Source organism: Lysinibacillus fusiformis, from assembly GCF_016925635.1.
In the GTDB taxonomy this organism is placed as follows: Bacteria; Bacillota; Bacilli; order Bacillales_A; family Planococcaceae; genus Lysinibacillus; species Lysinibacillus fusiformis_F.
In genome coordinates, this window is sequence record NZ_CP070490.1 from 2,364,528 (window position 1) to 2,422,198 (window position 57,671).

The window sequence follows — 57,671 nt, forward strand, 5'->3', positions numbered from 1 at the left end:
TCAGCAAAATCGAAATAAATCATAGGGAAAAGAAAACGATGATTGGATTTAAGTTCACGAATTATGACATGGTCTCTACCAGCGGCTTCTACCACACCACGAACAGTTTTTGTGTTTTTCCCCTGCTCCACTGCATGCTCAAAAGAAAAATGGAAGGTAGCAGGTTTTCCACGATTCAATCGTAAAATATTTTCTATATAGGACTCTTCACGGCCAGGTGGTCGCCCGCTTGGAAGTGTGACTGGAGGAGGAGTCATTTGTTGTTGCGTTGTTGGTGTCCAATAATAAGGCATCATCAATTATCAACCTACTTTCTTTTTAAATTTGAGGACAATCTTGTTCAGTTGGCGAGAAAAAACAATGAGATTTGAATCTGCCAGTATTCCATTGGCCATACCATTGTGCAGGACAATCACCTGCTGGCATGAAAAACCACAAAGAGCGGGTAGCTGGATGAAATCTTTCACCCTGAATAACCCTTTTAGCTAACCGAATATCTTGATCACGTGCTCGCTGATAAAAATAACCCTTTTGTGTTGCCTCAAAGCCTCCCGGACGTTGATAAACCATTTGTTCAATTGTTCGAATATCACCAAAATCTAAACAATCACCTCTTACACGATTAACGCCAACATTCCCAACCATCAGCATGCCCAACTCTCCTTCACCTTCTGCTTCGGCACGCATTAGCCTTGCGAGTAGGGCTGTCTGTGCATCATTCGTCTTAATAACAGCGATTTTCATACCTCCTCGCAGACAGTATATGCATGAAGGTATTGTAGACATGTTCAATTTTGTTAAGAAAGACAATCACACATTAAAGTTACTATGCATATAGTAGTAATAACGACAAGTACGTAGAAAATACTTCGAAACCCTGCAAGACCGATAGTTTTTTTATCAAAACGGGTAAATAGAAAAAAATAGAATTAGGGGAACGTGAGATCAAATGAATTGCATGTGTATCCAATACATGTGAGGTGATGGCTTATGGAAATTGGGGTTTGGTTTGGAATTTTATTAAGTGCAGTACTAGCTTTTCTATTAGGGGAGTTTTATGGACAGCCGCTCCATTGGTATCTCTTTATTGTCATTATTGTGATCGGTTTTTTTATTCAAACGGTTATCTTAATTTTAAAAGTAAAGGACGAGAGCTCTTAATGAAGTATGTAGAAGAAAAGTGTTGGGATTAAGAAAGTGTCATCGCAGAAGGATGGCACTTTTTTATGTTGGGTGAGTAAATTTTTTCGTGTGGAAAGCGAAGTATCAGGAAAAAAGACTGCTCCTTAATAGGGGATGAATGCTTGTTTTAGCTGCTATTTCGACGAGACATCATTATTTTTATGGAAACCTTAGCCTTACAAGTATATTAAAAATATACCGAGACATACTAAAATTGACTTTATTTTTGTTTGTATGAAGGAGCGTTTCCATGCGTATTTTTAGTATGTTTGTAGCAATCATTATCAGCGCTTTTCTAGCAGTTGGAATAGCAGAATATTATCATCAACCATATAATTGGTATTTAGTTTTTCTTATGATGCTAACTGGATTTTTTATTCACATCATTATTTTAATATTTGAATCCGAGAATGCTGAAGAAAACGAAATTTAAAAATGCGAGTCCATATTGGCGGACTCGCATTTTTAATGAGCTATTAAACAGTTAAGAATTTAACCAATTTATCGTTATCAAGTAGGTTTCCGACGAAGAATTCACCAAACTCGCCGTAGCGTGCTGACACTTCGTCAAAGCGCATTTCATATACTAATTTTTTGAATTGTAGTACGTCATCAGCAAATAAAGTTACGCCCCATTCATGATCATCGAAGCCTACAGAGCCAGTGATAATTTGTTTTACTTTACCAGCATAGCCGCGACCAATCATTCCATGAGAACGCATTAATGATTTACGCTCATCCATTGATAGCATGTACCAGTTGTCGTTCCCTTGACGGCGTTTATCCATTGGATAGAAGCATACATATTTAGCACGTGGAAGTTCTGGATATAGACGTGCACGTACATGTGGATTTTGGTAAGGATCTTCATTTGATTCGCCAGCTAAATAGTTTGAAAGCTCTACAACAGATACATAAGAATATGTAGGAATTGTAAAATCTGCTATAGCTAATTTATTGAATTCTGCTTCAAGCTCTTGTAACTCATCCATTGTTTCACGCAATGTCATAATCATAAAGTCAGCTTTTTGACCAACGATTGCATAAAAGGCATGAGCACCTGTTTTAGCCACGTCTGCTTCGTTCAGTTTTTCTAAATATGCAACAAATTCCTCTACTGCTGCTTGACGTTCCTCTGCAGAAACAAGTTTCCAAGAAGCCCAGTCGATTGAGCGGAAATCATGTAAAGCGTACCAACCATCTAACGTAATTGCTGCTTCATTCATTATTGAAAACACTCCTTTATAAGTGAATACCATTCAAAAATTAGTTTATCATAGTTTGTACAAAATCCCTAAGTTCATGATAGTAATTCACGAATTTGACACCAACTAAAGATAATGTATTCTAAAGAGAAGAGATGTAATTAGAGGAGTACCAATATGAAACATATTTTACAACAGCCAATTTGGCGTTATTATGATCAATCCATTAGTGCGAAGCAAAGATCACCGCTTGAATCTTTTGCAACGGATGATACGTTGTGCCAATTAGTTGGTCAATTGACGTCCCCACCCACAATTCGTACATGGGTTCATGAAGCATCTGTTGTGCTCGGTATTCAAGATCATCGTTTGCCCTATGTCCAGCAAGGTATGGAATTACTAGAATCGAGAGGCTATCATCCTATCGTTCGTAACTCTGGTGGCTTAGCAGTTGTACTAGATGAAGGGGTTCTCAATATTTCTATTGTATTGTCTGAACAAAAAGAGTCACTCAGTATAAACGATGGCTATGATGTGATGGTTGATCTTGTGAAGGGATTGTTCCCAGAAGTAGCTGATAAAATTGAGGCTTATGAAATTGTCGGCTCTTATTGCCCAGGTTCTTATGATTTAAGTATTGAAGGGAAAAAATTTGCTGGCATTTCACAAAGACGCTTACGTCAAGGGGTGGCAGTGCAAATTTATTTATGTATTGAAGGAAGTGGCTCGCAACGCGCGGCACTTATTCGTGACTTTTATGACGTAAGCTTACGACAAGAGGAAACAAAATTCACTTACCCTCAAATCGTGCCTGAAGTAATGGCTTCTTTATCAGAGCTTGTTGACCCGAAGTTAACAGTAGAAGCGGTCGTTATTCGTTTGCAGCAACTACTTTATCATTTGGCCCAAGAAGTTCGTCCGCAATCATTCTATGATGAAGAAATAACGTTGTACGGTTTCTATTTACAGCGTGTTTTTGAGCGCAATGCGAAAATGCTTGAACGGAAGTAAAAGGTTGATTATATGAAATAAAAAAAGCGATGCGGCTAATTTAGCGCATCGCCATTTTCTGGTTGATAAATAGAACTGCTTGTTACAAGATTTCCGTTTTTCTCCATTTTAAAAACAGGTGCAATTCGCTCTTCCTCTTCATCAAGCGTAACGAGACGTCTAGCGCGATTCATAATTTGAACAAATTGCTCGTAATCTTTGCGGATCGCTCGATTTTCTTCTTCTAATTTTGTAATGGTTTTCTCTAGTTTTTTATTTTTCTCAGATGTTACATGTACTAGTTGTCGCCATTTTGAAGATTCATTTCCTACTTCACCAGAATGCTGTAAACGTAGTAAATAAGCTATGACAATATCAAGAGAAAGAGCGGATAGCGGAATTGACTTTCCTTCAGCAGCACTATTATTTACTGTAAACATGCTAGAAGTACGGCGTCTTGCTGGGGCTCCCAACACTCGCATTCTCTCTTTTCTTTCCTTTTTAGCTTCTGCTAATTGTCCCTCGTATTCTTTACGAACAACAGCATTCCAACGAAAACCACAGGCTGCCGCAGTACGATTTAATGCATCACCCGCTTCTTCGAAGGCATTTAGCTGTGTGCTGCCCTCTGTTACATGACGGATTACCGCTTCTGCTAGTAATTCATCGTTTTCTTTTAACCAAGCATCTTGTCTTATTTTACTCATATTAAAATCCTCCCACCTTTATCTGGAACTTGTTATTTAAGATTAGCATGACCAATCTTTTAACCTTTTATTCATCTATGTAGAAGGAATTATGCTTGAATAGAAGGGGAAAAGTGCGATACAATACCCGATGTAGGTTTGTGCACATGCTGCATACTTAAATATGTGAAGGTCATGTGTTCAATAGAGCGAGATTATGTTTGAAAAAATACTATATAGAAAGGGTTGTTGACAAAATGGCAAACGAATTTAAAGTTTGCGATGAATGTCAGGCCGTTAACTTAAAGACGTTAATTCCAAAATTAAAGGAAATCGATCCTGATGCAACCATCGAAATTGGCTGTCATTCTTACTGTGGTCCAGGACGCAAAAAGACATTTACCTTTGTAAATAGCCGCCCAGTTGCTGCATTAACAGAAGATGAACTAATGGAAAAGGTTTTAGCAAAATTAAAAAAGTAAAATGAAAAGCTATCTCTACTTGAGGGGATAGTTTTTGTTTTGCTTATTTTTATATGTTGAGAAATTAGACCAATGTAGATTTAAAAATAATGATGAAAGTAATGGAAATAGGTTGTTAATATCTATAGAAAAATGGCAATAAGTATGCTAGTCCTAGATTTATCGCATATAATAGAACTACAACAAAATGGGGGTGCTATCCAAATGACATATGCAAACGCTAAATTAGAAGAAGAAAAGGTATTTAAAGACCCAGTACACCGTTATGTACATGTTCGAGATCAAGTGATATGGGATTTAGTGGGTACAAGAGAATTTCAGCGTTTACGTAGAATTCGTCAGCTAGGTACCACATTTTTAGTATTTCATGGAGCGGAACACAGTCGCTTTAGTCATTCTCTTGGGGTTTACGAAATTGTACGTCGCATAGTAGATGATATCTTTGTTGGTCGTCCAGATTGGGATGAAAGTGAAAGATTATTAGTATTATGTGCAGCCCTTTTACATGATTTAGGGCATGGACCATTTTCTCATGCTTTTGAAAATGTTTTTGAGCTTGATCATGAATATTACACAAGGCAAATTTTGTTGGGTGATACGGAAGTAAATGCTATCTTAAAAAAAGTGGCAGATGATTTTCCAGAAAAGGTATCACAAGTGATTGGAAAGACATATCCAAATAAGCAAGTAATTAGTTTAATTTCTAGCCAAATTGATGCAGATCGTATGGATTACTTACAACGTGATGCTTATTTTACAGGTGTTAGCTACGGTCACTTTGATATGGAACGGATTTTGAGAGTAATGCGTCCGCGTAAAAATCAAGTGGTGATCAAAGCAACAGGCATGCATGCGGTGGAAGACTATATAATGAGTCGCTATCAAATGTACTTACAAATTTATTTCCATCCTGTATCACGCAGCGCAGAGGTAATTTTAAATAATATTTTAAAAAGAGTAAAACAATTAAGCTTAGCGGGCTATACATTTAAGCATGAGCCTACTCATTTCCTAGCATTCTTCCGTAATGCTATTACATTAGAGGATTATCTTGCGTTAGACGAGAGTATACTTTTTACATATTTTCAGTTATGGATGCAAGAGGAAGATGCTATTCTAAGTGATTTAAGTCGCCGTTTTGTGAATCGTAAGCTATTTCAATACATTGATTTAGACCCTGGTGTGGAGCTCAATAAATATCAAAAACTCCAAGAGCTTTTCAAAAAGGCAGACTTGAACCCTGATTATTATCTTGTTCATGATACAACGGCAGATCTACCATATGATTTTTACAGACCTGGTGAGGAAGAAGTACGTGTACCGATTTTTCTAGAAATGAAAAATGGTGAGCTGCGGGAACTTTCACGTGAATCCATTATTGTCGATTCCATATCAGGACGTATGAAACGAGATCATAAAATCTATTTTCCATTAGATTTCTTAGAGGATGAAGCTACACATCCAACCATCAAACAGCAAATACTAACATTGTTAAGAAAAGACGAAAAGTAAGTTGTAGCTGGCACTAGCATTTTCATGAAGTGATTATAAAAAAGGGTAGAGCGCTCTGTTGTGCTCTACCCATCTTACTATTATTTGTCGCTAAAACGAACGCCTGCAACGCCGTAATGGTTTTTAGACATTTCTTCGATAAAAACTGTTACATTTTCTGCAGGTGCATTCACTGTGCGAGATACGGCCTCTGTTACTTCCTTTACAAGAGCACGTTTTTGTTCCTCTGTACGACCTTCAAGCATTTTCACTGTTACGTATGGCATAATATTGCCTCCTTTATAGAATAATGTTGTATAGTTAGTTTATAAGAAAGTATAAACTTCTTACTTGCGTTGAGGCATATGCGCGATGGCGAAAATAGTGATTGTTTCGACAAAATATGCGTTGATATGCTTTCCTTTATAATAGCAGAATGGAGGATATTTAAGTATGGCAAATGAAGAAAAACCAAAACAAAAAATGGGTTTTACGATTATAAAAAATGATCCAACAGATGGACATAAAGGGTTTGGTATCGGTTCACTTTCATTAGAGAATGTATCGCCGGTTATTGTTGATGTAGAAGAAGGAACGGCTTCTGTTGAAATTGGTGCCATGCATGCACGGAGTGACGTAGAACGTGGTATTAAATTTACAATGGACCGTGCTGATTCAGAGGGTGGAAAACCATATTGGCTCGTATGGGTGACGATAGATCATAAAGAAGATGGGCCATATTATGCGGGTGTAACAGCTTGTGAAATGGTTGTTAACCGTGAAAAAAGACGTGGCTATAAAATTCTAGCTGACCATGTGAATAAAATGGATAAATCCATGAAGCGTCATATCATTGTGGAGCATATGGATGCACCGTCTAAAAAAGTGTTAGCTACTTTCCTTGAGCAACTAAATCCAGACTTGTGGGGACGTAGTGGGGAGCAATTGCGTCAAGACTTATTTGTCGAATAGACTCATAATGATTGAACAATCTGTGACATTTTGCAATCGCTTTCGATATTAGGTTGAAAGTGGGTTTGAAACAAAGTACACTTGATGCAGAGCTTACATTTTAGTAAGCTAGGACACTTGGTCTCGCGAATGCGATGAGCGCTATGCGGCATTTGAACAACCCAAACCCAAGCCAAATGCCCCATGATGCTCATACTTCGCGGACCATAAAAAAGAAAAGCTTTCTGTTCCCACGGACACGTCTCCGGGGAAGAGAAAGCTTTTCTTATTTTTTGTATATCAGTTACTTTGTCGAGAGCCTTCATAACTTACAACGTATTAGGTTTAAAAAGGTTTCCGGATTATTGTTTGTTTTTTAGTCCTTAAATATAGAGAACGGTAGCATATTCCAAAATTCTCCCCATGTATTACTGTCAAGAATGTCGAAGTTTGTACATTTCTCAGTCGGTACATCCTTAGATTCCATATATACAAGACGTTGTTTAGGACATGCGTCAGTCGCTAATTTACCTGTTTCGATATCAATGACAACACCTTCAACACCTTTTGGCTTTTTGAAATCTTCATTTTTTGTACCTTTATTAACAGCCTCCATAAAGTCAATCCAGATTTGCTTTGTTGCAGCAGTATCTTCCTTCGTCGTAAGATTTTTACCCTGATCATAGCCATTCCATACACCAGCAGTAAGTCTTGGTGTAAAACCGATTAACCATTGATCACTATTGGTAGAGCCTGATTTAGCAGCATATGTGTGTGTCATACGTGAACGAATACTAATTCCTGTAGCAGGTGAGTAGTCACTGAATACCGGATCAAAAATACCTGTCATCATTTCTGTTAAGATGTATGCATTTTCTTTAGAAATGGCTGTTTCTGCTTTGCTTGCAACATCTTTGTTTTCATAAATAACATCCCCATGTGCATTTTTAATGGATACAATGGTTGTTGGCGTTGTTTGCTGTCCTTGTGATGCCAAAACATTATATGCATTCGTCATTTCATACAATGTTGTTTCAATCGTACCAAGTGCAATTGATAAATTATCCTTCGCACCAATCCCTACATTAAAACGGTTTGCCATATCATGAAACTCTTTGAAACCAATGTCCTCTAAGGTTTTTACTGCGTAAATATTATCCGAAATAGCAATGGCTTGTGCCATCGTCATATCATGATCTGCGAATTGACCATTGACGTTTTTAGGTGCATAAGTGCCGCGCCCATTATCATAAGTAAAAGTTGTTTCACCAACATCTAAAAAAGTTAGTGGAGTGTAACCATTTTCAAGTGCCGCTGCATATAAAATCGGCTTAATAGTAGAACCTGGTTGACGTTTGGCTTGTGTAACCCGGTTAAACGAGCTTACTGAATAGTCACGACCACCGACTAATGCAGTGACAGCTCCTGTTTTAGATTCCATACTCACGAACGCAGATTGCAGATCATTAGCAGGCATATTTTTGGCTACCGCTTCTTCAGCCGCTTTTTGATGTTCCAGATTAAGCGTTGTTTGAATCGTCCAGCCACCTTCACTAATATCGAGATTTTTTGATTTTAAAATTTCACTCGCTTCTTGCCACGCCACATCTAGGAAATAAGGGGCAACAGATTTGGTTGCAACCCAGCTATCATTTTTTAAGACAAGCTGTTCATTTTCAGCACGCGCTTTTTCTTCTTGTGTAATGGCGCCTTGGTCTGCCATAAGTTTTAAAATAACGTGTTGGCGATTGGTAGCCTTATCTAAATTGGCAATTGGTGAATAAATGCTTGGACCTTTTGGTACACCTGTTAGCATTGCTGCTTCTGCAAGCGTTAAATCACTAGCAGATTTCCCGAAATAAAAACGGCTGGCAGCTTCTACTCCATACATACCGTGACCGTAATATACTGTATTTAAATAGCCCTCTAGTATTTCGTCCTTATCATAAAAAACTTCTAATCTATAAGCATACAGGGCTTCGTTCAATTTACGTGTCCAAGACTTTTCATGGGAAAGATAAAGGTTACGAGCATATTGTTGTGTAATGGTACTAGCTCCTTGAACCTTTCCACCAGCCTTTATATCCACTAAAATGGCACCAGCAATACGTGAATAATCGAAACCGCCATGTTCATAAAAATCCTTATCTTCAACAGCAACTACAGCTTCCTTTAAATAAGGTGACATCTCATCGAGACCAACCCAATATCTTCGTTGATTTGTAAAGTGATCCCCAATTTGGTGCTCATTTTCATCTAAGAAAATGGAAGCCTTTGGTACGGTTAAAGGCGGTGCACCAGCCACTTGAACATAGATGCGGAGTGCGACAAATGCTACAACAATTGCAGATGTAAAGGCGACAAATAGCGTAAGACTTTTGCGTGTGCGCTTTACACGCTGTTGCTTTCGATGATAGCTTTTTCGTTTCATCCGACTTCACCTCGTTTTCTCACAGCTTCGAACTTAGCTTTAGTATGTGTTCGAACATTCATCTTTAATCGAAATTCTAACTAAAAACTATTGCACTTTATTCAAAAACATCTATACTTTTTTTGTACTACTTGAAATGCTGGCATTCGACAAAAAAATCGCACCTTGTAGATTTTAATCGAAATTTGCTAGACGTTCCAATAATGTATACGAGGATAAAAGGATACAGGTTTCATTACAATCCTGTAAGCCATAATAGAAGAAGTCGGAAAAATGATGATCAACACAATATTTTAATAATATGGAGGGCTAGCAATGAGATTTGATGAAGCTTATTCTGGAAATGTTTTTATAAAAAGTCATCCTACATATGACGATGCACAGGCAGTGATTTATGGCATGCCAATGGATTGGACAGTAAGTTATCGTCCAGGATCACGTTTTGGTCCACAGCGTATCCGTGAGGTATCCATTGGTCTTGAGGAGTACAGCCCATACCTAGATCGTGAGCTTGAGGAAGTAAAGTACTTTGACGCAGGCGATATTCCACTACCATTCGGTAATGCGCAGCGCTCATTAGATGAGATTGAGAAATTTATTGAAAAATTATTAGCGGATGGCAAGATTCCTGTCGGCATGGGTGGGGAGCATTTAGTATCGTGGCCTGTGATGAAGGCTGTATCAGCTAAATATGATGATCTTGCAATTATTCACTTTGATGCACATACAGATTTACGTGTGGAATATGAGGGAGAGCCACTTTCGCACTCTACACCTATTCGTAAAATTGCAGAACATATTGGGCCGAAAAATGTCTATTCATTTGGTATCCGTTCAGGCATGAAAGAAGAGTTTGATTGGGCAAAGGAAAACGGCATGCACATTTCAAAATTTGAAGTGCTTGAACCGTTAAAAGAGGTTCTCCCAACATTAGCTGGACGCAATGTGTATGTAACAATTGATATTGACGTTCTAGATCCAGCACACGCACCAGGCACTGGTACAGTAGACTGTGGTGGCATTACATCGAAAGAATTGCTAGCTTCCATCCACGCTATTGCAGCAAGTGGTGTAAATGTTGTAGGTTTTGACCTAGTTGAAGTAGCACCAATCTATGATTCTTCAGAAATGACAGCAAACACAGCTTCAAAATTATTACGAGAAATGATCTTAGGCTGGGTAAAATAAGTAGGGCTTTGTAAATAAAGTTACTTGAATGGGGTTAGCTATGAGCTAGCCCCATTTTGTATTTTCAATTTGAAATAATGAGTGGATCTTAGTCATAAAATTGAAACTTATTTTACTTTGTTTCGTAGATAAGTTAGGTAATAGTTCATATTACAAAAGAGAGAAAGATTGATGAAACCAATGTCAACTTAGAATATATGGTTCTTCAATTTAAAAAAGGGAAGGAGGGGTATTATGATTTGGTCGCTTCTCATCAATGATTTATTCATCTTTGTCAGTACAATGGAATACTTTTGGCTATTAGCTTCTTTGGTTTTAACTGTCCTAAGTGTTCATTTGCATCTGTATCTCGTTAATAAAATAACCGTTCAAGAAGTGAAGGACGAAGAGTTTGAAGTTGACTATAATATCACGAATACTTGGACTCCACCTATGCTAACGTGGTTTGTTCTGTGTATTAGAACATCCGAAGATAATGAAGAAGAAAGTGTATCTCCTAGTTTGATTTAAACTTTTAAACTAGGAGGAATATCATTGTTAACATTTCTAGCACAACCTATTATTAACGTCATTCATTTTATTCATTCTTTTACAGGCAGCTATGCACTTAGTGTTATTGGCATTACGATTATAGTCAGATTAATTCTTATGCCGTTATTTATTCAATCGGCAAAACATCAAAAGCACTCAAAAGAATTAATGACTACCATTAAGCCTGAATTAGATGCGCTTACGGACAAATATAAGAATAGTCAAAGCGAATCTGAAAAAAGAATGGTACAACATAAAATCCAAGAGCTAACTTCCGATTCATTGAAAAGTTCTTTATTAGGTTGTTTACCAATCATCATTCAATTACCTATATTATTTTCACTGTATTACGCGATTAAGTTAGATTCAGTGATTGCCAATGAAAACTTCCTTTGGATGAATTTAGGTACGATTGATATTGGGATTTCGCTGATTGCTTGTTTGATTTATTTAATTCAAAGTTCTATCGCCTTAGAAAAAAGTCAACCGTTAAATATGAAGATAATGGTATTTATTAATCCAATCATGATCCTCATTTTTAGTCTGTTCAATCCAGCGATTATCCCAATCTATTGGACAGTTAGTGCTTTATTGTTAATAGTTCAACAATTGATCATAAAAAAATGGTATAGATAAAATGAAATCCTCTCTTTCAGTTATTGGAAGGAGAGGGTTTTTATTTACTCTCATAAACTTGTTGTGGACCTTTACATCACTTCTATCTTGAAAAAACATAAGTATTCATCCTATAATAAAAAGGTTATAGTAAAAGACTAAAAAGGGGCATCCGTTATGGCGAACGAAGTAAGATCGCAAGTGAACATTAAGCTCATTTCTACCATTCGTCCAAGTGATGGAGAGTCCGAAAGTTATGAAATGTGGCTCAAAGGGCAGCTACTTGAAAAAGCAGGAAGCCTGTATTTGAAATATGATGAGGTGCAGGAGGATAAAATCATCCGCACAACGATGAAGTTAGGTCATGAAAAGGCATTGATTATGCGTGCGGGAGCGGTTAGTATGCGACTACCACTGAACATAATTGAACAACAAAAAGGGCATTATGAAAGTGAGTTGGGTTCCATGCCACTCGTTATTGACACAAAAAAAATGACGTTTACAAAACAGGCAATAAGCGGAGATTTCCATGTACAGTACGATTTACTAATGGGTGGGCAATCCGTTGGCAACTATACATTAGATATTACATTTACGGAGGTACAATAATGAACGCAGTAGAACAAGTACAACAGGCTATTAAAGCAGCGATAGTACAGGCTGTTGAAAAAGCAGGCTTAGTTGAGGCTGGCACAGAATTATCGATTCACCTGGAAACACCAAAGGATAAAGCAAATGGTGACTATGCAACAAACATTGCGATGCAATTAACGAAGTTAGCTAAAAAGCCACCTCGTGCTATTGCGGAAGCTATTTTAGAAAACCTGGATACAGCAGGTACAGATATTGAAAAAATCGATATTGCTGGTCCTGGCTTCATGAATATCACAGTACGTAAAGATTTCCTAACTGGGGTAATTACGCAAGCTCTTGAGCAAGGTACTGACTACGGTCGTTCAAATGCTGGTGCAGGAGAAAAGATTCAAGTGGAGTTCGTTTCAGCAAACCCTACTGGCGACCTTCATTTAGGTCATGCTCGAGGCGCTTCTGTTGGAGATTCCTTATGTAATGTGTTAGATATGGCTGGTTACAGTGTCTCTCGTGAATATTATATTAATGATGCAGGTAATCAAATTAATAACTTAGCTTACTCATTAGAAGCTCGTTATAAACAAGCATTAGGAATGGAAGCTGAGATGCCAGAAGATGGCTATCATGGGCAAGATATCATTGATATTGCGGGTAAATTAGCTGAGGAGCATGGTGAAGCTATTCTAGCAAAATCAGATGAAGATCGTTTTGCCTTCTTCCGTCAGCATGGTTTAGCTTTAGAATTGGATAAATTAAAAACAGACCTAGCAAACTTCCGTGTGAATTTTGATGTCTGGTATTCTGAAACATCTCTATATGAAAACGGTAAAATCGAAGTAGCATTAGATAAATTAAAAGCCAATGGTCATGTGTTTGAAGAGGATGGTGCCACATGGTTCCGCTCTACAACATTTGGTGATGATAAAGATCGTGTGTTAATTAAAAATGATGGGTCATTCACATATTTAACGCCAGATATTGCTTACCACGAAGACAAAATTGTCCGTGGCTTCGATAAATTAATCAATATTTGGGGTGCTGACCATCACGGTTATATTCCACGTATGAAAGCAGCGATTCAAGCACTTGGCTATGACCGTGATACGTTAGAAGTGGAAGTTATTCAAATGGTTCAGCTTTATAAAAACGGTGAAAAATTCAAAATGTCTAAACGTACAGGGAATGCAGTAACAATGCGTGAGCTTGTAGAAGAGGTAGGTCTAGATGCTGTTCGTTACTTCTTTGTTAAAACAGCGGGCGATTCTCATATGGACTTTGATCTTGACCTTGCTGTCTCACAATCGAATGAAAACCCTGTGTACTATGCACAATATGCGCATGCACGTATTTCATCTATTTTACGTTCAGCAAATGAACAAGGCTTTGCTGCTACAACAGAACATCTCAATCTGTTAACAGCAGAAAAAGAAATTGATTTATTGAAAAAGATTGGCGATTTCCCGAGAGTGGTAGCGGAAGCAGCGAAACACCGTACACCACACCGTATCGCAAACTATATTCAAGAAACAGCAGCTGCATTCCATAGTTTCTATAATGCAGAAAAAGTATTAGATGCTTCAAACAAAGAGTTAACAGAGGCTCGTTTAGCGTTAATTACGGCTGTCCGCACAACAATTGCGAATGCACTACGTTTAATTGGTGTATCTGCACCGGAAAAAATGTAATACCTTTTTAAGCTCCTAACATGAAATGTGTTAGGGGCTTTTTTAATGGATAGAAGGCTGAAAGTGAACGATAGAGTTCTACAAGTGGCGGATATAACCGTAAAAGTGACGGATAGAAAGACGAGAGAAACGGATAGACCGTGGAATATTAGCTGTTTCAAACTTTATTTTTCTGTTAATTTCGAAAATTTTGTTGAAGTTTACGTTAACGTCAATGGTATACTGTTGCCAATTAGGAAAGGGGGAGATGGCTTTGAAGACGATTCAGGAGGTAGCAAAGGAGTTTAATGTATCTACACGGACAATTCGTTATTATGAGGAACTTGGGCTTCTTTGTCCTCATCGCTCATCTACCAATCAACGAACCTTTTCCAAAAAAGAATTGGCGAAGCTCAAGCTTATTTTCAGAGGCAAGCGTTATGGATTTTCTCTGGAGGAAATCAAAGAGATGGTTTTACTATTTGATTTTGATCGCTCGGGAATTCAGCAATTAGAACGAACGGTTGAATACGGAGAACAAAAAATTCAAGAGATTGAGAGTAAAATAGCTGAGCTGACGCAGATGAAACATGAATTACAACAAATGCATGGCATGTTTAGTGAAAAATTAGCGACTTTAAAGGGAGAGATGCACGATGAATAGTTCCAATTTATTAGCACGTAATGCCCGTAAGTATCCGAAAAATGAAGCCGTTATTTGTCATGGCAGAAGCGTTACCTATCAAGATTTAGATGAGCAGGTGACACGTTTCAGTCATGCTTTGCTAGAGCAGGGAGTAAGGCAGGGTGATAAGGTAATCATCTTCATGCCAAACGTTTTAGAGTTTGTTGTCAGTTACTTTGCTATTCAGCGTATCGGAGCGATTGTTGTGCCAGTCAATGCGAAATTTACATTGCAGGAAGTAGAGTACGTGGCGCAGCATGCAGAAGCGAAGGCAATTGTCGTTCATGAGGCTATTTTTGCTGCAGTTGAACAGCTAGCTGTGATTCCGGTAAAAATTAAAACAGGTCAAGAAAAAGTGGGTTGGCTTCAATATGAAACAATGCTTCAAAATGCTAGCACACAACTGATTGATTGCCAGCTGCATGAAGATGACCCTTCCACGATTTTGTATACATCTGGTACAACAGGGAAACCAAAGGGTGTGTTATTTAGCTATCGTAATATTTTAACAGTGGCACAAATGATTGCTGTTGAAATGGAGGTAAAGCCTGAGAGCCGTATTTTGCTCATGATGCCATTAACACACTCGGCGCCATTGCATTTATTTTTAATGGCAGGCGTATTGGTAGGCTCAACAAATGTGTTAACACCAACTTTTACACCTGATTTATTCATTGATGCCATTGAACAGGAGAAAACCACACATTTCTTTGGTGCACCTGTTGCTTATTTATTAACGGCTCAGATGCCAAGATTACAATCGGCTGATTTGTCTTCAATGAAATGGTGGGTGTATGGTGGGGCACCATTATCCCAAAATGAAGTTCATTTCATTCAGCAGGCATTCCGAACAAATAATTTAACTTGTGTATATGGATTAACAGAGGCTGGACCAAGTGGTTCATTATTATTTGGCAAGGAGCATGAAACAAAGGCTGGAAGTATAGGGCAGCGGGCGCCGCTTGGTACAGAGTTGCGTATTGTGAATGACAACGGAGAAGATGTAAATGTAGGCGAAGTAGGGGAAATTGTTTTGTTAGGTGAGGGCAATATGCTTGGCTACTATAAGGATGAAGTAGCAACGAATGCCGCCTTCATTGACGGTTGGTTAAAAACAGGAGATTTAGCTCGTAGGGATGAAGATGGTTTTATTTGGATTGTTGATCGTAAAAAGGATGTCATTATTTCGGGTGGTGTCAACATTTATCCGAAAGAAATTGAAGATTGCTTATTAGGCTTTGAAGGGATATTCGAGGTTGCTGTGATTGGTGTACCCCATCCACAATGGGGGGAAACTGTAAAGGCAGTATATTCCGCTAAACAAGACATTGATGAGGAAGCGCTGAAAGCTTATTTAGAGGAACATCTGGCAAAGTTTAAAATACCACGTATTTTCGAAAAAGTGGAAGCGCTACCACGCAATGCATCAGGTAAAATATTAAAACAATCTTTGAAGGGGCAAGAGGTGAGATAGCATGAAAGTATTACAACAAGAAGAAATGCGTACTACGAACTTTTTTACAGAGGATGAAACGCTTCAAAAAATATTAGAAATGATGTTAGATAAAGAGTTTTTGTCCTATGCCCATCGAGAGTTAACAGATTTTGGAGAGCTATGTGCAGGTGATATTGATGTGAGGGCAAAGCATACAGATCGGCAGGGGGAGCCTCGCCTTCAAAGGTATGATGCCTATGGTGAAGAGATATCAGAGGTTTGGGTCAATGATGGCTATAAGAAAACGATTGAAGAGACATATAATACGGGTATTGTCGGCTATGTGCACAAGGATATTCCACAGCTAGGTCACAAGGGGAATTATGTTTATAGCTTTGCGCAAGGTTACTTATTGTCTCATGCAGAGCCTGGTTTTTATTGTCCCGTGACATTGACGATGGCTACTGCCTACCTATTAGATCATTATGCGGATGAAGAGGTGAAGCAGCGTTTCTTACCTCATGTTTGTGCAACAGGTGACACAGAGTTATATGAAGGTGCGACATTTTTAACAGAACGTCAAGGAGGCTCAGACGTTGGCGCGAATGTTGTGGAGGCGAGAAAGGATGGCGCTGCGTATCGCCTATATGGTGAAAAATACTTCGCATCCAATGCGGGCATGTGTGGAGTAGCGATGGTGTTGGCACGACTAGAAGATGCGCCAGCAGGTTCCAAAGGCTTAACATTGTTTGCAGTTCCTTGGCACAAAGAAGATGGAACAGCCAATCATCTTCGTATTCGCCGACTAAAAGATAAGTTAGGCGTTCGGGCAGTTCCTTCAGGTGAGGTAGAATTTGATGGTGCACTTGCCTATGTTGTAGGGGAGCAAAATAAAGGGATTTATTACATGCTAGAAGCACTAAATCTCTCAAGAATTTGTAATGCAGTAGCTTCAATTGGCATTATGCGTCGTGGCTTTTTAGAGGCAAAACATTACGTAACCAATCGTTATGCATTTGGCAAGCCTTTAACACAATACCCTATGGTTCAGGATACTTTAGGTAAATTTGCGGCTAAGTTGCATGTGGAAGTAGCGACAGTTTTTGATCTTATTCAATTATACGATAAAGTGACGAGTGGACAGGGAACACAGCAAGACCTTATTATGAATCGTTTATATATTGCCATTATGAAAAAGGAAACAGCAGAGCAAGCCGTTCATTATGCTAGTGAGGCAATTGAATTACACGGAGGTAATGGCTATATCGAAGACTTTGTAACGCCCCGCTTATTAAGAGACGCACAAGTGTTGACGGTGTGGGAGGGGACGGCTAATATTTTGGCCTTAGAACTCATTCGGTTAGTAGATAAGTTTCATGCACATGAACTGTTTGTACAGGAGATGGAGGAACGCTTAGAAAAATTAGCTAACAGCTCGTTAGTACAAATCGTTAAAGAACAATTGGCGAATATGGCTGTGAAACTACAAATCTTTAGCGCTTTAGACGCGGCAACGAAATCTTTTGAAGCAAAAGATATGGCGAAAAAAATGGCTCATCTTTATGAAAGTGTCGTAGCAGTAGAATGGGCGCATAAATTTGGTGGGAAATATGAAAAACTAGCGGACGTTTATTTAGAGCAGACGTGGTCATTAAGAGAAATGGGTGCTCAAATGAAAACAGTTCAATATTTTTCTGAAATTGTATAATAGCTTGGGAGTCGTCTTGAATGGAGGCGACTTCTTTCATTTTCATGTATAATGAAATCAACTGAATATTGTAAAGGTTCTTTACTTAAGTAAAGTGAAAAGGGAAATCGGTGTAATTCCGATGCGGTCCCGCCACTGTAAGTGTGAGTTTTTTCAAATGATGCCACTGAAGATTTCGGGAAGGCTTGAAAAATCGCAAGGAGCACAAGCCAGGAGACCTGCCTTTATAACAGACATGACAACCTACGAGGATAGGGTGGTGGATTTTGTATCAGTTTTTTTGGTGCGATTTTGCCCCCCTCATCATTCAAAGATGAGGGGTTTATTTTGATGCAGAATAAAGTGAAATGTCGCACGGATCAACGAAGGAGGATTCACATGAAGAAATTTTGGAAAATAGGATTATCAGCATTTTTAGCAGTAGGCTTGCTAGCTGCTTGTGGACAAGAAGCAAAAGATAACAAGCCAGCTACTGAGCAGCAAACACAGCAAGAAACAGCACAGGATGAAGCAACATTCCCAATGACTATAACAGATGCCCTTGGCAAGGACATTACTCTTGAAGCACCTCCTGAGAAAATTGTTTCACTTATTCCAAGTAACACTGAAATCCTTTTTGGACTTGGTTTAAATGATGAAATAGTTGGTGTTACTGACAACGACGATTATCCACCAGAGGCAACTGAGAAAGATAAGGTTGGCGGAATGGAATACGATATTGAAAAAATTATTGCCTTAAAACCAGATATCGTTTTTTCACACGAATCTAGCATGTCTCTATCAGAAGAGGCTATTGCACAGCTTGAATCAGCAGGTTTGAAAGTGTTTGTAGTAAGAAATGCACAAGACTTTAATGAAACATATACGACAATTGAGCAACTTGGTCGTGCTACAGGGAAATTACCAGAGGCTGAAAAAATTGTTGCTAATATGAAGGCCAAAGTAGAAGAAGTTTTGACTAAAGTCAAGGATGTTGAACCAAAAAAAGTGTTAGTCGAAGCATCGGATGAGCCAGATATTTATACAGCTGGCAATGGCACATTTATGAACGCAATGCTTGAAATGATCAATGCAGAGAATGTAGCTGTAGATGGTGATAATTGGTATAAAATTGATGCAGAACAAATTATCGCGAAAAATCCAGATGTCATTGTGGTGACATATCATTATGTACCAGATATTTTAACGAAAATACCAAAACGTGCGGGCTTTGATACTATTAATGCCGTAAAAAATAATGCGATTGTACAGGTAGATGAAAGTACAACGAGTCGTCAGGGACCACGTTTAGCAGAAGGTCTAGAAGAATTAGCAAAAGCGATCTATCCTGAGGTATTTAAGTGAAAAAAATAGCACTAGCCTATGCACTAACATGCACGCTTCTTCTTATTAGCATCTGGTGTGGCGTAGCGATAGGCTCAGTTCATATTCCATTAGAAGTATTGTGGAATAAGGCGGCTGATGAAACAGCCGCCAATATCTTTTGGAAAATTCGCTTGCCTCGCGTGTTGTTAGCGGGACTAGTGGGGGCATCTCTAGCTATTGCTGGAGCAGCATTCCAAGGTTTATTAAAAAACCCATTAGCAGACCCATACACACTAGGGGTTTCATCAGGGGCTTCTGTTGGTGCTGTTATAACAATCTTTTTTAGTATTTCTATCCCTGTCGTCGGTTTGTATGCTCTACCAACCTTTAGTATGATTGGTGCAATCATCACGATGGTAGTTGTCATGAGCTTTGCTAGACTCGTAGACCGTTCATTGAAAATGGAAACATTGATATTAACAGGTGTTATTTTTAGTTCATTTTTAGGTTCTCTTATTTCATTAATGATTGCTTTATCTGGTGAAGAATTACGTCAGGTAATAGGCTGGTTACTTGGTTCTGTATCGATGCGTGGTTGGCCATATGTCCAAATGATCATTCCATTTGTTATTGTAGGTTCAATTATGCTATGGACGCAAAGACGAGAGCTAAATGTTTTGTTGTATGGTGAAGAGCGAGCAAAACATTTAGGTGTTAATGTGAAGCGTAGTAAATATTTGATATTAGCAGGTGGCTCCATGCTAACCGGAGCAGCTGTAGCGGTTTCTGGCACAATTGGCTTTGTAGGATTAGTGGTGCCGCATATGACAAGGATGATTTGGGGTTCTGATCATCGCCACTTATTACCATTATCTTTTTTCAATGGTGCAACATTACTCATTATTTGCGACTTAGTAGCACGAACAATCATTGTGCCAAGAGAGCTACCAATTGGTGTTATTACGGCATTTATTGGAGCACCTGTTTTCTCCTATATTTTTTATAAGCAGCGAAGAAGCAAGGGGGTACGGGCATGATTGTTGTTGAACATCTATCAGGTGGCTATGAAGATGTACCAATCGTCAAGGATATTAGTTTTACTGTTGAAAAAGGGAAAATTCTTGGCATTCTAGGGCCGAATGGTAGCGGGAAATCCACATTATTAAAAGTAATGAGTGGTATTTTACCAGCTACTGCTGGAACTATTTCGATTGATGGACAAAATATTCTTTCTTATAATGCTCGTGCTTTGGCGCAAAAGATGGCTGTATTACCACAGCTTCATGCAAATGCTTTCTCGAATAGTGTGAGAGAGGCAGTTTCACTAGGGCGCTACCCGCATCAAACAGGCTTTTTCTCAAGTTGGTCTGCACAAGATGAGCAGGCTGTTCAACATGCCATGCTTCAAACAGGTGTAAAGCGATATGAGCATACGCCTATGGAATTTTTATCTGGCGGTGAACAACAAAGAGTGTTTGTAGCACAGGCCTTAGCTCAAACAGCAGAAATTCTATTACTGGATGAGCCAACTAATCATTTAGACATTGCACACCAACGTCAAATTTTAGACATGGTTCGGAAGGAAGCGATGGAATGTGGTTTAACGGTTGTTATGGTACTACACGATATGAATCTAGCCTCGCTTTATTGCGATGAATTGTTACTCATGGAGAGTGGGCAAGTGAGAGCACTTGGGGCACCACATGAAGTATTAATTGCCTCCCAAATTGAAGAAGTTTATCAAGCACGGGTGACTACATATGCACACCCTGAAATACCAAAACCGCAAATTACAATGATGCCTGCAGCAACTGACTACCAACAGCGAGCTGTCATTAAAAAAGAGCATTTTATGATAACGGAACACTATATTCAACTTACATCAGAGCTTCCTTTGAAGACCGTATCCTCTGCCGTTCATAACCCGGGTATTGGTTGGCATAATTGCTTATTAAATCGTTCAGTTCCTGGTGATTATGTCATCAGTGATGTAAAAAGAGAAGTTAGTGAATTTTTGCAAAGGGAGAATTTTTCTCCTACAAATACTGTTGTGATGTTAACAGCAGTGCCAACAGCTCTAGTGGCAATTAATGAATTTTCAGCACCTTTTGGCAGTATAATCGTAGCTGTAACAGCTGGCGTAGGCAATGCAGTTGATGTCTCTCGTGTTCACGAAAGACAAGATGAGCCATATATTGGTACTATTAATACATGGGTTATTATTAATGGTTGTTTATCCGAAGAGGCATTTTTTCAGGCATTGATGACAGCAACTGAGGCAAAAACCAAGGCGTTGCAATCAGAAAATATTCGTGATGAGCGGAGTGGGACTATTGCGACAGGTACTGCTACAGATAGTTTGTTAATTGCAGCGACTCAAAAAGGGGAAGAAATGCTGTATGGTGGCCCCATTACGGACGTTGGTAAAGTGATTGCAAAGGGTGTCTATGAAACAACAGTTCAGGCAATTAGGAATTATAAAAATGAATTTTAGGAGATGAGAGAAATGAAGCTTTACACGAAAACAGGCGATACGGGGAAAACAAGTCTTATTGGAGGACGTGTTGATAAAGATAGTTTACGTGTTGAAACATATGGGGCAATTGATGAATTAAATTCCTTTATTGGGAAGGCTGTAAGTGAATTAGATCAAGCGCTTTTCAAGGATATTTTAACAGACCTAGAGACAATTCAGCATGAGCTGTTCGATGCTGGTGGAGACCTTGCCAATGTGATGAAAGAACGCCAATATAAGTTAACAGAGCAACCGATTGAAGTACTTGAAACTCGTATAGATGCTTTATCAGACGAAGCGCCACCATTACAACGTTTTATTTTACCAGGAGGCGCACCAGCAGCTGCAACTTTACACATTGCGCGCACAGTTGCACGTCGAGCAGAGCGCGAAATGGTGACGCTAATGAAAGAGGTTGAAGATGTGCCAAAGGTTGTACAAAAATATTTAAATCGATTATCAGATTATTTATTTGCAGCTTCACGTGTTGTAAATGCACGATTAAATGTAGCGGATGTTGAGTATATTCGTAGCGGGAATGTTTTTAAAAAATAAAAGTTTGATTTAGTAAATGTTTTTGTACACATAATAAAACGTCGGATACTAAAGCCTCCTTCCTCTATAGGGGATAGAGGTTTGTTTGCTTTCTTCAGCAAATGTTCAAATGTCTACTGAATATGTAACATTCGGTAAGGTATAATTGATAAGGAAAGTAAAAAAATGCTACCTTGGAAAAATTCAGGGTGGCTTTTTTTCTTGTAAAATGTAAGAATATAAAATTATCAGAAATATTTCCGTTTTATGTTGACTGAATGCTCACTCATTTATTAGAATAGGAATATAATGATAAAGTGAAGTACATTTCTGTATGAACTAGCAAATTCGTCACAAAGAGAGAAAATTACGACAAACTAAAGGGGGGACCAACCATGAGTCCATTATTAATTGCTAACATTGTCTTAACAGTCGTGGTTGTGCTTTATGCAGTAGGATTGTTCTTCTACCTGTTGAAAACACGCTATAAGTATGTGCAATTGGGGAAAAAGGTTGAGTTTGATGAAAGTGTTAAAGAACGACTTCGTTATATTATGGTCAATGTATTTGGTCAAAATAAGCTATTAAAGGATCCAAAGAGTGGTTTAATTCACGTTATGTTTTTCTATGGATTTTTGATGGTGCAGTTAGGGGCAATTGATTTAATCTGGAAAGGACTAGCACCAGAATCACATCTGCCACTAGGCATTTTCTATGGTGTCTTTACATTCTTCCAGGAGCTTGTAGTTTTAATGATTTTAATTGCGGTAGTGTGGGCATTTTACCGCCGCTATGTTGAAAAACTAGTGCGTCTAAAACGAGGATGGAAAAATGGTCTTGTATTAATTTTCATTGGTGGGTTAATGGTATCTACATTAATCGCTAATGGTATGGGATTAATTTGGCATGGTGAGGGATTAACCTATACGGAGCCAGTTGCTTCAAGCATTGCTGCTATTTTTGGCTTCCTACCTACATCAGTAGCTGCTGGCGTATTTTATGTAATGTGGTGGGCACACCTTTTAATTCTATTAACATTCCTTGTTTACGTACCGCAATCTAAACATTTCCATTTAATCGTCAGTCCACTTAATGTTTACATGAATCGTTTAGATCGTGCGGGTACATTAACACCAATCGATTTCGAGGCCTTAGAAGAAGCAGGGGAAAATGCTGAAAGTGAAGAGGATATGCCTTCTATTGGAGTGGGACGCATACAGGACTTCACACAAAAGCAAATGCTCGATCTATATTCTTGTGTAGAATGTGGACGTTGTACAAACATGTGTCCAGCAACAGGAACAGGAAAAATGCTGTCGCCAATGGATTTAATCGTGAAATTGCGTGATCATTTAACATTTACGGGCGCAGTTGTAACAAAACAAAAACCGTGGGTGCCTTATCAATTCTTTGCCAATACAAAGGGTAATCAGCTTGCAATGGCAGCTGGTGCTGAAGGTGCTGTAATTGAAGATATCTACAGTCCATCTTTAATAGGCGAAGTCATTACAGAAGAAGAGATTTGGGCTTGTACAACTTGTCGTAACTGTGAAGATCAATGCCCAGTAATGAATGAGCATGTTGATAAAATTATTGACCTACGTCGTTATCTAACTATGACTGAAGGAAAAGTCAATCCAGATGCGCAACGTGCTATGACAAATATCGAGCGACAAGGTAATCCTTGGGGCTTAAACCGTAAAGAAAAAGAAAATTGGCGCGATCTAGATCCAACAATCCAAATTCCAACTGTAAAAGAGCTGAAAAAATCTGGTGAGGAAATGGAATATTTATTCTGGGTTGGTTCGATGGGAGCTTTCGATAACCGCTCTCAAAAAATCGCTTTAGCATTCTGTCGTTTATTAAATGAAGCTGGTGTGAAGTTTGCAATCTTAGGTAATAAAGAGAAAAACTCTGGGGACACACCTCGCCGTTTAGGGAATGAATTCTTATTCCAGGAGCTAGCTACAGCGAATATTGATGAGTTTGAGAAAAACGAAGTGAAGAAAATTGTGACAATCGACCCTCATGCCTACAATATCTTTAAAAATGAATATCAAGACTTTGGCTGGAAAGGCGAAGTGTATCATCATACTGAATTATTAAATCAGTTGATTGAAGAAAATCGTCTAGCGCTAAACTATGAGGTTCATGAAACGATTGTCTTCCATGATTCTTGTTACTTAGGCCGTTACAATGATGTCTATGATGCTCCACGTGAAATTCTTCGAGGCATCCCTGGTGTGAAGCTTGTTGAAATGGAACGTAACCGTGAAACAGCGATGTGCTGTGGTGCTGGTGGTGGCTTAATGTGGATGGAAGAACATGTAGGGAACCGTATTAACGTAGCACGTACAGAGCAGGCTCTCGCAACAAATGCATCTGTTATTTCATCGGGCTGTCCTTACTGTTTAACAATGTTAGAGGATGGTACAAAGGCAAAAGAGGTTGAAGATTCTATTGGAACATTTGATGTTGCAGAATTACTAGAGCGCTCAGTGTTCGGCGAAAAAGTAAAGGCTGTTCAACCTTCTTCAGAGGAAACAGAAGAAACATTTGAAGAAGTGGTAGCATCCGTAGAAAAGGCTCGCCAAGACGAGAATTCGGAAGCGAACGCAGAAAAATGATTACTATTGCAGAAATATTTTAGTTATCTGAAAAATATAAATTGCACAATAAAAAATTGTTTTGTAGAATAAGATTAAATGGGAATGGGAGTTGAGATAGTAAACTCCCATTTTTCCTCGATAGAAGTCGAGCGAGCGTTCAGTCAATAATGCTTTACAACTTCATCGAGAACGTAAAACAAAAGGGGTGTTTTACTTGAATAGAGCTGTAATTTTAGCAGGAGCAAGAACTGCATTTGGTAAATTTGGAGGTTCATTATCAGCATTACATGCAAGTGATTTAGGTGCGATTGCGATTAAAGGGGCATTAGAGAAAGCAAATCTTGCATCTGAGGAAGTAGATGAGGTAATTTTAGGTTCTGTTTTACAAGGGGGACAGGGTCAAATTCCTTCTCGACAGGCTGCGCTGAAGGCCAATTTACCAACAGCAGTAAAAACAGAAACAATCAATAAAGTTTGTGCGTCCGGGATGCGTGCAGTGACATTAGCAAATCAATTGATTCGTTTAGGGGACGAAGAAGTGGTTATTGCTGGTGGCATGGAATCTATGTCCAATGCGCCATATTATCTTCTGAATGGTCGAAATGGTTTGCGTATGGGAGATTCAACAATGGTAGATGGCATGCTTTATGATGGCTTAACATGTGCTTTCGATAAAGCGAGACCGCATATGGGCAGCTATGGTAATGCAACAGCTAAAGAATTCTCGCTAAGTCGAGAAGAACAGGATGCTTGGTCAGTTCGCAGTCATGAACGCGCACTAGCCGCAATTGAAAAAGGTTACTTTGCAGAAGAAATCGTACCAGTAGAGATTCCTCAACGAAAAGGTGAACCACTTGTTGTGGATACAGATGAGGCACCAAGAGCAGGTACGTCTTTGGAAATACTGGCGAAGTTAAAACCAGCCTTTGACAAGGATGGCACGATTACAGCAGGTAACGCACCTGGGGTTAACGACGGAGCATGTGCACTTGTCGTCATGAGTGAGGAACGTGCAAAACGTGAAGGTAGAGAACCATTGGCAGTAATCATTGGTCATGAAGAACTTGCGATTGAGCCAGAAAGCTTCCCACAAACACCAGGTCTTGTTATTAATAAATTACTGAAAAAGACCAATAAATCATTAGCAGATATTGATTTAATAGAAATCAATGAAGCCTTTGCAGCAGTCGCTTTAGTCAGCAAGCAGTTGGCAGATTTAGATGCAGAAAAAGTGAATGTTAATGGCGGTGCAGTTGCTTTAGGTCATCCTATTGGGGCATCGGGTGCACGCATTATATTAACACTTGCACAGGAATTGAAGCGTCGTGGCGGTGGTATCGGCATTGCTGCAATCTGTTCAGGCGGCGGTCAAGGTGATGCAATTATGATTGAAGTACCAAAAACAGGGGGACTGAACTAATGGGAATTCAAAAGGTAATGGTCATTGGTGCAGGGCAAATGGGCTCTGGTATTGCCCAGGTTTGTGCACAAGCAGGCTTTGATGTGAAATTGAACGATATCAAGCAAGAATTTTTCGAGCGTGGATTAGGGGTTATTACGAAAAATTTATCACGTGATGTAGAAAAGGGTCGTAAAACAGAAGATGAGAAGGCTGCTGTTCTAGGTCAAATTAGTATGTCACTAGATTTACAGGATGCTAGTGATGTAGATATTATCATTGAGGCAGCTGTAGAAAATATGGAAATTAAGCAATCCATCTTTAAGCAACTGGATGGCATTGCACCAGCACATGCTATTTTAGCTACGAATACATCTTCACTGCCTATTACAGAAATCGCAGCAGTAACAAATCGTCCAGAGCAAGTAATCGGTATGCACTTTATGAATCCTGTACCAGTTATGAAACTTGTCGAAATCATTCGAGGCTTAGCAACAACAGATGAAGTATACAAAGCTGTTGAAGAGATGACGGTCAAATTATCGAAAACACCAGTAGAAGTGAATGACTTCCCAGGATTTATTTCAAACCGAATTCTACTACCGATGATTAATGAAGCGATTTACGCACTCTATGAAGGTGTAGCTACGAAGGAAGCAATTGATGATGTAATGAAGCTTGGTATGAACCATCCAATGGGGCCATTAACATTGGCAGACTTCATTGGTTTGGATACTTGTCTTTACATCATGGAAATTTTACATGAGGGTCTAGGAGATAGTAAATATCGTCCTTGCCCACTGCTACGTAAATACGTTGCAGCAGGCTGGCTAGGTAAGAAATCAGGAAGAGGCTTTTACGTTTACGAATAATCCTATGGGGATGGGGTTATTTAGATGTTTGGGGACAACTTAGAGGGGTGACATTATAGATGCATTTGCAATTTACAGATGAGCAAATTATGATGCGCGATATGGTTCGTCAATTTGCTCAGGAAAAAATTCAACCGTGGGTAGAGCGAATGGAAGCGGGAGAATTCCCACGTGAGCTTCTACAGCAAATGGGTGAACTTGGCTTAATGGGAATTACTACACCAGAAGACTTAGGTGGCTCTGGTATGGATTTTACATCGTATATAATTGCGATTAATGAACTATCAAAAGTAAGCGCTGTAATGGGCGTTATTTTATCGGTGCATACTTCGGTTGGAACAAATCCAATCATTTACTTTGGGAATGACGAACAAAAGAAACGTTATGTACCAAAACTTGCAACAGGAGAATATTTAGGCGCATTTTGTTTAACGGAACCAGGTGCAGGCTCAGACGCTGGCTCTCTACAATCAAAGGCAGTGCGTGATGGCGATGAATATGTTATTAACGGCTCCAAAGTATTTATTACAAATGGTGGAGAGGCTGATGTATATATTGTATTCGCTTCTACTAACCCTGCTGAAAAAACAAAAGGTATTTCGGCATTTATTGTCGAAAAGGGGACACCTGGCTTAATCATCGGAAAAGATGAACATAAGATGGGCTTACATGGCTCACGTACTGTTCAGCTGACATTCGATAACTGTCGCATTCCAGCCGACAACCTACTTGGGGAAGAAGGAGAAGGCTTTAAAATTGCGATGGCCAATTTAGATGTTGGACGAATTGGCATTGCGGCACAGGCTTTAGGAATTGCTGAAGCAGCACTAGAGGCGGCTACTGCTTATGCTAAAGAACGTATACAATTTGGCAAACCAATTGCTGCACAACAAGGTGTTGGCTTTAAGCTTGCTGATATGGCAACAGCTGTTGAATCGGCAAAACTATTAGTCTATCGCGCAGCAGATTTACGTGCAAAAGGTTTACCATGTGGAGCAGAAGCTTCAATGGCTAAACTTTTCTCATCACGAACAGCGGTACAAACGGCAATAGAAGCGGTTCAAGTATTCGGCGGCTACGGCTATACGGAAGATTATCCAGTAGAGCGCTATTTCCGCGATGCAAAGGTTACAGAAATCTATGAAGGTACAAGTGAAATTCAAAGATTAGTCATTAGTAAACATTTACTGAAATAAAGCCTGATGTTAGGAAGGGTACAAACCGTTCCAGAGAGGAAGACACGCTCATAAAGGGTGTTGATCCGCTCTAAAAAGTGAGAGAGGCGCTCAATTAAGAGAAGAAACTGCTCCAAAGTGGTAGAAATCCGCTCCTAGAGAGTGTAGACCTGCTCTAAAATAAGGGAAACCCGCTCTAACAACAATCAGGTAACACAGAACAGAGTCTAATTAAAAAGGGGAAATGGACAATGAACTTTCAGTTAACAGAAGAGCATGAACAATTACGTGAAATGATTCGTGATTTTGCTATAAATGAAGTGGCGCCAACAGCTGCTGAACGTGACGAAAATGAAGAATTTGACCGTGCGATTTTCGATAAAATGGCGGAGCTTGGGTTAACTGGTATTCCATGGCCTGAAGAATATGGTGGTGCAGGATTTGACTACCTTGCATATGTCATTGCTGTCGAGGAACTATCACGTGTCTGTGCTTCGACTGGGGTAACATTATCTGCGCATACTTCACTGGCAGGTTGGCCACTTTACAAGTTTGGTTCAGAAGAACAAAAACAAAAATACCTTCGTCCAATGGCTGAAGGCAAACATATTGGTGCGTATGGTTTAACAGAACCAGGATCAGGTTCAGATGCGGGCGGCATGAAAACATATGCAAAACGTGATGGCGATGATTATATTTTAAATGGCTCAAAAATCTTTATTACGAATGGTGGAGTAGCAGATACTTATATTGTATTTGCAGTAACAGATCCAGAAGCAAAACACGGCACATCCGCATTTATCGTGGAAGCTGGGTTTGAAGGTTTCTCTGTAGGGAAGAAAGAAAAGAAATTAGGAATTCGTTCATCTCCAACAACAGAGATTATTTTTGATAACTGTCGTGTTCCAAAAGAAAATCTATTAGGTGCTGAAGGGGAAGGCTTTAAGATTGCCATGACGACACTGGACGGTGGACGTAATGGTATTGCGGCTCAAGCAGTAGGGATTGCACAGGGAGCATTAGATGCAGCAGTAGACTACGCCAAAGAACGTGTGCAATTTGGTAAACCAATCACTGCAAACCAAGGCATTTCCTTTAAATTAGCAGATATGGCAACTCAAATAGAGGCTTCTCGACTTCTTACATACCAGGCGGCTTGGTTAGAGTCTAATAACCTACCATATGGTAAGGCATCTGCAATGGCGAAATTAATGTCTGGCGATACGGCTATGAGTGTAACGACAGAGGCGGTTCAAGTATTTGGTGGCTATGGTTATACAAAAGATTATCCAGTAGAGCGCTTTATGCGTGATGCTAAAATTACACAAATTTATGAAGGTACGCAGGAGATTCAACGTCTTGTTATCTCGCGTATGCTAACGAAATAATTGATGACTGAAAAAGATAAAAGGCCCCAAGTACAGTCAACTGTAAAAGATGAAAATTTAATCGCCATTCGTCGTGAACAAATGATTCAAGGAGCTATTAAGCTATTTAGAGAAAAAGGCTTTCATCGTGCCACGACGAGAGAGATTGCAAAAGCTGCTGGCTTTAGTATTGGTACTTTGTATGAGTACATCCGAACGAAAGAAGACGTTCTTTACCTTGTTTGTGATAGTATCTATCACCATGCAATGGAGCGACTTTCAAGTTATGAGATTAAAGCAGGAACAATTGATGAGTTGAAAGAAATGATTAGGGAATATTTCCTGCAAATTGATAGCATGGTTGATGAGCTAACAATCATGTATCAAGAAACAAAATCATTGTCAAAAGAAGCACAACGCTATGTCTTTAGTAAAGAGTTTGAAATGGTTGCCACATTTGAACGCTTGTTACAGCGATGTGTGCAGTCTGGCGAACTAACAATGACAGACAAGCAAATCCATTTAGCAGCCAATAACTTAGTTGTTTCAGGACAAAGCTGGGCGTTCCGCAAATGGGCATTACATCGTCAGCATTCCATTGACGAATTCATTGACATGCAAATCACTTTGTTCATTTCAGGCATAAAGGGGTTCTAATATTTTGTAAGGGGTTTGTCGGCAATTGCATATAGCGATATTGCAATTGTCGGCTTTTTTTATTCAATAAGGGGAGAGAGTGGGGATTTCATATGACAAAGGTAGAAGTATATCGTCCAAAAAATCACGTACGTTTTGTGACAGCATCAAGTCTTTTTGATGGACATGATGCTTCCGTCAATATTATGCGACGCATTTTACAATCGAGCGGTGTAGAAGTAATCCATTTAGGTCATAACCGTTCTGTTGAAGAAGTCGTGAATGCTGCGATACAAGAAGATGCACAAGGTATTGCAGTTTCTTCTTATCAAGGCGGGCATATGGAATACTTTAAATATATGTATGATTTACTGCGTGAAAAAGGGGCACCACATATAAAAATTTATGGCGGTGGTGGAGGAGTTATTTTACCGCGTGAAATTAAAGAGCTTCATACGTATGGCATTGCAGGGATATTCTCACCGGAGGATGGCCGTGTTTTAGGGCTACAAGGAATGATTAATGAGCAAATTAAAGGAACAGATTTTCCAACTGCAACGGGTAATTATTTAGAGAAATTAAAGTCCTTAACGCCGGAAACGCCAGAAATTTTAGCTAATCTAATAACAGCAGCTGAGTCAAATGACGACGAAGCTACAAAGGAAATGCTAGATGAGGTACGAAAGCTTTCAAAAGGTACACCAGTAATGGGGATTACAGGAACTGGTGGTGCAGGGAAATCTTCATTAACAGATGAACTGATTCGCCGCTTCCTAAAAGAATTCCCAGATAAACGTGTAGCCATTCTTTCAGTCGATCCAACAAAGCAAAAAACGGGTGGAGCATTGCTTGGGGATCGAATTCGTATGAATGCTATCTTTAATAACCGTGTTTATATGCGTAGTTTAGCAACACGTGGCTCTCGTACTGAATTATCTGCGTCGATTGGTGATGTGCTAGATGTAGTACGTGTAGCAGGCTATGACCTAATCATCGTAGAAACAAGCGGTATTGGTCAAGGTGATGCCGAAATTACAAAGTACACGGATCTATCTATGTATGTCATGACAAGCGAATTTGGTGCGCCAACACAACTTGAGAAAATTGATATGATTGATTTTGCAGATGTTATTGCTATCAATAAATTTGAGCGAAAAGGCTCAGAGGATGCACTACGACAAGTACAAAAACAATATCAACGTTCACGTGAGCTTTGGGATGAATCACTTGATAATATGCCAGTCTACGGTACAATTGCTAGCCAATTCAATGACAAAGGAACAAATGCATTATTCGCCGCTCTCGTTAAAATTATTAACGAAAAAACAGGTTTTAATTGGGAAACAAGTTATGAGCAATTTGCTAAAACGCAAAAGCAAGATGTCATCATTCCAAACGATCGTCGTTATTATTTACGTGAAATTACTGACACTGTTCGTGGCTATCATAAAAAATCAGAGCAACAGGTGGCATTTGCTCGTCGACTATTCCAATTAGAAGGCGCTATTGCAGCAGTGAAAGAAAAAGCGCCAGATGATGCACTTGTTGCATCGCTTACTTCTTTAGCAGAAGGTGTTAGAGATGAATTAACAGCAGAATCAAAGCGTATATTGGACAATTGGCAGGCTTTAAAAGAAGCTTATGCTGGCGATGAATTTGTGACGAAAGTTCGTGATAAAGAAATTCGCACCATCCTTAAAACAACAAGTCTATCTGGCACAAAAATTCCAAAAGTGGCATTGCCGAAGTTTGAAGACTATGGTGAGATATTGCGTTGGGTTTATAAAGAAAATGTTCCTGGCGAATTCCCATATACGGCAGGTGTTTTCCAATTCAAACGTGAGGGTGAAGATCCGAAACGCCAATTTGCTGGCGAGGGGACACCAGAACGTACAAATAAACGCTTCCACTATTTATCAAAGGATGATGATGCAAAACGTTTATCTACAGCATTTGATTCGGTAACACTGTATGGTGAGGACCCAGATTACCGTCCAGATATTTATGGTAAAGTCGGGGAATCGGGTGTATCCATCTGTACACTTGAGGACATGAAGAAGCTGTATGCAGGCTTTGATTTATGTGCACCATCTACATCTGTATCGATGACAATTAATGGTCCAGCCCCTATTATTTTAGCAATGTTTATGAATACAGCAATCGATCAACAAGTTCAATTGCGTGAGCAAGAGCTAGGACGAACTTTGACAGTTGAAGAGTTTACCGAGACACGTGAAAAAACATTGCAGGTTGTACGTGGAACAGTGCAAGCAGATATTTTAAAGGAAGATCAAGGACAGAATACATGTATTTTCTCAACAGAGTTTGCTTTACGTATGATGGGCGATATTCAGCAATACTTTATTGACCATAAAGTACGTAACTACTATTCTGTTTCCATTTCGGGGTATCATATTGCGGAAGCTGGAGCAAATCCTATTTCCCAATTAGCCTTTACTTTAGCTAATGGCTTTACGTATGTAGAGTATTATTTAAGCCGTGGCATGAATATCAATGACTTTGCACCAAATCTATCATTCTTCTTCTCAAATGGACTGGATCCAGAATATACAGTAATTGGACGTGTTGCACGACGTATTTGGGCCATTGTTATGCGTGATAAATACGGTGCTAATGAGCGTGCTCAAAAGCTAAAATACCATATTCAAACATCTGGACGTAGTTTACACGCTCAGGAGATTGATTTTAATGATATTCGTACAACATTACAGGCATTGATGGCATTACAAGATAACTGTAACTCATTGCATACAAACGCCTATGATGAGGCCATTACTACACCTACTGAGGAATCCGTACGACGTGCGATGGCTATTCAAATGATTATTACAAAAGAGCATGGTCTAGCGAAAAATGAAAACCCACTACAAGGTGCGTTTATTGTTGAAGAATTGACAGACCTTGTGGAAGAAGCGGTTCTTGAAGAATTTGATCGTATCAATGATCGTGGCGGTGTGTTAGGTGCAATGGAAACACAATACCAAAGAGGTAAAATTCAAGAAGAATCCATGTACTATGAGATGTTAAAACATTCAGGGGAGTTACCAATCATTGGTGTTAATACTTACTTGAACCCAAATCCAGCTTCAGATGCTGATATAGATAATATGGAAATTGCTCGTGCATCGACAGAAGAAAAGGAAACGCAAATTCGCAATTTACAAACATTTTGGAGTGCACATGAAGAGGAAAGTGAAGCTGCGATTGCACGTTTACAAGAAGTGGCTGTCAATAATGGTAATATTTTTGCTGAGCTTATGGAATCAGTAAAAGTAGCAAGCTTAGGACAAATTACAAAAGCTTTATATGAAGTTGGCGGACAGTATCGTCGTAATATGTAAGTAGTGTCGTTCAAAACTGCTTGTTTTCTAATATTTTTTTCTAATTTATGTAACTTGCTTCTCTAGTTTCTAGTGTCTAGTCTTAAGATTAGGCACTTCTTTTTATTTTCGCTATAATAGAAATGTAAAAAAAGGGGAGGCGCGGTAGAGGATGAGATCAGTTATTCACTACATAATTATATTAGCTTTAGTATTGGGAGCCATTTTCCTGTATAATAAGCAAATTGGCGCTATTCCTTTACTACTATTATCTGTCTATTTGTTTTATCTTGGAATAAAAAAAATGCGTAATATAAAAAACAGTAATTGAAGCTAGCAAAGGGGCTAAAACTTTGTATATAATGGGTATTATGCTTATTGTATGGAAAGAACCTTTTGCGTGGCCTTTTTTGCTGCGCTTGGAGAATAAAGCACCATGTAATTTTAAAACGTCCATTGTGATGAGGGAAAGGAAGTGCACGAATTGAATTTTCGTGAAATGACAAAGGAACAATTAACAGAAGAATCGTTAATTAACTTAGCTTATGCAATATTAAATGAAAAACGTGCCTCAGTGTCTTTTAATGATTTATTAAAATTAATTCAAGAACTTGTGGGCTATAGTGATGCAGAAATGAAATCTCGTCTGTTACAATTTTATACAGATATGAATATTGATGGCCGCTTTTTATATAATCAGGAAGCAGGCTGGGGCTTACGTGAATGGTTTAAAGTAGAGCAAATTGAAGAAGAAACAGCACCTTCTGTTAAGACTCAAAAGAAAAAATCTAAAGCTGCCTTTGATGATGAAGATCTTGATGAGGATGTAGATTTAGAGGAAGAAGATATCGACTTTGATGAAGACTTTGAAGAGTTCATTGATGAAGAAGACCTTGAGGAAGAAGAAGATGAAAAAGAAGATATCGACTTTGACGATGAAGATCTAGAAGAAATTGATGAAGAAATCGATGAAGAGTTTATCGATGAAGAGGAAGAAGAATTTGATGAAGAAGAGGAAGAGGTCTAGCACAGTACTCTTAGAATTTTCTTTCTTTTAAGCTTGAAGCAAAAAATCTTGACTTCTATCACGGTTACGTTTAATCTTTTACTTGGGCTCCTTAAAAGAAGGAGAAAGACCGTGTATATAATACGCTCCCCCTGCAAACCTATGCAGGAGGAGCGTTTTTTTGTTTTTAACTTTATTCAGTTTAGTTCTCCCATACTTTTCATAATGATATGAATATAAATGTTTTTATTTATTCATGATGTATAGTAAACGGTGACTGAACAGTTGTTAGAGTTTTAAGGTTTAAAGGAAAGTGGAAAAGAGATAGAACCGATTACAGCTTCGAATCGACTACATTTTTGTAGACATTCTCGGCTTTTCTTTTTTTAGGGTATTAGAATATAAATGGTTCTGATCCCCCCTAAACGCACTAATATTTTAGAACATCATAAGGAGGAATTTATTCATGACGAAGTATATTTTTGTAACAGGTGGGGTTGTATCATCACTTGGAAAAGGGATTGTTGCAGCATCTCTAGGCCGTTTATTAAAAAACCGTGGTTTAGAAGTTACGATTCAAAAATTTGACCCATATATCAATATTGACCCAGGTACGATGAGCCCTTATCAACATGGTGAAGTTTTTGTAACAGATGATGGTGCTGAGGCTGATTTAGACTTAGGACACTATGAACGCTTTATTGATATTAACCTTGGGAAACATTCTACAGTAACTTCAGGTCGTGTTTACCAATCTGTATTACAGAAAGAACGTCGTGGTGATTATAACGGTGGAACAGTACAAGTAATTCCTCATATTACAAACGAAATTAAAGACCGTATCCAACGTGCTGGTCGAGAAACAAATGCTGATGTTGTGATTACTGAGGTTGGTGGAACAGTAGGGGATATTGAATCATTACCTTTCCTTGAAGCTATCCGTCAAATGAAAACGAACTTAGGTCATAACAATGTAATGTATATCCACTGTACACTAATTCCTTATATTAAAGCAGCTGGTGAACTTAAAACAAAACCTACGCAGCATTCTGTTAAAGAATTACGCTCTTTAGGTATCCAGCCAAATATTATCGTAGTCCGTACTGAACAAGAAGTACCACAAGAGATGAAAGAGAAATTAGCATTATTCTGTGATGTTCAACCACATGAAATTATTGAATCTCGTGATGCTGAGCATTTATATGAAGTACCATTAAACCTACATGCACAAGATATAGATGATATCGTTCTAGATCATTTTGGCATTGAAGCACCAGAGGCAGACATGGGAGAATGGCGTGACCTTGTAGAAAAAGTGAAGAACTTACCAAATAAAAGAAAGATAGCATTAGTAGGGAAATACGTAGAACTACAAGATGCATACATTTCTGTAGTTGAGGCATTAAAGCATGCAGGGTATGCATTTAATTCTGATATTGAAATTGACTGGATTAATGCAGAACACGTTGATGCAGATAACGTTACCTCTCTATTAAAAGGTGCTGACGCTATTTTAGTACCAGGTGGCTTTGGTGATCGCGGTGTTGAAGGTAAAATTTTAGCGACACAATATGCACGTGAAAATAATGTTCCTTTCCTAGGTATTTGTTTAGGTATGCAATTAGCAACAATAGAATTTGCACGTAATGTTCTTGGCTTGAAAGGTGCTCATTCTACAGAGCTTGATGCAAATACAGAGTATCCAATTATCGACTTCTTACCAGATCAAAATGATACTGTAGACATCGGTGGTACATTACGTTTAGGGTTATATCCATGTAAATTAAAAGATGGTTCAAAAGCAAGCAATGCTTATGGCAAAGAGCTTGTTTATGAGCGTCATCGTCACCGCTATGAATTTAACAATGAATATCGTGAGGCAATGGAAGCAGCTGGTCTTGTCTTCTCAGGTACAAGCCCTGATGGCAAGTTAGTTGAAATTATTGAGCTACCAGAAAACAATTTCTTTGTAGCGTGTCAATTCCACCCAGAGCTAGTGTCACGTCCAAATCGTCCACAACCATTGTTCCGCGACTTTATCGGCGCAACATTTAAATAATCAAAAAGAGTTGTCTCGTGTATATCGAGACAACTCTTTTTAGTGTTGAAAAACAAAACAGTCAATTGAAAGGTAGAAATGGATTTCCGTTGCAGGCTACTTGCTTTCCTGTGGGCGAGCGCCGAATCGCTTCCTCCGCTACCGCTCCGTGCAGGGCTTCGCCTGTCTCGCTATCCCACGGGAGTCAAGTAGCCTTCCACTCCAACCCACAAAAGTGTTACCTTTTTAGCAAAAGTTTTCAAATAAAGGGAAGGTCTTCACTACTCATTTTATGGAGGGGTGTTGTCATTCATCTCTTCTCTACATTGAAAATAAAAGCCTATCCTTTTTCTAATTATACAAATCATGGGCTATTTTGATCGCTACCGCTAGTATGAAAAATAAGGAAAAAACACTTTTACAGAATGGTTGATTGGAGTGGAGCCAGCGTCACTCCTAGGGGATTTAGCGTCACAGAGGAGACCCTGGAGCGAACGGAAGTGAGTGAAGCGGCTCATCGGACGCCCCCTGGAAAGGACGCTGGCGGAACGGAAATCAACCCCTCACCTTGCCAAGTTGCTTTTTCTGCCGTTGACATCATCTTTTTTCAACAACTCTTTTTAAATAGATGATTACAGTTCTTCTTCATCAAACCCAATCATTTCATCATAAGCAATTTTGACAGCTTCATATACAAATAGACCTGCAAGTGCATGTGGTACAACAATCCGTTGACCTAAATCATTAGGCAATAAACCGCCTTTAATGCGTGTAGAAACATATGTGTAGGCTAAATCTGCAAGAGGGTTATCTACACTGGCTGTTTCACTAGCCACAGCCGCGAAGGGAATAAATTGTGTATTTAATTTTTGAGCTAACACTAGTGCTTCTTCATCGTGTGCACTTCGAGTAAAAATGCAAACACGATCAGCTTCTGTTAAGCTTGTGTCTGAAGTCCAAGGTGCTAACTTGCTAAACGGTTCAACTGCATGAAGTGCATTTAATTCCACAATCTGCATTTCCCCAAAGCAAGCAAAATAGACAGTTCCTTGGCCAATGGCGGCTTGCGCCAATAACCTTGCAGTCTCCTCAATAGCTTCTTCTTCATTTTGTGTAATTCTTTGTAATAATCCACTTAATTGTGTTGTTAGAATTTTTGACATGTTCCCACCTCTATTCATATTATAGGGGGTAAAAGGTAGAAAGCAAAAGCAGATAATTTATAATACTAGAAGGTATTAAGCTAAAAAAGGAGAATTATACATAATAAAGAAAGTTTTTGTGTAAGAATAAAACTAAAAAGGGCGGAATGAAATGTGAAACGATTACTAATTGTCGATGATCAGCAGGGGATTCGTTTACTTTTAAATGAAGTGCTGAAAAAGGAAGGATATCTTACATATTTAGCAGCTAATGGTTCAGAGGCATTAAAGTATGCAGACGAACAAGAGATGGATTGTGTTTTACTGGACATGAAAATTCCAGGAATGGATGGTATTGAAATTTTGAGACGTTTAAAAGAAAAATTTCCAAAGCTTCCTGTCTTTATGATGACAGCATATGGCGAGTTGGATGTTGTGCAAGAAGCGTTAGAACTAGGAGCCATTCGTTACTTTACGAAACCGTTTGATATTTTCGAAGTGCGTGATGAGGTAAATAAAGCTTTACAAGTTTAAAAAGCAGGCGGTGGACACACGGCCTGTTTTTTTATGTTGATATAAGACGAATTGGAATGGATATTTCGTTACACTGCGCTTTCGGGTAGAAAATAATAGCCCCTGCTTTTCAGGTGCGTGGACTTCGTTGCGTCACACTCCACTTCGTCGACCCTGTCGCTCCGTTATACTACGCTTTCGGGTAGAAAATAATAGCCCCTGCTTTTCAGGTGCGTGGACTTCGTTGCGTTACACTTCACTTCGTCGACCCTGTCGCTCCGTTATACTACGCTTTCGGGTAGAAAATAATAGCCCCTGCTTTTCAGGGGCAAGACTTCGTTGCGTTGCACTCCACTTCGTCGACCCTGTCGCTCCGTTATACTGTGCTTTCGGGTAGAAAATAATAGCCCCTGCTTTTCAGGTGGGTGGACTTCGTTGCGTTACACTGCACTTCGTCGACCCTGCCGCTCCGTTATACTACGCTTTCGGGTAGAAAATAATAGCCCCTGCTTTTCAGGGGCTATTATTTTTGCTATGATTGAGGGGCATGTTTATGTAGAAATAATAGTCCTATGAGGAGGATTTTTAGTATGGCATTAGTATCTATGAAAGAGATGTTAATTAAAGCAAAAGCAGAAGGTTATGCTGTTGGTCAATTCAACATTAACAACCTTGAATGGACTCAAGCAATTTTACAAGCAGCTGAAGAAGAAAAATCTCCAGTGATTCTTGGTGTTTCTGAAGGTGCAGGTAAATATATGGGCGGATTTATTTCTGTTGTTCATATGGTAAAAGGTTTAATGGAATCTTACGGTACTACAGTTCCTGTAGCGATCCATCTTGACCATGGTTCTAGCTTTGCAAAATGTAAAGAAGCAATTGATGCAGGCTTTACTTCCGTGATGATTGATGCATCACATCATTCATTTGAGGAAAATGTGAAAATTACTTCAGAAGTAGTAGAATACGCACATGCTAAAGGCGTTTCTGTGGAAGCAGAATTAGGAACAGTTGGTGGAGATGAAGATGGCGTAATCGGTGGTATTATTTACGCTGATCCAGAAGAATGCCGCAAAATGGTTGAACTAACAGACATCGACTGCTTAGCACCAGCACTTGGCTCTGTACACGGTCCTTACAAAGGAGAGCCAAACTTAGGCTTTAAGGAAATGGAGGAAATCTCTAAATTGGCAGATCTTCCACTTGTTTTACATGGTGGTACAGGTATCCCAACAAAAGATATCCAACGTTCTATTTCATTAGGTACGGCTAAAATCAACGTCAATACTGAAAATCAAATTGAAGCAACAAAAGCAATTCGTGAAATTCTTGACAACGACAAAGTTGTTTACGATCCTCGTAAATTCCTTGGTCCAGCTCGTGAAGCCATTAAAGCAACGGTTATTGGTAAAATTCGTGAATTTGGAAGTGCACAAAAAGCATAATTTTTGCATTTAATATGTTACAAAAGCATAGAAAAATACACATAATAAGAGAAGTGTTGATGCTTTCAATCGACCTTCTCTTGTTTTTGAAATAAAGAAATTTTGGAAAATATTTAATAATATAAGAAAAATGATCAGGAGGAAATAGTATGAAATTTTTCATTGATACAGCAAATTTTGAAGAGATTAAAGAGGCACATGCATGGGGTATTTTATCAGGAGTGACGACAAACCCATCATTAGTTGCTAAAGAAGAGAATGTTTCTTTCCATGATCGTCTTCGCGAAATCGCTGAGCTTGTTGATGGCTCTGTAAGTGGGGAAGTTATTGCACTTGATGCAGAAGGTATGATTAAAGAAGGTTTGGAATTAGCTGCTATTGCTCCAAACATTACAGTTAAACTGCCAATGACACCTGCTGGATTAGAGGCATGTCGTTTCTTTGCAAATAAAGGTATTAAAACAAACGTGACATTAATCTTTAGTGCAAACCAAGCATTGATGGCTGCGCGTGCAGGTGCTACATACGTATCACCATTTATCGGCCGTTTAGATGATATTGGTCAAAATGGTGTTGAGTTAATTGAAACAATTGCAGATATTTTTACAATTCATAATATCGATACGCAAATTATTGCTGCCTCTGTTCGTCATCCGCAACACGTTACAGCAGCAGCTTTAGCAGGTGCACATATTTCAACTACTCCGTTTAAAGTATTAAAGCAGCTTTTCCACCATCCATTAACTGAAAAAGGAATTGAAGGATTTTTAGCGGATTGGAATAAGAGAAAAGGCGAATAATAAGATTATAAAGTGTGTCAATTGCAAAAATACTACTTTCCAATCATGAGGGAGAACGCGAAATGGATGTTTATAAAATTACTGGCGAAAATCGTCTACAAGGTACAATCAAAGTTAGTGGTGCAAAAAATAGTGCAGTCGCCTTAATTCCTGCATCAATTTTGGCGAACTCTCCAGTGACTATTGGAGGGATACCCGAAATATCAGATGCTTGGACGTTAAAGGCTTTATTAGAGGAAATTGGTGGGGAAGTTTCGTTTGAGAATGGGAAAATGACAATCGATCCATCAGAGATGATTGCATTACCTTTACCAAATGGCAACGTAAAAAAGTTACGCGCTTCTTATTATTTAATGGGCGCTATGCTTGGACGTTTCAAAAAGGCAGTCATTGGTTTACCAGGAGGCTGTTTTTTAGGACCACGCCCTATTGATCAACATATAAAGGGCTTTGAGGCTTTAGGAGCTAAAATCACCAATGAACATGGAGCCATTTATTTACGTGCAGATGAGTTAATTGGGGCAAAAATTTATTTAGATGTGGCAAGTGTCGGTGCAACTATTAATATTATGCTTGCTGCTGTACTTGCTAAGGGACGTACTGTCATTGAAAATGCTGCAAAAGAACCTGAAATAATTGATGTAGCGACACTTCTAACGAATATGGGTGCCAATATTAAAGGTGCAGGTACAAGTGTCATTCGTATTGAAGGCGTAGAAGAGCTGCATGGTACTGAGCATACGATTATACCAGATCGCATTGAAGCCTCCACATTTTTGATTATGGCTGCAGCAGTCGGTGATGGTATTACAATTGATAACGTTATTCCACTGCATTTAGAAGCAATCATTGCCAAGCTTCGTGAAATGGGTGTGAAATTCGAAATCGGTGAAGAAAGTATTTATGTACCAAAAACAGATCTCTCCACATTACAGGCAGTAGATGTCAAAACATTGGTATATCCTGGATTACCAACAGATATTCAGCAACCACTGGCTGTGTTAATGTCACAAGCATTCGGTTCCTCAAAAGTAACAGATACTATTTATACAGCTCGATTTAAGCATATCGATGAGCTTCGTCGTATGAATGCAGATGCTCGTGTAGAAGGAAACACAGCGATTATTAAAGGGCCAAGTAAATTACATGGTTCAACCGTAACAGCTACAGATCTTCGCGCTGGAGCAGCTTTAGTATTAGCTGGACTCTTAGCGGAAGGAGAAACTGAGATTCAGGATATCTATCATATCGAACGTGGCTATAGCTCACTTATTGAGAAATTACGTGATTTAGGCGCTGATATTCGACGTGAAACAATCATGGCACGTGTAGCTGAAACAAAGGAATAATGAGAGCTAAAAGTTTTCAACCAATTATGTTACAATAGAGGTAATTTGAATGTTTTGGCACATAAAGATGCCGATAACGGGAGGCAAAGCAACAATGGAACGTAGTTTATCGATGGAAGTAGTACGAGTAACAGAAGCAGCAGCAATCGCATCCGGGAAATGGATGGGACGCGGTTTAAAAATTGAGGCAGATGATGCAGCAACAACAGCGATGCGAAAAATGTTCGATACAATTCCAATGCATGCTACAGTAGTAATTGGTGAAGGTGAAATGGATGAAGCGCCAATGCTTTATATTGGTGAAGAACTTGGTTTACGAAATGGTGGTCCAAAAGTAGATATTGCAGTGGATCCTTTAGAAGGTACAAATATTGTGGCAAAAGGTACTAATGGTGCAATGACAGTTCTTGCTATTGCAGACAAAGGGAATCTGTTAAATGCACCAGATATGTACATGGAGAAAATTGCTGTAGGGCCAGAAGCAGCAGGCAAAGTAGATATCAATGCTTCAGTCACTTATAACTTATTACAAGTAGCAAAAGCTAAAAATAAAGATATTTCTGATGTTGTGGCTACTCTTTTAGATCGACCACGTCACCAAGCGATTGTTGATGAAATTCGTGAGGCTGGTGCACGTATTAAATTTATCCAAGATGGCGATGTTGGCGCAGCAATCAATACGGCCTTTGATGAAACAGGTATTGATATTATGTTTGGAACAGGCGGCGCACCTGAGGGTGTTATTGCGGCTGTAGCCTTAAAATGCCTTGGTGGAGATTTCCAAGCAAAACTAGTACCTGAAGATGAAGAACAATTAGAACGCTGCACAAAAATGGGTGTGGATGTTGAAAAAGTTCTTTATTTAGATGACCTAGTAAAAGGTGACGATGCTATTTTTGCAGCGACAGCTGTAACAGATTGCGAGCTTTTAAAGGGTGTACAATATAAAGGTGCTTATGCCTTAACCCATTCAGTAGTTATGCGTGCTAAATCTGGTACGGTTCGCTTTGTTGAAGGCCGTCACGCTCTTGAGAAAAAACCTAGATATTAATGTTATTTTCTTCTAAAATATACCTAGTACATCTTTTGTGCTAGGTACCTTCTTCTTAAAATAACCATCCCATATTTTTAAGGCTATGTTTAGTTATATGGTGGAAAGTATATCAATAGTTATTGTTAAACTGAGGCAGCCATATAAGCAATAGCAGAGCCGATCGTAAACTTCAATGATAACCCCATAAAATTGTATTATATTTTGAAAAAGACTGGAGTTGTGCATATGTCTGCATTGACAATCGCTCAATTAGAAAACATGACGTTAAAAGAGCTTTACGCCCTTGCACGCCAATATAAAATTTCATATTATAGCAAGCTAACGAAAAAAGAATTAATATTTGCTATTTTGAAAACGCGTTCAGAGCAAGAGGGCTATTTCTTTATGGAAGGCGTACTAGAAATTGTTTCGCAAGAGGGCTTTGGCTTCCTACGACCAATCAACTACTCACCAAGTAAAGAAGATATTTATATTTCTGCATCCCAAATCCGTCGCTTTGACTTACGTAATGGGGACAAGGTGTCAGGAAAGGTGCGACCACCAAAGGAAAATGAACGCTATTATGGCCTATTACAAGTAGATGCTGTCAATGGTGAAGATCCTGAGGTAGCGAAGGAACGTGTTCATTTTCCAGCACTAACCCCTTTATATCCAAATCGACAAATTAAGCTTGAAACAAACCAACGCAATTTATCGACACGTATAATGGATTTAGTGGCACCTGTAGGCTTTGGACAACGTGGTTTAATTGTGGCTCCGCCAAAGGCAGGGAAAACGTCTTTATTAAAAGAGATCGCGAACGCTATTACAACCAATCATCCACAAGCGGAGTTGATTGTCTTACTGATTGATGAACGTCCTGAGGAAGTGACAGATATTGAACGGTCTGTCAATGCAGATGTTGTTAGCTCGACATTTGATGAAGTACCTGAGAACCACGTGAAAGTGGCTGAAATAGTATTAGAACGTGCACGACGTTTAGTGGAACATAAACGTGATGTAATTATTTTAATGGACTCCATTACACGTTTAGCGCGTGCTTATAACTTGGTAATTCCTCCAAGTGGACGTACACTTTCTGGTGGTATTGATCCTGCAGCATTCCATAGACCAAAACGTTTCTTTGGTTCAGCTCGTAATATTGAAGAAGGTGGTAGTTTAACAATTTTAGCGACCGCTTTAGTAGATACAGGGTCTCGTATGGATGAAGTTATCTATGAAGAATTTAAGGGAACAGGGAACTTAGAGCTTCATCTTGATCGTCAGTTAGCAGAACGCCGTATATTCCCTGCGCTTGATATTCGTCGTTCAGGTACACGTAAAGAAGAGCTTCTTCTTGAGCCAGAACAACTTGAAAAACTATGGGCAATTCGTAAAACATTTTCTGATGCACCTGATTTTGCAGAGCGCTTCCTGAAAAAAATACGTACAACAAAATCAAATGAAGAATTTTTTGAAAAGCTGAACGAAGATATGAAGAAAGCAACAAAAGGTAAGGGGCTTTTATAAAAGGCATCACCATTGACGAGCAAATTGTCAATGGTGATTTTTTTGTATAAGTTTTATTTTATAAATGTATATTGAAATTGATAATCATTATCAATATAATGGTAAGTAAATATGTATTTTGAAGGAGACGAAGATGAATTATGATGCCTATATGCTTCTTTGGCAAAATGCATTTATCCAGTTGAAGCAAATCGATTACATAAATAAATCAGATGTTCATGTGTCAAAGGTTTTAACATATAGCTCGTTTCTTATTGTCACAGCAGGTGGTGCACAGATTGTCATTGATGATCAACCCTATCATGTGCAGCGCTTCAGTATTTTTCATATAGGAAAATCTCAATGTCTACAGATTACAGCACAACAGAGTGTTAGCTATTTTCTCATTAGCTATAAAGGGGATGTCATGTACAAAGATGCTTTTATGCAACATTTGCACATGCACTATCAACCATTTCAAACACATTTCTCTTGTGTACCCGCTAATCCGATCGTTATTCACAGCATCCTTCAAAATATGTACAGTAAATGGCAATCTGGCTCTATTCAGGAGCATTTATCTGTAAAGGCCTCCTTCTATGAGCTTATCTACCATGTCTTTCGAGAATTAGCGGAAGGGCAAGGGAAACCACATGAGATGGATAAGGCAGAAGCTGCACGATTGTTTATTAAGCAACACATTCATCAACCACTATCTATACAGACATTAGCAGATATGCTTCAGATTAGTACACGGCATTTATTACGCATCTTTAAAGCGCGTTATGAAATAGGTCCACAAATTTATTTACAACAATTGAGAATAGAGCAAGCTAAGCAGTATTTACTAACCAATCAATATGGCATAAAAGAAATTGCCATTTCTCTTGGGTTTGAAGATGAATATTATTTTAGTCGTGCTTTTAAAAAAGCAACAAATATGGCTCCAAGTAGCTTTAGGCTGAAATATACAGCTAGTATGTCCGAAATTGCCATTACAAATGAGAATCATTTTCAATACAATAATAATCAGCTCGCGCAAGCAAAAAGATTTGAGAATGGAGAAAATGAAATCATGATGAGCAAGATGATTCAGCATATAAAGCTACCTTTTTTACTAGGCCTGATTGTGTTACTGGCAGCATGTAATGAAGATACGAGCCAATCTAAGGTTGACGAACAAACTTCGCCTGATACGGCAGAGACTAGAACCGTAACAGATGATAGTGGACGCGAAGTAGAAATTCCAGTAAAGGCAGAGAGAATCGTAACCGATTGGTATCTTGGGCAAATTTTAGCGTTAGATGTTGTACCAGTTGGAGGCGTCACGGCTAACCTTGATTATGCAGCTTTCTTAAAGCAACACTATAAGGATGGGGAAATTACGAATATTGGTACAGATGGTAAGGTATCATTAGAAAAAGTTTTAGAGTTAAAGCCAGACTTGATTATTACTTGGAATGTGGAAGATGTAGCGAAATATGAAAAAATTGCCCCGACAATTGTCTTCGCTGAAGATGCCCATCAATCAGCGATTGAGGAGATTAAGGCAATGGGGAATTACTTAGGAAGACAAGAAGAGGCCAAGGACTTTACAAAAGAATTTGAAGATCGTATAGCAAAAGCTAAAGAAAAAATCATGAATGTGATTCCAGAAGGATCCACAATTACTATTTATGAAATGTTTGAAAAAAATGCAACGATTGTAGGGCAATCAAGTGTATCGGGCGGTAGAGCGCTCTATCAAATTTTGGGCATGAAACCTCAAGAAAAGGTGCAGGAGATTTTTGATACAAAGGAAGCAAGTAATGGACGCTATGAGATTTCCTATGAAGTAGTAGGTGATTATGTAGGTGACTATAACTTCATGATTAATTTCTTTAACAAAGATGGCCAGTTGCCAGCAACATGGACAAATTTAGATGTCGTTAAAAATAATCAAATATTAGAGCTTCCATCTGAATATTATTTTGCTTCTGATCCGCTCTCTGGCTTACATCAAGCTGAAGAACTAGCTGACAAAATAGTTGATTTTACGAAGGCTCATCAACAATAACTGAGAAAACATGAGAGCTATAGCTGATAGCTCATTTATTAGATACGTAAAACGAGATCACAATAGGAGGCTACACCATGTTATTACGGCGCTTTTTTTCATATTATAGGCCCTATAAAGGTTTATTTATTTTAGATTTTAGCTGTGCCATATTAGTGGCACTAATCGAGCTAGCGTTTCCAATTGTTTTAAATAAGGTAATAGATGATATTCTGCCAGATGGGGAAATAAAGTGGATCATTATGGCAAGTTTGTTGCTGTTTGGATTATACATTTTTAACTCCATTCTTCATTTTATCGTTTCGTATTGGGGACATATGCTGGGCATTAATATAGAGACGGATATGAGAAAAGAATCCTTCAGCCATGTACAAAAGCTATCCTTTAGATATTTTGATAACAACAAAACAGGGCATCTTGTTTCTCGTTTAACGAATGACTTAATGGATATTGGTGAACTTGCTCACCATGGTCCAGAGGATATCTTTATTGCAGCAATGACGATTATTGGAACATTCGGTGTCATGTACTATATTGATCCAACTTTTACGATTCTTATTTTCCTACTAGTACCGATCATCTTAATTTTAACCATTATTTTTGGTAAATTAATGTCCAAAGCATTCCGTCAAATGTTTGGAGATATCGCAGATTTCAATGCACGTGTTGAAAACAATGTAAGTGGTATTCGTGTTGTACAGGCTTTTACAAATGAAGATCATGAGATTAAACGCTTTAAAGTAAATAATGAAAGATTCCGTATGACAAAGCTGTTCTCCTATAAAGTAATGGCTTGGAATGAAGCTATTTCAGGCATACTCACGAAGGTCTTATCACTCTTCACTTTATCTGTAGGAGCGTATTTTGTGTTAAATGGACATTTAACAAATGGTGATTTTATCGCATTTATTTTACTGTCAGGCATTCTCTTAGGCCCGATTAACAAAATCAATATGTTTATAGAAAGCTATCCAAAAGGTATGGCAGGATTTAGACGGTATATCGAATTTCTAGAAACGGAACCTGAAATTGCTGATCGTCCAGAGGCAAAAGCGGTTGAGGAAATTGATGGCGCCATTACTTTCTCGAATGTATCGTTTGGCTACGCTGCCAATAATCGTGCCCTACATCATATTAATTTAAAAGTAAATCCTGGTGAAACCGTTGCCTTGGTAGGTCCTTCTGGTGCAGGGAAATCTACAATCTGTAGTTTATTGCCACGTTTTTATGAAGTGAATGAAGGTTCCATCAAAATTGATGGTATTGATATACGAGATTTTAAACTGCAATCTTTACGTTCGCATATTGGGATTGTTCAGCAAGATGTCTTTTTATTCGATGGTACCATTCGTGAAAACATAGCCTATGGTGATTTAAATGCCAGTGAAGAAGATATTTGGTATGCCGCACAACGAGCACAACTGACAGATGTGATCAATGCTTTACCAGAGGGCATGGATACATTAATTGGTGAGCGTGGCGTGAAATTATCAGGTGGTCAAAAACAACGATTATCGATTGCCCGTATTTTCTTGAAAAACCCAAAAATCTTAATACTGGATGAAGCAACATCTGCATTGGATACAGAAACAGAACAAGCTATCCAGCAAGCCTTAAACGAGCTTTCCATCGGTCGTACTACATTAGTGATTGCCCATCGCTTAGCAACAATTAAGGATGCAGACAGAATTGTCGTTGTATCGAAAAAGGGCATCATTGAAGAGGGCACACACGAGCAATTAATGGAACGCCAAAATGCATATTATGGCTTGTATACAGCTCAATTCGGTTTACAAATTTAAAATCAATAGCATTCTCAAAAATGAAAGGAAGTTAAAGATGTCAGTACTCGAAATAGATCATGTTGCGATTGGTTATTCCTCAGCGCTCATCGTCAATGATTTAAGTGTGGAGATTCCAAAAGGGGAAATCTCCACGATTATCGGTCCAAATGGCTGTGGCAAGTCTACTTTACTAAAGGCTGTTGCACGTGTATTACGCACACAAAATGGAGCTGTCTATTTAGATGGCAAAGCTATACACCAATTAAAGACTAAAGAAGTGGCTAAAAGAATGGCTATTTTACCTCAAACAGCAACAGCACCAGGAGGATTAACGGTTTTTGAGCTAGTATCCTATGGTAGGTTTCCGCATCAAGTAGGTTTTGGTACATTGCAAAAGGAAGACTATGAATATATCCATTGGGCTATCGATGTTACGGGGCTAAGGGAATTTAGTGATCGACCAATTGAAGCATTATCAGGTGGTCAGCGTCAAAGAGTATGGATTGCCATGGCATTGGCGCAAGGCACGGATATTTTAGTACTGGATGAACCAACAACTTATTTAGATTTAGCACATCAGCTTGATATTTTATTGCTGCTGCAAAAACTAAATAAGGAAGAAGGACGAACAATTATCATGGTTTTACATGATTTAAATCATGCATCACGATTCTCTCATTTTATGATGGCCATGAGAGACGGCAATTTAATGGTGAATGGCAGTCCAAAAGAAGTGATGACAAAGGAAAATTTACAAAAGGTATTTAATATCGATGCTGAAATGGCTGTATGTCCCTATAGTAAAAATCCAATCTGCCTATCTTATCAGTTGTACGATATGAAAAAATAAAAGCTAGTTAGTATGGTTATTTGGAAGTTATGAGGAGGAAATAAAATGACTACGTCGACAGGAGTAGGAGAGCTCAACGATTTAGAAGAGCTACAGAAGCGATCTCATCCGATCCGTGGAGTAGTGGCTTTAATCGTAGGAGTTATTGGATTAATATTTGCCATTGGCTTATCAATTTCTTTTGGTGCTGCAGATATTTCATTGGGTACTGTTTGGACAGCAGTTACCCATTTTTCACCAGAATTAACAACACATCAAATTATCCATGATATTCGCTTACCACGGGTACTGGGAGCAGCATTAGTTGGTGCAAGCTTTGCAGTAGCAGGTGCGATTATGCAGGGGATGACACGTAACCCATTAGCTGACTCCGGATTATTAGGCTTGAACTCAGGAGCTGCCTTTATGTTAGCTGTGTGTTTTGCCTTTTTCCCTGGTCTGCCTTATATGTTTTTAATTTTATGGTCCTTTGTAGGTGCAGGTCTTGGTGTTGCTATCGTTTATGGTATTGGCTCACTTTCTAAAGGTGGCTTGACACCTATGCGACTAGTTTTAGCCGGAGCTGCTGTTAGTGCATTACTTGGAGCACTAGGAGAAGGGATTGCTCTTTATTTTCGTATTGGACAAGACCTAGCATTTTGGTATGCGGGCGGTGTTTCGGGCACAAAATGGAGTCATCTACAAATTTTATCTCCATGGATACTTGTTGCGATGATAGGAGCTCTTATCCTATCGCGTTCCATCACAGTGCTAAGCTTAGGTGAAGAAATTGCAGTCGGGCTTGGGCAACGTACTGCTGTGGTAAAAGTATGGGGAATGATCATTGTTTTAGTTTTAGCGGGTGCAGCAGTATCTGTTGTCGGTGCGGTTGGTTTTGTAGGGTTAATTATCCCTCATTTAACGAGATACATAGTTGGTCATGATTATCGCTGGATTATCGCTTGTTCCTTGGTATATGGAGCATTGCTTGTTGTGTTAGCTGATTTAGTAGCGCGTGTGATCAATCCACCTTATGAAACACCAATTGGTGCGCTCATAGCCTTTATCGGTGTACCATTCTTCCTTTATTTAGCTCGAAAAGGAGGAAAAGAACTATGAGTAACAGCTATTTAACACCAAGTCAGCTGAAAGCGAAAAGGAAAAATTTCTCCATTCTTGCTACGCTCATTGTGTTAATCGTTATTACCTTTGTCATAAGTATGAATACAGGGGTAATTAAACTGACACCAATGGAAGTTCTTCGGACACTTTTTGGTCAAGGTGATGCACAACAGCAACTTATTTTATATGAGTTCAGACTTCCAAGAATTGTGATTGCTGTATTAGTAGGTATGGGTTTAGCTATTTCAGGCGCTATTTTACAGGGCATTTCTAAAAATGCTTTAGCAGACCCAGGAATCTTAGGGATTAATGCTGGGGCAGGTCTTGCCGTTATGCTCTATGTGTCATTTTTCCCAACTACGAAAGCAGCGCCAGTTTATTTACTGCCGATACTGGCTTTTGTAGGAGCAGGTTTGACAGCAGTACTGATTTATTCACTTTCTTATCGACGCCATGAAGGTATTACACCAATGCGTTTAATTTTAACAGGGGTAGCTGTGGCAGCAGGGATTAGCTCGGCTATGATTGTGCTAACACTACGTCTATCACCAGAGAACTATCAATTTGTCGCAACATGGCTAGCAGGTAGCATTTGGGGCTCAAATTGGAGATTTGTTCTGTCATTATTACCATGGTTAGTCATTTTATTACCCTTCGTCTATTCAAAATCACGTGTATTAAACATATTGAATTTAGGTGAATTAACAGCGGTAGGACTAGGTGCTTCAATTGAAAAAGAGCGACGTTGGCTGTTGGCTGCTGCTGTTGGTTTAGCTGGAGCTAGTGTTTCTGTAAGTGGTGGTATTGGTTTCGTAGGACTTGTAGCGCCACATTTAGCTCGACAGCTTGTTGGCGCCAAACACCAATTTTTATTGCCAACTGCAGCATTATTAGGAGGTTTTTTAGTGTTAATGGCTGATACAATCGGTCGTTCGATTTTAGAACCTTCAGAAATTCCAGCAGGGATTGTTGTAGCAGTTTTAGGCGCACCTTATTTCTTATATTTACTAGCACGATTAAAAGAATAAATGGCGCTTTTTCCGTTGTGTAAATAGTATTGCCATCAAGGGAAAATTAGATTAATACTTATCAAACATTTAACGTTTGAATCAAGTTAAAAGGGGATGGAGAAGGAGAAATGTCAGAAGAACTATATGATGTTACGATTGTTGGCGGTGGTCCAGCAGGGCTTTATACTGCCTTTTATAGTGGAATGCGAGATTTAAAAACGAAGATTATCGAGTATAGCTCACAACTAGGTGGTCGTATGTTAATTTATCCTGAAAAAATGATTTGGGATGTTGGTGGAGTAACACCAATTTTAGGCGGGCAGCTTATTAAACAACTTGTGGAGCAAGCTGAAACATTTGATCCTACGATTGTCTTAAATCAAAAGGTGGAAAAATTAGATAAACAACAGGATGGAACATTTATTTTAACATCCTCTACAGGTGAAAAGCATTATTCTAAAACCGTTATTTTAGCAGTAGGTTATGGCGTTCTTTCTATGCAAAAGCTTGAAATAGAAGGAGCAGATCGCTATGAAGTAACGAATTTACATTATACAGTACAGGAATTAGAAATTTTCCGAAACAAGCATGTGTTAATTTCAGGTGGTGGCAATTCCGCGGTCGATTGGGCAAATGAGCTAGAGCCAATTGCAGCAAGTGTTACAGTTGTGCATCGTCGAGATGATTTTGGTGGTCATGAAAAGAATGTCTTGCGCATGAAGGAATCCTCAGTTCGTGTAAAAACGCCCTATGAAGTCGTTCAATTGCATGGAGACGGTGATTTAATTCAATATGTATCCATTGTCAATAAAGAAACTGATGAAATGGAACGAGTAGAAGTAGATGCTGTCATTGTGAATCATGGTTTAAAATGTGATTACGGTGCACTTGAAGAATGGGGTTTAAACATCCAAGATGGCGTAGCGATTGTCAATGAGAATCGTGAAACGAACGTAGCAGGAATCTATGGCGCTGGTGATTTTATTGATCATCCTAGTAAAGTCAGATTAATAGCAGGTGCATTTACGGATGGGGTACTAGCATTAAATAGTGCCAAACTCTATTTGGAACCAGATGCACCGAAAGTAGCCTATGTATCATCCCATAATATTCGCTTCAAAGAACGAAACGAAAAAATTGGGTTAGTAGACAATGACTATCGTGAAGTTCGCGGATAAGAATTATAGAAGGCTCCCAGTTAATATTTTTTACTTGAAAATGATAAAATGACTATGCTATACTTCAAAAGTATGCAACGTGTACATATGTAGCTGACGTTCCACTTCGACACAATTTTTGTAGTCGACATATTCGGGCTATGTAAGGTACAGTTCGATAATACTCTGTTCCAGATGGTTCAGGGCGAGAGGAGAAAACGAATATGAAACAAGGAATTCATCCAGACTACAAAGAAGCAACAGTAACTTGCTCTTGTGGGAACACTTTCAAAACTGGTTCAGTAAAAGAAAACATCGTTGTCGAGTTCTGCAACGAATGTCACCCATTCTACACTGGCCGTCAAAAATTCGCGTCTGCTGATGGTCGCGTGGATCGTTTCAACAAAAAATACGGTCTTAAAAACTAATGTTAGTTTAATACCTGCCAAGCATGCGCTTGGCAGGTATTTTTTTCAGTAAATAATTACGTTGATGCAAGTCTTTTCAAAATCCAGATTGACGCAAAGAAAGGGAGAAGACAAAGTGGCACAGCTATATTTTAAACATGGTGCAATGAATAGTGGGAAATCAATAGAAATTCTAAAAGTTGCCCATAATTATGAAGAACAACAAAAGCCTGTAATGATATTTACTTCAGGTCTAGATACGCGTGATGAGGTGGGCTTTGTTTCCAGTCGGGTAGGTTTACGACAACAAGCCATTCCTGTTTATGAAGATACAAATATTTTTGAAATAGTGAAAAGTAATGCTGTCAAACCTTACTGTGTGCTTGTGGATGAAGTTCAATTTTTAAAAAAGGCACATGTTTTACAACTAGCTAACATTGTGGATAAATTGGACATCCCCGTAATGGGCTTTGGTTTAAAAAATGATTTCCAAAATGAGCTATTTGAAGGTAGCCAGTACATGCTTACATATGCAGATAAAATTGAGGAAATGAAAACAATTTGCTGGTTCTGTCATAAAAAAGCAACAATGAATTTGCGAGTGGATGAAAGTGGAAAGCCAGTTTACACAGGTGATCAAATTCAAATCGGTGGCAATGATACGTATTATCCTGTTTGCCGAAAATGTCACGCAAATCCACCACTATAAAGCTAAATAGCATGTAACAGTGCTAAGAAAAAGTAGCATACATGTGAAATTTTCCTTATACTAAGTAGTGGAAATAAGAAATGAAAAAGCCATTACGCCTAAGCGTAATTATGATTAAAGCGGCTTCTCTGTAAAAAAAGGAGCATCTTAAAAAACTAAATAGAGGTGAAATCCATGTTTGATCGATTACAGGCAGTGGAAGATCGTTATGAAAGGCTAACAGAGCTTTTGAGCGATCCGGATATTGTTAATGATAGTAAGAAATTACGCGAATATTCCAAGGAACAATCAGATATCCAAGAGACAGTAGATACTTATCGAGAATATAAAAATGTTAAAGAGCAACTAGTAGACACACGTGAAATGTTAGATAGCGAAAAAGATCCTGATATGCATGAAATGGTAAAGGAAGAATTTAACCTATTAAAAGCACAGCAGGAAGAGTTAGAAGAACGTTTACGCATTTTATTAATTCCAAAAGATCCGAATGATAATAAGAACGTTATTATGGAAATCCGTGGCGCAGCTGGTGGTGACGAGGCCAATATTTTTGCAGGTGACTTGTTCCGTATGTACTCCCGCTATGCAGAAACGCAAGGTTGGAAAATTGATATTATGGAAGCTACGCCAAACCCAATGGGCGGCTATAAAGAAGTAATCTTTATGATTAACGGACAAGGAGCCTATTCAAAATTCAAATTTGAAAACGGCGCGCACCGTGTACAACGTGTTCCTGCTACAGAATCACAAGGCCGAATTCATACATCCACAGCAACAGTTGCTTGCTTACCTGAAGTTGAGGAAGTAGATGTTGAAATCCATGAAAAAGATATCCGTGTAGATACATTTGCATCTTCTGGTGCGGGTGGTCAATCTGTAAATACAACGATGTCTGCTGTTCGTATGACCCATTTACCGACAGGTGTTGTGGTTTCGATGCAGGATGAACGTTCACAAATTAAAAACCGTGAAAAGGCAATGAAGATTCTACGTGCTCGTGTTGCAGATATGTATATGCAGGAAGCACAAAAAGAGATTGATGCTACACGTAAATCTGCTGTTGGCTCTGGCGATCGCTCTGAGCGAATTCGCACATACAATTATCCACAAAACCGTGTAACTGATCACCGTATCGGTTTAACGATTCAAAAGCTAGACCAAATCGTCGAAGGTAGACTAGACGAGATTATCGATGCCCTTATTTTAGAAGAACAAGCATCGAAGTTAGAGCGCTTAAATGATGACTTATAAAAATGTAATGGAGGCCCTTGAGTGGGCTTCTTCTTTTTTAGTGGATAATGGTCGTGAACAAACAGCAGCGCGTATTGTCATGCAACATGTGCTTGGTACTAGTTATGCAGAGGTTATGTTGCATTTGCAGGATGAATTAACAGTAGTACAGCAAATGAGATTTAATGAGCTCGTAGAGGAACATGCCAGTGGACGCCCTGTACAATATTGTGTTGGGCGTGAGGAATTTTATGGACGTTCTTTTCTAGTGGATGAATCTGTCTTAATACCGCGACCTGAAACAGAGGAATTGGTACTTGGAACAATTAATCGACTACCTAAACTATTTACAAAGCAAGCATTGAAGTTGGCTGATATTGGTACAGGCAGTGGAGCCATAGCTATTTCAATGAAGCTAGAATGTCCCGCATTAACAGTCATAGCAACTGATTTATCGAAAGAGGCACTAGCAACCGCACAAAAAAATGCACAGCACTTAGAGGCGGATATTGATTTTAGATTGGGAGATTTAGCCGCTCCACTTGCAGGAGAGAAATTTGATATTGTTTTATCGAACCCACCATATATCGCTTTTGATGAGGCACAAGAAATGTCCAGTGTTGTTCTAGAGCATGAGCCGCATAGTGCCCTCTTTGCAGAGGAAGACGGTCTTATTTTATATAGAAAATTAGCTGAACAATTACCAGCGTATATGAATAGGCCAGCATTGATTGGATTAGAAATCGGTTATACACAGGGGGAGAAAGTAGCCAAACTCTTTCAAGATAGTTTTCCACAGGCAACAGTTTCAGTAGAAAAAGATATTAATGGTAAACCTCGAATGATTTTTTGTGAGATTCATGTATAAAGTTTCTTAATCTTGCCAACAATGTTGAGCAAGGAGGGATTTTTATGTTAAACGAATACAAGATTATTAGATTACCTAAACAAAATATCTTGCTAGCTTTTGCTAGACTATTATTAATTGCGATTGCTTTACAGTTATGTGTTTTATATATTCCATCATTAGTAGGTTTTGCGAAGGAATCTTCCGATGAGGAGCAAGAAAAAGATTTTCGTATACGTGTTATTGCAAACAGTAATACTGCACAAGATCAGCTAGAGAAACAGCAGCTTGTCCAAGATTTAAAGCCTTACTTTCTGCAAGTGACTACCGCTGGATTTGTAGGGAATGAGCAAATTCTTTCGTTAAAACAACAAATTGAAGCTGAACTGAGCGAAAATTATCCACAATTAGATACACAGGTTGTTGTTGGGGATAACTTATTCCCACCGAAAAGACAAGGTGCTGTACTTTATCCACAAAATGTATATCAATCCATTGTTGTGAAGATTGGTGATGCGCGTGGGGATAACTGGTGGTGCAGTATCTTCCCATCTATTTGTGAGCCGGATAAAGAAGAGGTAAAAGAAGAAGTAGAGGAAGAAAAAGAGCAAGTAACATTCTTTATATGGGAATGGATTAAAGGGATTTTTGGATGAATTGTGCACAAATTCAGACAACTTATACACATTTTTTAATAAGTTATAAACAATATGTGGATAATTCAGTAAAAACGAATAATTGAAGGTAGGTATTAATCATGGAAACCGTTTGTAAGGTTGTGGACAGTAATGTGAATAGTCAGATTAATTATACACAAGCTGTGGATATCTTAAATGCAGGAGAGGTAGTCGCATTTCCGACAGAAACGGTTTATGGCTTAGGAGCAATTGCCACAAATGATCTGGCAGTTAAAAAGATATTTGAAGCGAAAGGTCGACCTTCAGATAATCCTTTAATTGTCCACGTAGGTACAAAAGAGGAAGTAGCAATCTATATCGATGATATTTCTGACATAGCGAAACAATGCATGGATTTATTTTGGCCAGGACCATTAACACTTGTGATGCCAGCGAAGCCAAATGTATTAGCTAAAAGTGTCACAGCTGGGCTATCAACAGTGGGCATTCGGATGCCTGACCACCCAGTAGCACTTGCCTTACTGCAACAGCTCCAAAAACCGCTAGCTGCACCGAGCGCTAATCGTAGTGGAAAGCCAAGTCCTACAGAAGCAGTTCATGTATTAGATGATTTAGGAGGGTACATACCTTATATTTTAGATGGAGGTTCTACCGGAATTGGGCTTGAATCCACTGTGTTAGATGTGACACATGAACCTCCAGTAATTTTACGTCCAGGCGGCATTACAAAGGAAATGCTTGAAGCTAAGATTGGCCCTGTTATTCAACCAACTAAAATAGAACAGAAGCTAGAAACAACGCCTAAAGCACCAGGAATGAAGTATACACATTATGCACCAAATGCTCCAGTATATTTAATAGATTGTAATGTTGAGAAAGTCAGTGAAGCAGTTCAGCAATTACAGAGTGATGGACATAGCGTAGCGCTACTTGCACCTGTGAATTTTGAGAAGATCAAGGCTGATTTTTACTTTTCGATTGGTGAAGCTGGAAGTAAAGAAGAAATGGGTGCGGCCTTATACAATGCACTAAGAGCATGTGATAAAACTACCGCTACCGTTATATTAGCAACAACTACTTCAATAGAAGGAGTTGGAGCAGCTATTATGAATAGACTTGAAAAAGCCTCTGGAGGTAAATGGTATTCATTGTAAAGAATAATAGAGTCATTATAGACAAAAGACATTGAACAACCTGATGTTTTTTGTCTTTTTTTGTCTAATTATTATACGTTAAAAATGAAAAACAATAGTGAACAACTATGATAATAATGTATTTTCGAGCATAAAATGATAAAATATTAGGGAGCGAAGGAGTGCGTTCTTGCAGGGAATTCTTGCAGGTATATTAACGTCTGTTGATGTGATTGGTCTATATGTTTTGCTGCCCAATGTTAGATATCGATTATTTTTATCATTATGGACGGCTGCATTGCATATGCTTTTCCCTTTACTAGGAT

54 protein-coding genes and 1 riboswitch (2 of these 55 cut by a window edge) are annotated in these 57,671 nt (G+C 38.8%); of the genes, 47 read left to right on the forward strand and 7 right to left on the reverse strand.

All coding sequences use genetic code 11. The features are described 5' to 3' along the window. Both gerQ and JTI58_RS11610 read right to left on the reverse strand, forming a co-directional pair. Nucleotides 1-296, reverse strand: the 5' portion of a protein-coding gene (gene gerQ, locus JTI58_RS11605) for a spore coat protein GerQ (RefSeq protein WP_004227629.1). It extends 40 nt beyond the left edge of the window; 296 of the gene's 336 nt are visible here — the first part of the coding sequence; its start codon is at nt 294-296; the stop codon falls past the left edge of the window. A gap of 22 nt (nt 297-318) precedes the next feature. Beyond that, a complete protein-coding gene (locus JTI58_RS11610; RefSeq protein WP_004227631.1) occupies nt 319-744 on the reverse strand; it encodes a cell wall hydrolase in 426 nt (141 codons plus the stop codon). Between the two features lie 246 nt (nt 745-990). On the opposite strand from JTI58_RS11610, the gene JTI58_RS11615 reads away from it, so the two are divergent. Both JTI58_RS11615 and JTI58_RS11620 read left to right on the forward strand, forming a co-directional pair. Next, complete coding sequence (locus JTI58_RS11615; protein WP_016993377.1) at nt 991-1,161, forward strand: hypothetical protein; 171 nt, start codon at nt 991-993, stop codon at nt 1,159-1,161. Nucleotides 1,162-1,432: 271 nt separating this feature from the next. Next, nucleotides 1,433-1,615: a hypothetical protein gene (locus tag JTI58_RS11620; RefSeq protein WP_016993376.1), complete on the forward strand. Its 183-nt coding sequence runs from the start codon at nt 1,433-1,435 to the stop codon at nt 1,613-1,615. Nucleotides 1,616-1,658: 43 nt separating this feature from the next. Here JTI58_RS11620 and hemQ read toward each other — a convergent pair whose 3' ends face one another. Next, complete coding sequence (gene hemQ / locus JTI58_RS11625; RefSeq protein WP_205446741.1) at nt 1,659-2,408, reverse strand: hydrogen peroxide-dependent heme synthase; 750 nt, start codon at nt 2,406-2,408, stop codon at nt 1,659-1,661. A gap of 156 nt (nt 2,409-2,564) precedes the next feature. Between hemQ and JTI58_RS11630 the strand changes: the two genes are divergently transcribed. Then, entirely contained in the window at nt 2,565-3,398 is an 834-nt protein-coding gene (locus JTI58_RS11630; protein ID WP_205446742.1) for an octanoyl-[GcvH]:protein N-octanoyltransferase, read from the forward strand. A 35-nt stretch (nt 3,399-3,433) separates the two neighbouring features. Here the strand turns inward: JTI58_RS11630 and JTI58_RS11635 are convergent, their stop codons facing one another. Next, nucleotides 3,434-4,084, reverse strand: coding sequence for an RsfA family transcriptional regulator (locus JTI58_RS11635; RefSeq protein ID WP_205446743.1), 651 nt, complete (start codon nt 4,082-4,084; stop codon nt 3,434-3,436). A 236-nt stretch (nt 4,085-4,320) separates the two neighbouring features. Between JTI58_RS11635 and JTI58_RS11640 the strand changes: the two genes are divergently transcribed. Together JTI58_RS11640 and JTI58_RS11645 are read left to right on the forward strand one after the other, a co-directional pair. Further along, a complete protein-coding gene (locus tag JTI58_RS11640; RefSeq protein ID WP_004227652.1) occupies nt 4,321-4,545 on the forward strand; it encodes a YuzB family protein in 225 nt (74 codons plus the stop codon). A gap of 204 nt (nt 4,546-4,749) precedes the next feature. After that, complete coding sequence (locus tag JTI58_RS11645) at nt 4,750-6,057, forward strand: HD domain-containing protein (RefSeq protein WP_205446744.1); 1,308 nt, start codon at nt 4,750-4,752, stop codon at nt 6,055-6,057. 80 nt (nt 6,058-6,137) lie between these two features. Here the strand turns inward: JTI58_RS11645 and JTI58_RS11650 are convergent, their stop codons facing one another. Next, complete coding sequence (locus tag JTI58_RS11650) at nt 6,138-6,323, reverse strand: 2-hydroxymuconate tautomerase (protein WP_004231516.1); 186 nt, start codon at nt 6,321-6,323, stop codon at nt 6,138-6,140. A 166-nt stretch (nt 6,324-6,489) separates the two neighbouring features. Here JTI58_RS11650 and JTI58_RS11655 point away from each other — a divergent pair, with 166 nt between their 5' ends. Beyond that, nucleotides 6,490-7,008, forward strand: coding sequence for a YwhD family protein (locus tag JTI58_RS11655; RefSeq protein ID WP_205446745.1), 519 nt, complete (start codon nt 6,490-6,492; stop codon nt 7,006-7,008). A gap of 355 nt (nt 7,009-7,363) precedes the next feature. On the opposite strand, the gene JTI58_RS11660 is transcribed toward JTI58_RS11655, so the two are convergent. Next, nucleotides 7,364-9,418, reverse strand: coding sequence for a transglycosylase domain-containing protein (locus JTI58_RS11660; RefSeq protein WP_205446746.1), 2,055 nt, complete (start codon nt 9,416-9,418; stop codon nt 7,364-7,366). 315 nt (nt 9,419-9,733) lie between these two features. Here JTI58_RS11660 and speB point away from each other — a divergent pair, with 315 nt between their 5' ends. The 22 genes from speB (at nt 9,734) to JTI58_RS11770 (ending at nt 36,653) form a co-directional block, all read left to right on the forward strand. Beyond that, a complete protein-coding gene (gene speB, locus JTI58_RS11665) occupies nt 9,734-10,606 on the forward strand; it encodes an agmatinase (protein WP_205446747.1) in 873 nt (290 codons plus the stop codon). Nucleotides 10,607-10,840: 234 nt separating this feature from the next. Beyond that, entirely contained in the window at nt 10,841-11,116 is a 276-nt protein-coding gene (locus JTI58_RS11670) for a hypothetical protein (protein ID WP_205446748.1), read from the forward strand. A 24-nt stretch (nt 11,117-11,140) separates the two neighbouring features. After that, complete coding sequence (yidC, locus tag JTI58_RS11675) at nt 11,141-11,773, forward strand: membrane protein insertase YidC (RefSeq protein ID WP_205446749.1); 633 nt, start codon at nt 11,141-11,143, stop codon at nt 11,771-11,773. 156 nt (nt 11,774-11,929) lie between these two features. Continuing rightward, nucleotides 11,930-12,361, forward strand: coding sequence for a YwiB family protein (locus tag JTI58_RS11680; protein WP_205446750.1), 432 nt, complete (start codon nt 11,930-11,932; stop codon nt 12,359-12,361). Beyond that, the gene (gene argS, locus JTI58_RS11685; protein ID WP_205446751.1) at nt 12,361-14,028 is read left to right on the forward strand and encodes an arginine--tRNA ligase; all 1,668 of its coding nucleotides are present in this window, start codon (nt 12,361-12,363) and stop codon (nt 14,026-14,028) included. Before JTI58_RS11680 ends, argS begins: the two co-directional genes overlap by 1 nt. A gap of 45 nt (nt 14,029-14,073) precedes the next feature. Beyond that, complete coding sequence (locus JTI58_RS11690; RefSeq protein WP_205446752.1) at nt 14,074-14,316, forward strand: hypothetical protein; 243 nt, start codon at nt 14,074-14,076, stop codon at nt 14,314-14,316. Next, nucleotides 14,282-14,671: a MerR family transcriptional regulator gene (locus JTI58_RS11695; protein WP_205446753.1), complete on the forward strand. Its 390-nt coding sequence runs from the start codon at nt 14,282-14,284 to the stop codon at nt 14,669-14,671. The genes JTI58_RS11690 and JTI58_RS11695 overlap by 35 nt, the downstream gene beginning before the upstream one ends. Beyond that, a complete protein-coding gene (locus tag JTI58_RS11700) occupies nt 14,664-16,166 on the forward strand; it encodes a class I adenylate-forming enzyme family protein (RefSeq protein ID WP_205446754.1) in 1,503 nt (500 codons plus the stop codon). The genes JTI58_RS11695 and JTI58_RS11700 overlap by 8 nt, the downstream gene beginning before the upstream one ends. Nucleotide 16,167: 1 nt before the next feature. Beyond that, nucleotides 16,168-17,835: an acyl-CoA dehydrogenase family protein gene (locus JTI58_RS11705; protein ID WP_205446755.1), complete on the forward strand. Its 1,668-nt coding sequence runs from the start codon at nt 16,168-16,170 to the stop codon at nt 17,833-17,835. 57 nt (nt 17,836-17,892) lie between these two features. After that, nucleotides 17,893-18,075, forward strand: a riboswitch (cobalamin riboswitch). Nucleotides 18,076-18,213: 138 nt separating this feature from the next. Then, nucleotides 18,214-19,179 carry an ABC transporter substrate-binding protein gene (locus JTI58_RS11710; protein WP_205446756.1) on the forward strand — a complete coding sequence of 322 codons (966 nt, stop codon included), beginning with the start codon at nt 18,214-18,216 and terminating at the stop codon, nt 19,177-19,179. After that, a complete protein-coding gene (locus JTI58_RS11715; protein WP_205446757.1) occupies nt 19,176-20,177 on the forward strand; it encodes a FecCD family ABC transporter permease in 1,002 nt (333 codons plus the stop codon). The genes JTI58_RS11710 and JTI58_RS11715 overlap by 4 nt, the downstream gene beginning before the upstream one ends. Then, the gene (locus tag JTI58_RS11720) at nt 20,174-21,634 is read left to right on the forward strand and encodes an adenosylcobinamide amidohydrolase (protein ID WP_205446758.1); all 1,461 of its coding nucleotides are present in this window, start codon (nt 20,174-20,176) and stop codon (nt 21,632-21,634) included. The genes JTI58_RS11715 and JTI58_RS11720 overlap by 4 nt, the downstream gene beginning before the upstream one ends. A gap of 12 nt (nt 21,635-21,646) precedes the next feature. After that, entirely contained in the window at nt 21,647-22,210 is a 564-nt protein-coding gene (locus tag JTI58_RS11725) for a cob(I)yrinic acid a,c-diamide adenosyltransferase (protein ID WP_205446765.1), read from the forward strand. A gap of 374 nt (nt 22,211-22,584) precedes the next feature. Beyond that, the gene (locus tag JTI58_RS11730; protein WP_205446774.1) at nt 22,585-24,816 is read left to right on the forward strand and encodes a heterodisulfide reductase-related iron-sulfur binding cluster; all 2,232 of its coding nucleotides are present in this window, start codon (nt 22,585-22,587) and stop codon (nt 24,814-24,816) included. A gap of 196 nt (nt 24,817-25,012) precedes the next feature. Continuing rightward, entirely contained in the window at nt 25,013-26,218 is a 1,206-nt protein-coding gene (locus tag JTI58_RS11735; protein ID WP_205446776.1) for an acetyl-CoA C-acetyltransferase, read from the forward strand. Continuing rightward, the gene (locus tag JTI58_RS11740) at nt 26,218-27,069 is read left to right on the forward strand and encodes a 3-hydroxybutyryl-CoA dehydrogenase (protein ID WP_205446779.1); all 852 of its coding nucleotides are present in this window, start codon (nt 26,218-26,220) and stop codon (nt 27,067-27,069) included. The genes JTI58_RS11735 and JTI58_RS11740 overlap by 1 nt, the downstream gene beginning before the upstream one ends. Nucleotides 27,070-27,128: 59 nt before the next feature. After that, complete coding sequence (locus JTI58_RS11745; RefSeq protein WP_205446781.1) at nt 27,129-28,265, forward strand: acyl-CoA dehydrogenase; 1,137 nt, start codon at nt 27,129-27,131, stop codon at nt 28,263-28,265. 230 nt (nt 28,266-28,495) lie between these two features. Then, nucleotides 28,496-29,632: an acyl-CoA dehydrogenase gene (locus JTI58_RS11750; protein WP_205446783.1), complete on the forward strand. Its 1,137-nt coding sequence runs from the start codon at nt 28,496-28,498 to the stop codon at nt 29,630-29,632. Nucleotides 29,633-29,635: 3 nt separating this feature from the next. Next, nucleotides 29,636-30,268: a TetR/AcrR family transcriptional regulator gene (locus tag JTI58_RS11755; RefSeq protein ID WP_205446785.1), complete on the forward strand. Its 633-nt coding sequence runs from the start codon at nt 29,636-29,638 to the stop codon at nt 30,266-30,268. A 92-nt stretch (nt 30,269-30,360) separates the two neighbouring features. Next, nucleotides 30,361-33,609 (forward strand): fused isobutyryl-CoA mutase/GTPase IcmF, encoded by a 3,249-nt coding sequence (icmF, locus tag JTI58_RS11760; RefSeq protein WP_205446787.1) that lies wholly within the window; start codon nt 30,361-30,363, stop codon nt 33,607-33,609. A gap of 463 nt (nt 33,610-34,072) precedes the next feature. Then, nucleotides 34,073-34,615, forward strand: coding sequence for a DNA-directed RNA polymerase subunit delta (gene rpoE / locus JTI58_RS11765; protein WP_205446789.1), 543 nt, complete (start codon nt 34,073-34,075; stop codon nt 34,613-34,615). 445 nt (nt 34,616-35,060) lie between these two features. Further along, nucleotides 35,061-36,653: a CTP synthase gene (locus tag JTI58_RS11770; protein WP_205446791.1), complete on the forward strand. Its 1,593-nt coding sequence runs from the start codon at nt 35,061-35,063 to the stop codon at nt 36,651-36,653. Nucleotides 36,654-37,264: 611 nt separating this feature from the next. Here JTI58_RS11770 and JTI58_RS11775 read toward each other — a convergent pair. After that, nucleotides 37,265-37,795 (reverse strand): DUF2529 family protein, encoded by a 531-nt coding sequence (locus JTI58_RS11775; protein WP_205446793.1) that lies wholly within the window; start codon nt 37,793-37,795, stop codon nt 37,265-37,267. A gap of 153 nt (nt 37,796-37,948) precedes the next feature. Between JTI58_RS11775 and JTI58_RS11780 the strand changes: the two genes are divergently transcribed. The 19 genes from JTI58_RS11780 to JTI58_RS11870 form a co-directional block, all read left to right on the forward strand. Beyond that, nucleotides 37,949-38,308, forward strand: coding sequence for a response regulator (locus tag JTI58_RS11780; protein ID WP_205446795.1), 360 nt, complete (start codon nt 37,949-37,951; stop codon nt 38,306-38,308). A 569-nt stretch (nt 38,309-38,877) separates the two neighbouring features. Further along, complete coding sequence (locus JTI58_RS11785; protein ID WP_205446796.1) at nt 38,878-39,732, forward strand: class II fructose-bisphosphate aldolase; 855 nt, start codon at nt 38,878-38,880, stop codon at nt 39,730-39,732. A gap of 149 nt (nt 39,733-39,881) precedes the next feature. Then, entirely contained in the window at nt 39,882-40,532 is a 651-nt protein-coding gene (fsa, locus tag JTI58_RS11790; RefSeq protein WP_004269447.1) for a fructose-6-phosphate aldolase, read from the forward strand. 62 nt (nt 40,533-40,594) lie between these two features. Then, entirely contained in the window at nt 40,595-41,881 is a 1,287-nt protein-coding gene (locus JTI58_RS11795; RefSeq protein WP_205446799.1) for a UDP-N-acetylglucosamine 1-carboxyvinyltransferase, read from the forward strand. A 94-nt stretch (nt 41,882-41,975) separates the two neighbouring features. After that, a complete protein-coding gene (gene glpX, locus JTI58_RS11800) occupies nt 41,976-42,932 on the forward strand; it encodes a class II fructose-bisphosphatase (RefSeq protein ID WP_004269449.1) in 957 nt (318 codons plus the stop codon). A gap of 228 nt (nt 42,933-43,160) precedes the next feature. Next, nucleotides 43,161-44,444 (forward strand): transcription termination factor Rho, encoded by a 1,284-nt coding sequence (rho, locus tag JTI58_RS11805; protein WP_205446801.1) that lies wholly within the window; start codon nt 43,161-43,163, stop codon nt 44,442-44,444. Nucleotides 44,445-44,577: 133 nt separating this feature from the next. Then, nucleotides 44,578-46,479 (forward strand): AraC family transcriptional regulator, encoded by a 1,902-nt coding sequence (locus JTI58_RS11810; RefSeq protein WP_205446803.1) that lies wholly within the window; start codon nt 44,578-44,580, stop codon nt 46,477-46,479. Between the two features lie 77 nt (nt 46,480-46,556). Continuing rightward, entirely contained in the window at nt 46,557-48,281 is a 1,725-nt protein-coding gene (locus JTI58_RS11815) for an ABC transporter ATP-binding protein (protein ID WP_205446805.1), read from the forward strand. Between the two features lie 37 nt (nt 48,282-48,318). Next, entirely contained in the window at nt 48,319-49,113 is a 795-nt protein-coding gene (locus JTI58_RS11820; RefSeq protein ID WP_205446807.1) for an ABC transporter ATP-binding protein, read from the forward strand. Nucleotides 49,114-49,158: 45 nt separating this feature from the next. Next, nucleotides 49,159-50,211: a FecCD family ABC transporter permease gene (locus JTI58_RS11825; RefSeq protein ID WP_205446809.1), complete on the forward strand. Its 1,053-nt coding sequence runs from the start codon at nt 49,159-49,161 to the stop codon at nt 50,209-50,211. Beyond that, nucleotides 50,208-51,242 carry a FecCD family ABC transporter permease gene (locus JTI58_RS11830; RefSeq protein WP_205446811.1) on the forward strand — a complete coding sequence of 345 codons (1,035 nt, stop codon included), beginning with the start codon at nt 50,208-50,210 and terminating at the stop codon, nt 51,240-51,242. Before JTI58_RS11825 ends, JTI58_RS11830 begins: the two co-directional genes overlap by 4 nt. Nucleotides 51,243-51,352: 110 nt before the next feature. Then, nucleotides 51,353-52,402 (forward strand): NAD(P)/FAD-dependent oxidoreductase, encoded by a 1,050-nt coding sequence (locus tag JTI58_RS11835; protein WP_205446813.1) that lies wholly within the window; start codon nt 51,353-51,355, stop codon nt 52,400-52,402. A gap of 203 nt (nt 52,403-52,605) precedes the next feature. Further along, a complete protein-coding gene (gene rpmE / locus JTI58_RS11840) occupies nt 52,606-52,809 on the forward strand; it encodes a 50S ribosomal protein L31 (RefSeq protein ID WP_004269457.1) in 204 nt (67 codons plus the stop codon). A 115-nt stretch (nt 52,810-52,924) separates the two neighbouring features. Then, complete coding sequence (locus JTI58_RS11845; protein WP_205446815.1) at nt 52,925-53,497, forward strand: thymidine kinase; 573 nt, start codon at nt 52,925-52,927, stop codon at nt 53,495-53,497. 174 nt (nt 53,498-53,671) lie between these two features. Further along, on the forward strand, nt 53,672-54,748 hold the full coding sequence (prfA, locus tag JTI58_RS11850; RefSeq protein ID WP_205446817.1) for a peptide chain release factor 1: 1,077 nt from the start codon (nt 53,672-53,674) through the stop codon (nt 54,746-54,748). Further along, complete coding sequence (gene prmC, locus JTI58_RS11855; protein ID WP_205446819.1) at nt 54,735-55,595, forward strand: peptide chain release factor N(5)-glutamine methyltransferase; 861 nt, start codon at nt 54,735-54,737, stop codon at nt 55,593-55,595. The genes prfA and prmC overlap by 14 nt, the downstream gene beginning before the upstream one ends. A gap of 44 nt (nt 55,596-55,639) precedes the next feature. Further along, the gene (locus tag JTI58_RS11860; protein WP_205446821.1) at nt 55,640-56,230 is read left to right on the forward strand and encodes a stage II sporulation protein R; all 591 of its coding nucleotides are present in this window, start codon (nt 55,640-55,642) and stop codon (nt 56,228-56,230) included. A 101-nt stretch (nt 56,231-56,331) separates the two neighbouring features. After that, entirely contained in the window at nt 56,332-57,366 is a 1,035-nt protein-coding gene (locus JTI58_RS11865) for an L-threonylcarbamoyladenylate synthase (protein WP_205446823.1), read from the forward strand. Nucleotides 57,367-57,535: 169 nt separating this feature from the next. Further along, nucleotides 57,536-57,671, forward strand: partial view of a manganese efflux pump MntP gene (locus JTI58_RS11870; RefSeq protein ID WP_205446832.1) — the 5' end (the start) only. 362 nt of this gene lie beyond the right edge of the window; only the first 136 of its 498 coding nucleotides appear in the window; the start codon lies at nt 57,536-57,538; its stop codon lies beyond the right edge, outside the window.

Bases quoted from the DNA above. Each gene is read 5' to 3' on its own strand.
- JTI58_RS11610 (WP_004227631.1), bottom strand. From the start codon at position 744: ATGAAAATCGCTGTTATTAAGACGAATGATGCACAGACAGCCCTACTC.
- JTI58_RS11615 (WP_016993377.1), top strand. From the start codon at position 991: ATGGAAATTGGGGTTTGGTTTGGAATTTTATTAAGTGCAGTACTAGCT.
- JTI58_RS11620 (WP_016993376.1), top strand. From the start codon at position 1,433: ATGCGTATTTTTAGTATGTTTGTAGCAATCATTATCAGCGCTTTTCTA.
- hemQ (WP_205446741.1), bottom strand. From the start codon at position 2,408: ATGAATGAAGCAGCAATTACGTTAGATGGTTGGTACGCTTTACATGAT.
- JTI58_RS11630 (WP_205446742.1), top strand. From the start codon at position 2,565: ATGAAACATATTTTACAACAGCCAATTTGGCGTTATTATGATCAATCC.
- JTI58_RS11635 (WP_205446743.1), bottom strand. From the start codon at position 4,084: ATGAGTAAAATAAGACAAGATGCTTGGTTAAAAGAAAACGATGAATTA.
- JTI58_RS11640 (WP_004227652.1), top strand. From the start codon at position 4,321: ATGGCAAACGAATTTAAAGTTTGCGATGAATGTCAGGCCGTTAACTTA.
- JTI58_RS11645 (WP_205446744.1), top strand. From the start codon at position 4,750: ATGACATATGCAAACGCTAAATTAGAAGAAGAAAAGGTATTTAAAGAC.
- JTI58_RS11650 (WP_004231516.1), bottom strand. From the start codon at position 6,323: ATGCCATACGTAACAGTGAAAATGCTTGAAGGTCGTACAGAGGAACAA.
- JTI58_RS11655 (WP_205446745.1), top strand. From the start codon at position 6,490: ATGGCAAATGAAGAAAAACCAAAACAAAAAATGGGTTTTACGATTATA.
- JTI58_RS11660 (WP_205446746.1), bottom strand. From the start codon at position 9,418: ATGAAACGAAAAAGCTATCATCGAAAGCAACAGCGTGTAAAGCGCACA.
- speB (WP_205446747.1), top strand. From the start codon at position 9,734: ATGAGATTTGATGAAGCTTATTCTGGAAATGTTTTTATAAAAAGTCAT.
- JTI58_RS11670 (WP_205446748.1), top strand. From the start codon at position 10,841: ATGATTTGGTCGCTTCTCATCAATGATTTATTCATCTTTGTCAGTACA.
- JTI58_RS11680 (WP_205446750.1), top strand. From the start codon at position 11,930: ATGGCGAACGAAGTAAGATCGCAAGTGAACATTAAGCTCATTTCTACC.
- argS (WP_205446751.1), top strand. From the start codon at position 12,361: ATGAACGCAGTAGAACAAGTACAACAGGCTATTAAAGCAGCGATAGTA.
- JTI58_RS11690 (WP_205446752.1), top strand. From the start codon at position 14,074: ATGGATAGAAGGCTGAAAGTGAACGATAGAGTTCTACAAGTGGCGGAT.
- JTI58_RS11700 (WP_205446754.1), top strand. From the start codon at position 14,664: ATGAATAGTTCCAATTTATTAGCACGTAATGCCCGTAAGTATCCGAAA.
- JTI58_RS11705 (WP_205446755.1), top strand. From the start codon at position 16,168: ATGAAAGTATTACAACAAGAAGAAATGCGTACTACGAACTTTTTTACA.
- JTI58_RS11710 (WP_205446756.1), top strand. From the start codon at position 18,214: ATGAAGAAATTTTGGAAAATAGGATTATCAGCATTTTTAGCAGTAGGC.
- JTI58_RS11720 (WP_205446758.1), top strand. From the start codon at position 20,174: ATGATTGTTGTTGAACATCTATCAGGTGGCTATGAAGATGTACCAATC.
- JTI58_RS11725 (WP_205446765.1), top strand. From the start codon at position 21,647: ATGAAGCTTTACACGAAAACAGGCGATACGGGGAAAACAAGTCTTATT.
- JTI58_RS11730 (WP_205446774.1), top strand. From the start codon at position 22,585: ATGAGTCCATTATTAATTGCTAACATTGTCTTAACAGTCGTGGTTGTG.
- JTI58_RS11740 (WP_205446779.1), top strand. From the start codon at position 26,218: ATGGGAATTCAAAAGGTAATGGTCATTGGTGCAGGGCAAATGGGCTCT.
- JTI58_RS11745 (WP_205446781.1), top strand. From the start codon at position 27,129: ATGCATTTGCAATTTACAGATGAGCAAATTATGATGCGCGATATGGTT.
- JTI58_RS11750 (WP_205446783.1), top strand. From the start codon at position 28,496: ATGAACTTTCAGTTAACAGAAGAGCATGAACAATTACGTGAAATGATT.
- JTI58_RS11755 (WP_205446785.1), top strand. From the start codon at position 29,636: ATGACTGAAAAAGATAAAAGGCCCCAAGTACAGTCAACTGTAAAAGAT.
- icmF (WP_205446787.1), top strand. From the start codon at position 30,361: ATGACAAAGGTAGAAGTATATCGTCCAAAAAATCACGTACGTTTTGTG.
- JTI58_RS11770 (WP_205446791.1), top strand. From the start codon at position 35,061: ATGACGAAGTATATTTTTGTAACAGGTGGGGTTGTATCATCACTTGGA.
- JTI58_RS11775 (WP_205446793.1), bottom strand. From the start codon at position 37,795: ATGTCAAAAATTCTAACAACACAATTAAGTGGATTATTACAAAGAATT.
- JTI58_RS11785 (WP_205446796.1), top strand. From the start codon at position 38,878: ATGGCATTAGTATCTATGAAAGAGATGTTAATTAAAGCAAAAGCAGAA.
- fsa (WP_004269447.1), top strand. From the start codon at position 39,882: ATGAAATTTTTCATTGATACAGCAAATTTTGAAGAGATTAAAGAGGCA.
- JTI58_RS11795 (WP_205446799.1), top strand. From the start codon at position 40,595: ATGGATGTTTATAAAATTACTGGCGAAAATCGTCTACAAGGTACAATC.
- glpX (WP_004269449.1), top strand. From the start codon at position 41,976: ATGGAACGTAGTTTATCGATGGAAGTAGTACGAGTAACAGAAGCAGCA.
- rho (WP_205446801.1), top strand. From the start codon at position 43,161: ATGTCTGCATTGACAATCGCTCAATTAGAAAACATGACGTTAAAAGAG.
- JTI58_RS11810 (WP_205446803.1), top strand. From the start codon at position 44,578: ATGAATTATGATGCCTATATGCTTCTTTGGCAAAATGCATTTATCCAG.
- JTI58_RS11815 (WP_205446805.1), top strand. From the start codon at position 46,557: ATGTTATTACGGCGCTTTTTTTCATATTATAGGCCCTATAAAGGTTTA.
- JTI58_RS11820 (WP_205446807.1), top strand. From the start codon at position 48,319: ATGTCAGTACTCGAAATAGATCATGTTGCGATTGGTTATTCCTCAGCG.
- JTI58_RS11825 (WP_205446809.1), top strand. From the start codon at position 49,159: ATGACTACGTCGACAGGAGTAGGAGAGCTCAACGATTTAGAAGAGCTA.
- JTI58_RS11830 (WP_205446811.1), top strand. From the start codon at position 50,208: ATGAGTAACAGCTATTTAACACCAAGTCAGCTGAAAGCGAAAAGGAAA.
- JTI58_RS11835 (WP_205446813.1), top strand. From the start codon at position 51,353: ATGTCAGAAGAACTATATGATGTTACGATTGTTGGCGGTGGTCCAGCA.
- rpmE (WP_004269457.1), top strand. From the start codon at position 52,606: ATGAAACAAGGAATTCATCCAGACTACAAAGAAGCAACAGTAACTTGC.
- prfA (WP_205446817.1), top strand. From the start codon at position 53,672: ATGTTTGATCGATTACAGGCAGTGGAAGATCGTTATGAAAGGCTAACA.
- prmC (WP_205446819.1), top strand. From the start codon at position 54,735: ATGATGACTTATAAAAATGTAATGGAGGCCCTTGAGTGGGCTTCTTCT.
- JTI58_RS11860 (WP_205446821.1), top strand. From the start codon at position 55,640: ATGTTAAACGAATACAAGATTATTAGATTACCTAAACAAAATATCTTG.
- JTI58_RS11865 (WP_205446823.1), top strand. From the start codon at position 56,332: ATGGAAACCGTTTGTAAGGTTGTGGACAGTAATGTGAATAGTCAGATT.